The following is a 55138-nucleotide window of genomic DNA, read 5'->3' on the forward strand; positions in this document are numbered from 1 at the left end:
ACCCTCTAGCCAACCCTCTCGCCGACTCCCTCGGCGTCCCTCTCCCCGACCCACTCGGCGTCCCTCTAGCCAACCCTCTCGCCGACTCCCTCGGCGTCCCTCTCCCCGACCCACTCGGCGTCCCTCTAGCCAACCCTCTCGCCGACTCCCTCGGCGCTCCTCTCCCCGACCCACTCGGCGTCCCGCTCGCCGACCCCTTCGTCCGCCCCCGCGCCGACCCCGCCCGGCCCCTCCGTGGGCCGGGCGTCCCCCAGTGCCCGGTCCAGGTCGGCCCACAGGTCGTTCACGTCCTCCAGGCCCACCGACAGCCGTAGCAGCCGGTCGCCGATCCCGGCGTCGCGGCGGTCGTCCGGGGCGACGACGCGGTGGCTGATGGACGCGGGGTGCTGGATGAGGGTGTCGACGCTGCCGAGGCTGACGGCGGGGGTGATCAGCCGGACGGCGGCGATCACGTCGTGCGGGTCGCCGTACGGCTCGAAGGCGATCATCGCGCCGCCGATCCGGGGGTAGCGCACCCGGGCGACGCGCGGGTCGGCGGCCAGGACCCGGGCGAGTTCGGCGGCGGTCGCGGAGGCGGCCCGGACCCGTACCGGCAGGGTCGACAGACCGCGCAGCAGCAGATAGCCGGCCAGCGGATGCAGCACCCCGCCGGTGGCGAACCGGATCCGGCGCAGCGCCCCGGCGAGTTCCTCGTCGCAGGCGACGACCCCGCCCAGTACGTCGCCGTGGCCGCCGAGGTACTTGGTGGCGGAGTGCAGCACGAGCCGGGCGCCCTGCTCCGCCGGGCGCTGGAGGACGGGCGTGGCGAAGGTGTTGTCGGCGAGCAGCGGCACCGATCCGCAGGCATGGGCGACGGCCCGCAGATCGATCTCGGCGAGGGTCGGATTGGCCGGGGTCTCGACCATGACCAGCCCGGTGTCCGGGCGCAGCGCGTCGGCGATCCCGGCCGGGTCGGTCCAGGTCACCTCGGTGCCGAGCAGCCCGGCGGTCAGCAGCTGGTCGCTGCACCCGTACAGCGGCCGGACGGCCACCACATGGCGCAGCCCGAGCGCGGCACGGGCGAGGAGGACGGCGGTCAGGGCGGCCATACCGCTGGCGAACGCGACGGCCGCCCCGGTGCCCTCCAGCCGGGCGAGGGCGGTCTCGAAGCGGGCGACGGTGGGATTGCCGAGGCGGCCGTAGACGGGCGGCCCGTCGGGGTCGGCGCCGGTGGCGGCGAACGCGTCGACACGATCGGCCTCGCCACGGCTGTCGTACGAGGGGTAGGTGGTGGACAGATCGATCGGCGGGGCGTGCAGTCCCTGCCGGGCGAGATCGTCTCGGCCGGCGTGTACGGCCTCGGTGGCCAGGGCTCTCGGTGGGGTGGGCATGTCCATGTGGGCAGCGTTGAGCACCGGCCAGTCCACGTGTTCGAAAGCCCGTGCTACGTTCGGCCGATGGCCCAGTCTGTCGTACTGGATCCGGTGGATCTCCGGTTGCTGCGGCTGCTCCAGAACGATGCCCGGACGACGTACCGCGATCTCGCCGCGCGCATCGGGGTGGCGCCGTCGACCTGTCTGGACCGGGTGGCCCGGCTGCGGCGGGCCGGGGTGATCCTCGGGCATCGGCTGCAACTGGATCCGGCCAAACTCGGGCGCGGTCTCCAGGCACTGCTGTCCGTGCAGGTCAGACCGCACCGGCGGGAGCTGGTGCGGGCGTTCGTGGATCAGGTGCGGGCGCTGCCGGAAGCGCTGACGGTGTTCCATCTGGCCGGTCCCGACGACTATCTGGTGCATGTCGCGGTCGTGGACATGGCAGATCTGCAACGGCTGGTGATGGACGAGTTCACCGCCCGGCGCGAGGTGGCCCGGGTCGAGACTCGGCTGATCTTCCAGCAGTGGGACTGCGGGCCGATTCTGCCCCCGGCGCAATCGGGGTGACGTCCGGCGGGCGGCCGTATGAGGATGGGCCGCATGTCACAGACGACCAAGAGCCCGCAGTTGCCCCGCGAGGTCGCCGACGCCTATGTCGACGCTCTCATCGCCCTCGACCCGGTCACCGGCACCTATCTCGGCGTCGCGGAGAGCTCACGCAGAATGCCCGACCTCTCCCCCGCCGGGCAGGAGGCGGTCGCGGCGCTGTCGCGGTCCACGCTGGCACTGCTGGACGAGGCCGAGCGGCAGCCCGGCGCGGACAGTGACATCGAGCGGCGCTGCGCCCGGCTGCTGCGTGAGCGGCTGACCGCCGAACTCGCCGTGCACGAGGCGGACGAGGGGCTGCGCCAGGCCGGCAATCTGGGCACGCCCCTGCACTCGGTGCGGGAGGTGTTCACCGTGACCCCGGCCGACACGGACGAGGACTGGGCGGCCATCGCCGAGCGGCTGCGCGCGGTGCCGGACGCCCTGGCCGGCTACCGCTCCGCCCTCCAGCTGGGCCTGGACCGCAAGCTGTACGCGGCCCCCCGGCCGACGGCCACCCTGATCGAGCAGCTCGGCGAGTGGGCGGACACCGACGGGGGCGGGCGCGGCTGGTTCGAGGACTTCGCCGCCGCCGGACCCGACGCCCTGCGCGCCGAACTGGACGAGGCGGCCCGCGCCGCCACCGCCGGTGTGGTCGCGCTGCGGGACTGGCTGCGCGAGGTGTACGCCCCGGCGATCGAGGGCGCCCCCAACACCGTCGGCCGGGAGCGCTACGCCCGCTGGGCCCGCTACTTCAACGGCACCGATCTCGATCTGGACGAGGCGTACGCGTACGGCTGGGCCGAGTACCACCGGCTGCTCGCCGAGATGAAGCGCGAGGCCGAGAAGATCCTGCCCGGCGCCGGGACGCCCTGGGTGGCGCTGGCCCATCTGGACGAGCACGGGCGGCACATCGAGGGTGTGGACGAGGTCCGCGACTGGCTCCAGGGGCTCATGGACCAGGCGATCGAGGCGCTCGACGGCACCCATTTCGAACTCGCCGAGCGGGTCCGCAAGGTCGAGTCGCGGATCGCCCCGCCCGGCAGCGCCGCCGCGCCCTACTACACCGCCCCCTCCGAGGACTTCTCCCGGCCCGGCCGCACCTGGCTGCCGACCATGGGGCAGACCCGGTTCCCGGTCTACGACCTGGTGTCGACCTGGTACCACGAGGGCGTGCCCGGCCATCACCTCCAGCTCGCCCAGTGGGCGCATGTCGCCGAGAACCTGTCCCGCTACCAGGCCACCCTGGGCGGGGTCAGCGCCAACGCCGAGGGCTGGGCCCTGTACGCGGAGCGGCTGATGGACGAGCTGGGCTTCCTCACGGACGCCGAGGAGCGGCTCGGCTATCTGGACGCCCAGATGATGCGGGCGACCCGGGTGATCGTGGACATCGGGATGCATCTGGAGCTGGAGATCCCGGCCGACTCGCCGTTCCACCCCGGTGAGCGGTGGACGCCCGAGCTGGCGCAGGAGTTCTTCGGCGCGCACAGCAGCCGTCCGGCGGACTTCGTGGAGAGCGAGCTGACCCGCTATCTGACGATCCCGGGCCAGGCCATCGGCTACAAGCTGGGCGAGCGCGCCTGGCTGCTGGGCCGCGAGAAGGCCCGCGAGCGGCACGGCGACGCGTTCGACCTGAAGGCGTGGCACATGGCGGCGCTGTCACAGGGGTCGCTGGGGCTGGACGACCTGGTGGACGAGCTGGCGCGGCTGTAGCGGGGCCGTAGCCCACGGGGGTCCCGGAGAGCGGCGGGCGCTTCAGTGCCCGCCGCTCTCCTTATTCCGGTTCACCGCCGGAACCCGCCCTCCGAGTCGATCACCTGCCCCGTGATCCAGCCCGCCTCGTCCGTGGCCAGCCAGGCGATGAGGCGGGCCGGGTCGTCCGGCATGCCCCAGCGCCCACCCGGGAAGCGGGCGGCGACGGCCTCGTAGTCCGCGCCGGTCAGATAGTCGGTGTCGACGGGGCCCGGATTGACCGTGTTCACGGTGATCCCCCGCTCGGCCAGCGTCGTGGACAGGGACCGGGTGACCGAGGCGAGGGCGCCCTTCTGGAGGCCGTAGGCGAGTTCGCCGGGCATTCCGCCCGCGATGTCCTGACCGGACGTCATCATCATGACCCGGCCGCCGTGGGGCCGCTCCGGCTGCCGGGCGAACGCCTGCACCAGCAGCAGGACCGAGCGGGTGTTCACGGCCCAGTGGTCGTCCAGGATCGTCGCGTCGATCTCGTCGAGGGTGCCGTCCCGGCCGCTGCGGGCGTGGTTGGCGACCAGGATGTCCAGCCGTCCGCCGAGCGCCCCGGCGGCGGTGGCGATCAGTTCGGCGGGCGCCTCGGGGTCGGCCAGGTCGCCGGGGCCGTGGGCGACGGTCGCGGCGGGGTCGCCGAGCGCCTCGCGCACGGACGCGGCCACATCCTCGGGCCGGTCGGCGCCCCAGGGGAGTTCGGCGTCGTGCGGCACATGGTGGTGCAGATAGACACTCGCGCCGTACGCCGCCAGCCGCCGGGCCACCGCGTGCCCGATCCCGCCGCGCCGGCTGGCGCCGGTGACGAGGGCGGTACGGCCGCGCAGCGGAAGCGGGTCGCGGCGGAGGGCTTCGGGGGTGGGGTGGGGAAGGAGGGGCATGACCGACCATCATGCGTACCTCCCGGAACCCCCGCATCCCCTTTTTCACCCCTCCGCCCCTCCTCCCCTCCCCGCCCCGCCCCTCAGCAGCCGCACGCCCCGTCCACCGGTGCCGTCAGCGGGTCCGCCGCCCGGCTCTCGCCGCCGTCCGCCGTCTCGTAGGCGAGGCCCTCCCGTACCCAGTACTCGAAGCCGCCGAGCATCTCCCGGACCCGGTAGCCGCGTTCGGCGAGGGCGAGGGCCGCGCGGATGGCGCCGTTGCAGCCGGGGCCCCAGCAGTAGGTCACCACCGGTACGGCCGGGTCCAGCAGCCGGGCGGCGAGGGCGGGGATCTGCGCGGTGGGCAGATGCAGGGCGCCGGGGACATGGCCCTGGTCCCAGGACGCCGTGGAGCGGGAGTCGAGGAGGACGAAGCCGGGTCCGCCGTCGGCGGCCAGCGCGGCGGCGACATCGGAGACATCGGTGTGGAAGGCGAGGCCGGCCCGGAAGTACGCGGCGGCCTCGGCGGGCGTGGCACCGGGGAGCTGGGTGATCGTCGTCATGCCGGAAAATCTACGGCGGCCGGACCGCCGGAAGAAGTAGAGATCCCCGGCGCTCTCCTTGTCCGGCCGTGGATTCCCCGGCATGCTCTCCCCATGACCACGGATTCCCCTTTCACCCCCGATGCGACCGACTGGCGCATCCTCGATGTCCTCCAGCGCGACGGACGGGCCAGCTTCGCCGAGCTGGCGCGGGCCGTGGCGATGTCGCCGAGCGCGGTCACCGAACGGGTGCGGCGGCTGGAGGAGACGGGCGTGATCCAGGGGTACGCGGCGGTCGTGGACCCGGACCGGCTGGGGCTGTCCCTGCTGGCGTTCGTCCGGCTGCGCTATCCGCACGGCAACTACAAGCCGTTCCACGATCTGGTGGCCGCCACCCCGGAGATCCTGGAGGCGCACCACGTCACCGGCGACGACTGCTTCATCATCAAGGTCGCCGCCCGTTCGATGCGGCATCTGGAGGAGGTGACGGGGCGGATCGCCGGGCTCGGGTCGGTGACCACGAGTGTCGTGTACTCCTCACCGCTGCCGCACCGCCCGATCAGCCACTGAGGGACCTGGCCCGCCGTCAGGTCCGCTGCCGCAGCACCGACCCCGACCGCCCCTTCACCACCTCCAGCTGGGCGTGCACCCGGCGCCGCAGATCGGCGACATGGCTGACGATCCCCACGCTGCGGTCCCGCTCGCGCAGCGAGTCCAGGACGTCGAGGACCTCGTCCAGGGTCTGATCGTCGAGGCTGCCGAAGCCCTCGTCGATGAAGAGGGTGTCGAGCCGGACCCCGCCCGCCTCGTCGGTGACGACATCCGCGAGGCCGAGGGCGAGCGCGAGGGAGGCGAAGAAGGTCTCGCCGCCGGACAGGGTGGCGGTGTCGCGCTCCCGTCCGGTCCAGGCGTCCACCACATGCAGCCCGAGCCCGCTGCGCCCGCGTCCGCTGCGGTCGTCGGAGTGGACCAGGGTGTAGCGGCCGGACGACATCCGGCGCAGCCGTACGGTCGCGGCGGCGGCGACCTGCTCCAGCCGGGCGGCGAGGACGTACGACTCCAGCCGCATCCGGCGTTCGTTGTCGGCGGCGGTGCCCGCGGTGAGGGCGGCCATCCGGGCGACCCGGTCGTACTCGGCGCGCAGCGGGCCCAGTCGGCGGACGGCGTCGGCGGCCCGCGCGGAGAGGGTGTCCAGCTCGGTGCGGCGCCGGGCGGCGGCGTCGCGGGCGGAGGCCGCGGCGCGGACCCGGCGGCCGGCGTCGGCGGCGGCCCGCTCGGCGCCGGCGAGGTCGGCGGGCGGCTGCTGGGCGGCGGTCGCGGTGGCGGTCTCGGCGAGCACCGCGCGGACGGCCGCCTCCTCGGCCCCCCAGGCGTCCAGCCGGTGCTGGAGGTCGCGGTGGGCGGCGGCGTCGAGCAGCGCGGCGGCGGCCTCGGCCGGGGTGTCGAAACCGGCGCGGAAGGCGGCGTCGGACAGCCGGGCGTCGGCGTCCTTGAGGCGCCGGGCGGTGTCCTCGGCGCCCCGGGCGGTGTCGGCGGCCTCGGTGAGCAGGGCGACCTGCCGCTCCAGCTGCGCGGCCCGCGCGGCGACGCTCGCGAAGGCACCGCGGGCCTGCGCCAACGTGTCCTCCAGCGCCCGGCGTTCGCGTTCGAGTCCGTCGCGGCGGGCGGTGCGGGAGGCGGCCCGCAGTTCGGCCTGCTGCCGGTCGGCGGTGCGGCGCCGGTGCTCCTGCTCGGCGTGGCGCAGCGTCTCGTGCGCGGTGTGCAGCCCGGACGCCTCCTCACGGGCCCGCGCGAAGTGCCGCTCCAGTTCCTCGGCCTCGGCGCCGAGCACCTCCACCGTGGTGTCCCCGGCCTCCGCGGAGGCCGCGGCGAGCGCCTCCCGTACGACGCCCAGGCGGCGTTCGTCGTCGGCGCGCTGCTCGTCGGCGCGCTGGTGGGTGTCCTGAGCGGTTTCCTCGGCCGCGCGGTCGACATGCCCGGCGACCTTGCGGGCGGGCGCGGGGTGTTCGGTGGCGCCGCAGACCGCGCAGGGAGCGCCGTCGGTGAGGTGCGCGGCGAGTTCGGCGGCGATGCCGGTCAGGCGCTGTTCCTTGAGGTCGAGCCAGTGGGCGCGGGCGTCGACGGCCCGCCGGGCGGAGTCGAGGGCCCGGCGCTGGGCGGACTCGGTGTCCCGGGCGAGCCGGTCGCGCTGTCTGGCCGCGGCCAGCCGCCGCCGGGCGGGTTCGCGCCGCTCGCCGAGTTGTTCGGCGCGGGTGGCGGCCTCCTGCGCGGTGTCGACGGCGGTCTGGAGGGTGGCGCGGTGGGTGTCCCAGCCGGTGAGCCAGGCGCCGGTCTCGGCGAGGACGTCGTCGTCGGCGCGTTCCTGGCGGTCCAGTCCGGCGCGTTCCCCGGTCAGTTCGGCGAGGCGGTCCTCTGCGTGGCGGGCGGCCTCCAGACCGCCGAGTTCCTCGGCGGCGCGGCGGGCGGCGGTGGCGAGGCCGGTGGGTCCGGCCCCGGCGAGGGCGGTGGGCAGCGGGTCCCGCGCGCGGGCCTCGGCGGCGCTCGACCGGCGGTGCTCGGCCTCGGCGGCGGCCCGCAGCTCCAGGGCGGGCGCGACGGCCTCCGCCTTGCGGGCGCGCTCCATCCGGGTGCGCGCCTCGCGGTGCGCCCCGGCCCGCTCTTCGAGCCGCCCGGCCCGCTCCCGCGCCTCCCCGAACCGCCGCTGCAACCGCGCCACTTCCCGTACGTCGTCCAGGGCGCGGTCGGCGGCGGCCTGGGCGGACTCGGCGGCGAGCAGGCCCGCGCGGGCGATGTCGAGCTGCTCCCGGGCGGTGGAGCGGGCGACGGCGGCGGCCCCGAGCACGGCCTCGGCGAGTCCGGGCTCACCGGGAGCGAGGGCGGGCAGCTCCATGGCGTCACCGGCGGCCTGCTGCATCCGGTGGGCGTCGGCGAGGAGTTCGGCGTCCCCGTCGCGGACGGCGGACTCGGTGGAGCGGCGGCGTTCGGCGAGCCGTTTCTCGACCTCGCCGAAGCGGTGGGTGTCGAAGAGGCGCCCCAGGAGCCTGCCCCGGGCCTCGGCGTCCGCGCGCAGGAACCGCGCGAAGTCGCCTTGCGGCAACAGCACGACCTGGCAGAACTGCTCCCGGCTCATCCCGAGGAGCTGGGTGATCTCCTCGCCGATCTCCTGGTGGGAGCGGCTGAGGTCGGTCCAGGCGCCCGCCTTGTGCTCGCGCAGCCAGGTCTGCGCCTTGTCGGTGGTGGTGCCCGCGCCGCCGCGCTTCTTGGGGCGGGCCCAGGGGGGCTGGCGGGTGATCTCCAGCCGCCGTCCGGCGACGGTCAGTTCGAGGGTGACGGAGGTGCGGGTGCCGGGTGCGGCGTGGTCGCTGCGCAGGGTGAGGCCCTGGCCGCTCTGCCGGGCGCCGGGGACGGTGCCGTACAGGGCGTAGCAGACGGCGTCCAGGACGGAGGTCTTCCCGGCGCCGGTCGGGCCGTGCAGCAGGAACAGCCCGGCGGCGGCGAGCGGGTCGAAGGCGACGCTCTGGGTGGCACCGAAGGGCCCGAAGGCGGTGAGATCGAGCCGGTGGAGCCTCATCGGGCGGTCTCCCGGAGGGTGTGGGCGGCACGGTCGGCTTTGAACCGGTGGAGGTGGAACCTCATCGGGCGGCCTCCCGGAGGGACTGGGCGGCTGAGACGGCCTCGAACCAACGGACGTGCAGCCTCATCGCACGGCCTCCCGCAGGGACCGGGCGGCACCGGCGGCCTCGAACCAACGGACGTGCAGCCTCATCGCGCCGTCTCCCGGAGGGTCTGGTCCGTGCGGACCGCGTCGAACGCGTCGCGCAGCACGGCGCGTTCGCGGTCGTCGGGTCCGGCGCCGCGCACATGGGCGACGAAGTCCTCGGCGATCTCCTGGTCGGTGCGGCCCGCGAGCCGCCGTGCGTAGGACACCTCGGGGTCCTCGGGCGGGCGGTCGGGGTCGAAGACCAGGGCGAGGGCGTGCGGGAAGCGTTCGATGAGGCGGGCCATGGGGTCGGCGGGGCGGACCGGGTCGGTGAGGGTGGCCTCGGTCCAGGACTCCTCGTGCGGGGTGAGCGCCGGGTCGGCGAGGAGGTCCTCCAGGGTGCCGCGCAGCCGGGCGAGGGGGCGGGGCACCGGGCAGTCGAGGCGCTCGGCGCCGATCGTGCCGTCGGCGGCGAGGTCGATCAGCCACATGCTCTTGCGGTGCTCCGCCTCGGAGAAGGAGTAGGCGAGCGGGGAGCCGGAGTAGCGCACGCGCGGGGTGAGGGTCTGGCAGCCGTGCAGATGGCCGAGGGCCACGTAGTCGACGCCGTCGAAGACCCCGGCGGGGACGGCGGCGACCCCGCCGACCGTGATGTCCCGTTCGCTGTCGCTGGCCCGGCCGCCGGTGACGAAGGCATGGGCGAGGACGACCGAGCGGGTGGAGTCGGGGCGGGTGGCGAGATCGGCGCGGACCCGGTCCATGGCGGCGGCGAGCACGGCCTCGTGGCCCGCCCTCTCCAGCGCGAACTCGTCCTTGACCAGGGCGGGTTCGAGATAGGGCAGCCCGTAGAAGGCGACCTCGCCGAACGCGTCGCCCAGGACGACGGGGGTGCCGCAGCCGGCCGGGTCGGTGCGCAGATGGATCCCGGCCCGGCCGATCAGGCGGGCGCCGACGCCGAGGCGCCGCGCGGAGTCGTGGTTCCCGGAGATCATCACCGTCGGCACGCCGAGTCCGGCCAGCCGGTGCAGGGCCTCGTCGAACAGTTCGACCGCGGCGAGCGGCGGCACCGCCCTGTCGTACACATCGCCCGCCACGACCACCGCGTCCACCGCCCGCTCCCGCGCGGTCGTCACGAGATGGTCGATGAAGGCGGCCTGGGCGTCGAGCATGTTCACCCGGTGGAAGGCCCGGCCCAGATGCCAGTCGGATGTGTGCAGAATTCTCAAGACACCGCTCCGGCCCGCACGTCTCCCCCAACCACAGTGCCGGCCCGGTGCCGGCGTTCTCGGCACCGACCACGCTAGCCCCTGCCGGTGCCCGGTCCCTCACGGACCTCACAGTCTGCCACCGGGCGCGGCGGCGCCGGCCCTCAGGTCCGGCAGGGCGGGGCGTAGTCGAGGCGGGGGAAGTGGCGGTCCCACTGGGCGCGGCCGATGGGGTCGGGGAAGCGGTCGCAGGCGTCGGCGAGGACCCGGTCGAGGTCGGTGTACCAGACCTGGACGCTGCGGTGGCTGGTCACGGTGAGGATGGTGCCGTCCGCCGTGAGATAGCGCACCTCCTTGACCGTTCCGCCGGGGTTGGTGAGATGGGCCACGGGGGCGGGGCGGGCGGGGTCGGTCAGGTCCCGGACGTTCACGACGCCGTCCACGCCGACGGTCACCGCCGAGCGGCCGTCGGAGGCGAAGGCGACCCCGGCGACGACATCGGCGTGCCGGGCCAGTTCGACCGGCTCGCGGTGGCCGGGGAGGGCGCCGAGGTCCCAGAGCAGTGCCGTGCGGTCGTCGCTGCCGCTGAGCAGGGTGCGGCCGTCGGGGGCGTAGGCGAGGGCGTCGACGAAGTGCTGGTGGCCCTTCAGGACGGCGACCGTGGTGGTGCGGTGGGGGTCGGTCACGTCCCAGACGCGGATGGTGCGGTCGTCGGAGCCGGAGGCGAGGGTGGTGCCGTCGGGGCTGAAGGCGACGGGTTTGACGTTGTCGGTGTGGCCGGTGAGGCGGGCGAGGGGGCGGGGGTGTGCCGGGTCGGTGGTGTCCCAGAGGCGGAGGGTGTGGTCGTAGCTGCTGGTGGCGGCGATCCGGCCGTCGGGGCGGACGGCGACGGCGTAGATGGCGTCGGTGTGCCCGGTGGGGCGGCTGGACAGCAGGGTGGGGCGGGTGGGGTCGGTGGTGTCCCAGAGCCAGAGGGTGTGGTCGGCGCGCGCGCCGATGAGGGTGTCGCCGTCGGGGGTGAACTCGATGAAGTTCCAGGTGGCTCCGGAGCCGTCGACGCTGCTGAGCCGGCGGGGGCGCCGGGGGTCCGCGAGGTCCCACAGATCGAGCCGGGCGCCGTCGGCCATGGCCAGGGTGCGGCCGTCGGGGGTGAGGGCGGGGGTCTGCCCGGTCGGCCGGGGCCCGCCCCCCGCGCGCGGGCCCGCGGTCGCGACGGACAGGGTGCTGAGCAGGGCGTTGCGCGTCCGCTCCTGCGGGGACAGCCGGTAGGCGGCCAGCGCGATCTGCGCGGCCAGCGCCGGATCGTGCGGGCTGAGCCGTACGGATGCCTCGGCGGCCCGCAGGACGACGGCCTCGTTGCGCTGGCGGGTGACGGTGCTCTCGGCGCGGACGGCGGCCCCGGCGGCGGTCACCGCGCAGACGAGGAGGACACCGAGGGCGCCGACCAGCCGGCGCAGTCTGCGCAGCCGGCGGCGGTCGCGGCGCAGGCTCTGCCGGGCCTCCGCCTCGCAGGCGTCGAGGAAGGCGCGCTCGCGGGCGGTGAGCGACGGCCGGGGCAGCTCGCGGACGGCGGCGAGGCGCACCCCGCGGTAGAGGCTGTCGGGGTCGTGGTCCAGGGACTCCCACAGGGTGGTGGCCTCGGTGAGGGCGCGGTGCAGGCGCTCCTGGTCGCGGTCCTCGTCCAGCCAGTCGCCGAGCCGGGTCCAGCAGCGGATGAGGGCCTCGTGGGCGATCTCGGCGTGGCCGCCGTCGACGGTCAGCAGCCGGGCGCGGGTGGCCTGTTCGAGGACGAGCGCGGTGTCGGGTCCGTCGTCCAGTTCCCGGCGCGGTACGGGGCGCTTGGTGTCCTCGGTGCCCTCGCCGAGGGCGATCAGCCGCAGGAACAGGCGCCGGGCGGCTGCCCGCTGGGGGTCGCTCAGGGCGGTGTGGAACGCCTCCGCGGTCTGGCTGAGGGCGCCCTCGACGCCACCGGCCGCGCGGTATCCGGCGAGGGTGAGGGCGTTGCCGCGACGGCGCCGCCAGGTCTCCAGCAGGGCGTGCGACAGCAGGGGCAGCGCGCCCGGCCGGCCGTGGGCGTCGGCCATGAGGGTCGTCAGCAGGGCGCTCTCCACGGTGAGGCGGGCGCGGGCGGCGGGCCCGACGATCGCCGCCCGCAGTTCCTCGGCGGTCATCGGCCCGACGGGGTGGTGGGCCCGGGGCAGCACCTCGACGAGGCCGGGCAGCCGGGTGCAGTGGGTGTAGAAGTCGGACCGTACGGCGAGGACGACCCGGGTGCGGCTGTCGGGGACCTGCGCCGCGTGGACGAGGGCGGCGACGAACCGCTCCCGTTCCCCGGCGTCCCGGCAGAGGGTGAACACCTCCTCGAACTGGTCCACCACGACGATCAGCTCCTCCGGCCCGCCGCCGCTCTCCGGCCGGGCGGCGAGGATCTGCCGCACCGCGCGGTGCAGGGTGCCCGGTTCGTCGGTGAGGCGGGCGCGCGGGGAATCGGGGGCGGCGCCGGTCCGGGCCGCGAGCCGGAGAGCGCATTCCTCCAGCGGATGCGGGCCGGGTGTGAACACCGGCGAGGAAACACCGGGAAAGGCGGGAAGAACTCCCGCCCGGAGAACGGAGGATTTCCCGGATCCGGACGCCCCGAACAGAACGAGCAGTCTTTTCTCCGCCAGATGTTCGACCAGCGCGGCGGTGAGTTTCTCCCGGCCGAAGAAATCAGCGGCGTCGGATTCCCCGAATGCGGCGAGACCGGCGTAGGGGGGCCGGGCGGCGCCCTCGGCGGCCTGCGCCGCGTCGACCGTCGCGGGGGTGGCCGGGGCGGCGCGGGCGTCGGCCGTCCGGCGCCACAGCTCCCGCCATTCCCGCTCGTCACCGCCGCAGGCCCGGACATAGGCGAGGGTGACGGCCAGGCTGGGCAACTGGCGGCCCGCGGCGGCCGAGGACAGGGTCGCGATCGAGTAGTGGGCGTCCCGCGCGAGGTCCCGGTAAGTGGGACGGCCGGCCTGCTCCCGCAGTGCCCGTAAGCGCGCGGCGAACGCGGACAGCGGACCGCCGGCCGGGTCCAGTGGGCGTTCTCCCCGTGGCACGCGCACCTGCTTTCTGCCACCTGCTTTCCGCCGGCCGCCCGGATTGTTCGGCATTTGTTTGTTCGGCGTCGAAGGGCCGGTGGTGAACAACAGATTAGCGGCTAGAAACGGTGCGTCGGGTCCCGCACCGAGGACCCGGAACGTCGCCTTTGACGCGACGAGAGAAAGCGAACGGAAAAGGAATCCTCATGAAGAAGCGCATGCTGACCGCGGCCCTCCTCGTCGGCGGGCTCACCCTGGCCGCCGGCCCCCTCGCCCATGCCACGCCGGAGGCCGCTCCCGCGCGGGCGGCGGACCAGCAGGGCATGATCTGCACGGTCACCGAGAACGGCGTCAACTTCCGGGGCGGTCCCGGCACGCAGTACCCGGTCCTGGGCCAGGTCAACGCGGGGCGGCAGCTCATCGAGCGCTCCCAGGACGGGAACTGGATCATGGGCGACGTGGTGAACGGCCGCAGCGGCGTCTGGATCCACTCCGCGTACCTCGACTGCCGTTAGCGGTGACGGCCCGTCAGTCCCGCGGGGTGCGGCCACCCGGTGCGCACCCCGCGTCAGACGTCCCCGTAGGTCTCCCCGCCCAGTTCGAGGGCGGCGGACCCGGCGGTGGTGTCGGCCAGCCAGGCGCGGAAGGCGGGGACATCGGCGTCCGGGAGGCCGACCTCGATGGTGACCTGCTCGCCGTAGCGCACCTCCCGTACGGTGCGGCCGGTGGCGAGCAGGTCGTTGTGCAGGCGTCCCGCGCGCTGGTGGCCGACGGTGACCGTGGCCAGCCGGAAGCGGCGCCGGGTGCGGGTGCCGAGGGCGTCGAGCGCCTCGCCGACCGCACCGCCGTAGGCGCGGATCAGACCGCCCGCGCCGAGTTTGACCCCGCCGTAGTAGCGGGTCACCACGGCGACGGCGTAGCGCATGTCGCGCCGCAGCAGCATCTGGAGCATGGGGACCCCGGCGGTGCCGCCGGGCTCGCCGTCGTCGCTGGCCTTCTGGACGGCGGCGTCCGCGCCGATGACATAGGCCCAGCAGTTGTGGGTGGCGTCCGCGTGCTCCTTGCGCACCCGCGCGATGACGGCCTGGGCCTCCTGCTCGGTGGCCGCGGGGGCGAGCGCGCACAGAAAGCGGGAGCGGTTGACCTCGGTCTCGTGCACACCCGCGCGGGCCACTGTGCGGTACTCGTCCGGCATCCGCCCAGCCTATGCGCGCCCTGGGGGGCGGTTCCCGGTGGCCCTCCTAGGTAGGCGTACTCATGTGCGAGCGGGGTTGGGGCGGGAGGCTGGTCGCGTCAGGTGCGGCGGTCGGGGCGGTCGGGGCAGGCGCGGCGGTCGCGGAAGGCGCGGCGGTCAGGGCGGTCGGGGGATGGAGGGGCCATGGCGAGTGCGGGGCGGGCTGAGGGAGCCGTGACGGCTGAGGGAGCCGTGACGGCTGAGGGGGCCGTGACGGCTTCGGGGCGGCGGCGCGGGCCGTCCGGTGGGGCGCAGGCGGCGGCCTGTGCGGCGCTGCTGCCGCTCGATGCGCTGCTCATCGCCTGGCTGTGGCTGCGCTGGGGCATCACCGGCTGGGGCGACGCCTACGACCCGGACAACCCGGCAGAGGCGCCCCGGCTGGCCCGGCAGGCGATGTGGATCCTGCTCGGCGGCGCGGGCCTCACCGGCGGCGGCCTGCTCGCCCTGCGGTGGCGGGCCCCCGGGGTGCTGCAACTGATCGTGCTAGGCGGGGCGGGGGCGTTGGCGGCGGGGTTCGCCGGGACGGGTTAGCGCGCCGTACTCTCCTCGGCGCTGATGCTCTGTCTCGCCGCCGATGCCCTGCCTCGGGGCCGATGCCCTGTCTCGGCGCCGGTGCCCTGCCGCGGCGCCGATGCCCTGCCTCGCCACTCACGCCCTGCCCCGCCGCGGCCCGCCAGGGCGTGACCGCCCACACCCTTACGCGGCCTTCTTCTTCCGCCCCCGTGGCACCAGGACCGCCGTCAGCAGCGCGGCGCCTGGGCCGAGGGCCTCCCAGGTGGGCCCGTACCAGGTCAGGACGGCTATCGCGGACGTGGGGAACTTCTCCCGGACCTGGTCCAGGGTGCCGTCCAGGCCGTCCCCGGCGAGGTGCAGCACCAGGTCCTCCAGACCGGGGTTGTGCCCGACCAGGAGCAGGGTCTCCACCCGGGGCCGGGTCTCGCGCACGACGGCCAGCAGCTCGGGTATCTCCGCCCCGTAGACGCGCGCGTCATGGTGGACCGGCGGCGGGGTGCCCCACTGCGCGGACGCCAGCTCCCAGGTCTGGCGGGCGCGGACGGCGGTGGAGCACAGGGCGAGGTCGGGCAGCAGATCGGCCTCGGCGAGGGCGTGCCCGGCGGCGGGCGCGTCCCGGCGGCCCCGGGGTGCCAGGGGCCGGTCGTGGTCGGGGACGCCGTCCGGCCAGGCCGACTTGGCGTGCCGCAGCACCACCAGCCGCCGCAGCGGGCCCGCACCCGCCCGGCGGGTCACGCCTGCGCCCCCACATCGCGGGTGAGTTCCACGCCGAGCAGCCGGTCGGCGTAGGCGAAGGTCTCGAAGCGGGCCCCGTCGGGGACACCGGGGTCGTCCGCGACCCCGCGCAGGACGTCCAGGACACCGGGCACGTCCAGATCGTCCTCCCAGGCCGCGCGGAGCCGGTTGCGTACGTCGGCGGGGATCGGCCGGGACGGGGTGCGGGCCCAGTCGGCGACCGCGCGGCGCCAGCCGGAGAGGGTGCCCCGGGCGGTGTCCAGCGCGGCGGGGTCCACGCGCGCGGGACGGTCGTGCCGGACGGAGACCAGGGCGAGCCGCAGGGCGGCGGGGTCGGTGCCGGGCGGGGGCCCCGTCACCGGGTCCACCGGCGCCACGCCGACGAGCGCGCCCTCGGCGGTGCCGCCCGCCGGTCCCTCCCCCGCCGCGACGTGTATCACCTGGGCCGCGCCGAGGGCCTGCCCCACGTCCCGGCTCTCCTCGAACGGCCGGACGCCGAGCGCGGCGGCGTCCGCGCGCAGTTCCGTCTGGTCGGCCGCGCCGCCCAGCTGCGCCCACACCGGCGTACCGCCCAGCTCCAGGGCACGGACGAGGACGTCGGCGACCAGCAGCACCCGCAGGGCGGTGGTGTCGTGTCCGTCGGCATGGACCTCGACGCGGGTCAGTCCCCGGCGGACCGGGGCGGCGTCGGCGGGATGGCCCGTACGGGCGTCGATGATGCGCAGCACGGCCCGAGCGTAGGCCCCAAAGCCGCGATAGGCAGGCATGTCATGAGGCATCCGGACACCTTGGCGCGGAAAAGCGGTCCGGGACGGCTGATGCGCGACGGTGGGAATCTCCACGGAGTGCCGCACGTTCACTCCACAGACGCGCGATCACAGGCGCGGGGCAAGAGCTGTGTGGGCGACGGGATGTCTGGGAGGCCGGCGGTGTACGGCGACGATGCGACCATCCGCAAGATCCTGACCGAGTCGGGCGACACCTGGGCGGTGGTGGGCCTGTCCTCGAACCCGTCCCGGGCGGCGTACGGGGTCGCCCAGGTGCTCCAGCGGTTCGGCAAGCGGGTCGTCCCGGTCCATCCCAAGGCGGAGACGGTCCATGGTGAGCGGGGCTACGCCTCGCTGGCCGACATCCCCTTCGCGGTGGACGTGGTCGATGTCTTCGTCAACAGCGACCTGGCGGGCGCGGTGGCCGACGAGGCCGTGGCGAAGGGCGCCAAGGCGGTCTGGTTCCAGCTCGGGGTGATCGACGAGGCGGCGTACGAGCGGACGCGCGCGGCGGGCGTCGACATGGTGATGGACCACTGCCCCGCGATCGAGATACCCCGCCTGGGCTGACCCGGCACGGGCTGCCCTCGGGCGGACGCCACCGGCCCCGAGCGAGGCCATCGCCCTCAAGCGGCTCCGGTCACGACAGGGCGCCACCCCGGCCGACCCCGACGACGCCTCAAGCGACCCCCAACCCCTCCAGCACCACCGCGCCCGGCAGCTCGGCGAACGCCTTGCCCGGCACCAGCAGCTTCCCGCGCCGCCGCCCGCTGCCGACGAGGACGTACGGCAGGTCCACCACCGCGGAGTCGACCAGCACCGGCCAGTCGGCGGGCAGACCGATCGGGGTGATGCCGCCGTACTCCATGCCGCTCTCCCCGGTCGCGGTGTCCATCGCGGCGAAGGACGCCTTGCGGGCGCCGAGCTGCCTGCGGACGGCGCCATTGACGTCGACGCGGGTGGTGGAGAGGACGACACAGGCCGCGAGGGTGGTCTCGCCGCCGCGCTTCCCGGCCACGACGACACAGTTCGCGGACTGTTCGAGGAGTTCCTGCCCGTAGTGCTGGACGAAGACGGCGGTGTCGGCCCACTGCGGGTCGGTCTCGACATAGACGAGCTGCTCGGCCGGGACGCTGCCGGTCCAGTCGCGGACGGCGGCGGCGACCGGGGCGATCAGGTCGGCGAGGGCGTCGGGGGCGGGGGTGGCCTGGTCGAAGTGTCCGATGGGTGCGCGCATCCGGGCACGCTAACAGGCGCTCCGACGGCCCCGGGCAGGCGTCCCGGCCCACGGACGGTGGCTAGCCCCAAGGCCGTCGACTCACCCCACAGGCGGCACGGACACCGCCATCACCATGCGCATCGGGACATCCCCCGTGTTGCCGTAGACATGGGCCGCGTTGGCCTCGAACGCGGCGCTGGCGCCTGCCGGGACGCGGTGGTCGGTGCCGTCGACGGTGAGGGTCAGCGCGCCCTCGATGACATGGACCAGCTCGACCGTGCCGGTGGGGTGCGGGTCGGAGGGGCTGGACTCGCCCGGCATCAGCCGCCACTCCCACAGTTCCAGCGGCCCGGGGGCCTCCGTCCCGGCGAGCAGCAGGTTGTAGCTGCCGGCGTCGGTGTGCCAGAGCCGTACGGCCTGGTCGGCGGGGACGATCCGGACCTTGGGGCCCTGCTCGTAGTCGAGGAGGGTGGTGATGCTGATGCCGAGCGCGTCGCCGATCTTGACGACGGTGCCGAGGCTGGGGTTGGTGCGGGCCTGCTCGATCTGGATCAGCATGCCCCGGCTGACGCCCGAGCGGGCGGCGAGCACATCGAGGGTGAAGCCGCGCACCGCGCGCCAGTGCTTCACGGTGCGCGCCAGCGACTGGGTCAGCAGTTCGAGGTCCGACACATTCCACCCAACATCGACATCCAGACCGGCGGCGTCCACCGGCGGCGGCACACCCACCGCACTACGGTGCGCTGCACCCGATTGTTCACCGCACTGTACTGCGCGGCACGACCCGGGTTCGGTCGGCGTCGGTCCTGGCGAGGCGCTCGCCGTCGGCTCGGTCGGCGTCGGACCTGGCCTTCAGTCGGCGTCGAGCCGGGCGAGGCCCTCGTCGTCCAGGTCCGCGAGCCGCGCCGCCGCCGCGTCGTCCAGCCCGGACACCGCGAGCAGTTGCTCGGAGGTCACCCCGTCCGGGATCGGCACCGGGGCCGGGGTCCGCAGCGGCGGCTGCCAGCCCTCGGCGGGGGTCCAGCGCCGTACGACCCGGGCGGGGGCGCCCGCGGCGACCGCGTGGTCGGGGACCGTGCCGCGCACCACCGCGCCGGCCGCGACGACCACGTTCCGCCCGATCCGGGCGCCCGGCAGGATCACCGCGCCGGTGCCGATCCAGCAGCCGGGGCCGATCTCGACCGGCTCCATGCGCGGCCACTGCTTGCCGATGGGCTGGTGCGGATCGTCGTAGGAGTGGTTGGTGGAGGTGACATAGACATACGGGCCGAAGTAGCAGTCGCTGCCGATGGTGACCGTGGTGTCGGCGATGACATGGCTGCCGCGGCCGAGGACGACGCCGTCGCCGATGCGCAGGATCGGGTCGGGGCCGAGATCGAGGTCGGGCATCAGCCCGGCGGTCAGGGTGACCTGTTCGCCGACGATGCAGTGGGCGCCGAGCCGGATCCAGGGCTCGCCGAAGACCGTGCCGAGCGGGAAGGCCAGTCTGGTACCGGTTCCTATCGCGCCGAAGCGGAAGCGGCCCGGCTGCTCGGCCGTCACGGAGCCGGTGCGCTGCACCCAGGCCCAGCCCGAGTGCACGGCGCGCTGCGCCATCCGGCGCCGCCAGGACGAGAACGTGTTCTTGCGTTTCGCCACGGGCTCACGTTACTCAGCGGGAGGGCCGGTCCGTGGGCGGGTGGCCTGTGATCTTCGCCCTACCGGGTGACGTACGGTGCTGAGCGGAACCCACCGGCACGGGCAGTACTTCCCAGGGAGACGGTATGACGCAGCAGGCGCTGATCACCGGTATCGGCGGCAGGGAGCCGCGGATCGATCCGACGGCGTTCGTGGCACCCACGGCCGCGATCATCGGGGACGTGACGCTCCACGCGGGGGCGAGTGTCTGGTACGGGGCGGTGCTGCGCGGCGATGTGGAGCGGATCTCCGTGGGCGCCGGCAGCAATGTCCAGGACAACTGCACCCTGCACGCCGACCCCGGCTTCCCGGTGACGGTCGGCGAGCGGGTGTCCATCGGCCACAACGCGGTGGTGCACGGCGCGACCGTGGAGGACGACTGTCTGATCGGCATGGGCGCCACTGTCCTCAACGGCGCCGTCATCGGCAAGGGTTCCCTGGTCGCCGCCCAGGCCCTGGTCCCGCAGGGGCTGCGCGTCCCGCCGGGGTCCCTGGTGGCGGGCGTACCGGCGAAGATCCGCCGCGAGCTGACGGACGAGGAACGCGAGGGCCTGACCCTGAACAGCACGCTCTACACGGAACTGGGCAAGGCGCACGGCGAACTGCACTAGGGCATATCCGACATGTCACGCCCGCCCCGCGTCGGCACTCGACGCGGAGCGAACTGCACTAACCCCCCTCGTCGGCACTCGGCACGGAGCGAACTGCACCAGCCCCCCCCTCGCCGGTACTCGGCGCGGAGCGCACTGCACCAGCCCCCCTCGTCCGTGCTCGGCGCGGAGCGATCTCCACCTCCGCCCGCAGCGCCAACTCCCCCGAGGACGCCCCGACCCACACCGTCCGCCGCCCGGTCCCCAGCACCCAGCCGTGCCGCTCCGGGTCCCAGGACGACAGCGTGCGTCCGGCGATCCGGACGGTCACCTCGCGCCGCTCGCCCGGCCCGAGGCTCAGCCGCCGGTACCCCGCCAGCACCCGCACCGGCTGCTCCAGGCGCAGCTCCGGCGAGGGCCCCAGATACACCTGCGGCACGGCGATCCCGCTCCGGCCCCCCGTGTTGCGCACGGCGAAGCGGACCTCGGCCCCCTCCGGTGCAGGGCGGGCCCGGAGCCCCTCGTAGGCGAAGGAGGTGTACGACCTGCCGTGCCCGAAGGGGAACAGCGGGCGCACACCCCGCGCGTCGTACCAGCGGTGGCCGAGGTGGACGCCCTCGGAGTACTCCAGGACGCCGTTCTCACCGGGGTAGCGGCGGGCGTCGGCGGCGACGGGGTGGTGGTCGTCGTCGGCCGGGAAGGTCTGGGTGAGCCGGCCTCCGGGGTCGCAGTCGCCGTAGAGCACGGCGGTGGTCGCGGCGGCGCCCTCCTGGCCCGGGTAGTACATCTGGAGCACCGCGCCGGTCCGGGCCAGCCAGGGCATCGCGGTCGCGGAGGAGGTGTTGAGGACGACGGTGGTGTGCGGGTTGGCGGCGGTCACCGCCTCGATCAGCCGGTCCTGGCCACCGGGCAGGGAGAGGCTCGTACGGTCCTGGCCCTCGGTGGCGTCCTCGTGGGCGAACAGCACCACCCGGTCGGCCTCGCGGGCGATCCGTACGGCGTCGGCCACGTCCTCACGGCGGGTCGTGCCGCTGATCCGGCGCAGCCGGAAGGCGAGCCCGGCGGTGCCGCCCTCGGCGGTGATGCCCAGCCGGTGGGTGCCCGGGGTGAGGGCGCGGGTGGCGCGGCGGACACCGAGCCCGTCGGGGGCGGCGGTGGTCAGACCGCCCATGAAGTACTCGCCGTGGTCGGGGAGCTGGGGGAAGAGTTCCGTGCCGTCGAGGCGGACGGAGGGGCGGCGGGCGGGGTCGCCGGAGAAGTGCAGGACGAAGGTCCACTCGTCGGGCGCGTCCAGGGTGAACGTGCCGTCGTAGGTCCAGGTCCGTCCGGCGGCCACCGTGCGGTGCTCGGCGGCGAGGGCGGGGGTGAGCAGGACGGTGGGCAGCGGCTTGCCGAAGAGGTCCTCGCCGATGGCGTGGGTGACCGAGGCGGCCCGCGCCTTCAGGGCGTCCAGCGGGCTGACGGCCCGGTCGGGCACGACATGGGCGCTGCCGCCGCCGCTGATGAAGGGGTGGGACGCGGAGGCGCCGATCACCGCGAGCCGGGCGCTCCCGTCGAGCGGGAGCGTGCCACGGGCGTTGTGCAGCAGGGTGGCACCGGCCTTGGCGATCTCCAGGGCGACGGCCGCGCCCGCCGCCGGATCGCGCTCGGGCCGGGGCGGGGCGCTCCCGTCGAGCAGCCCGAACCGTTCCATCACCCCGAGCAGCCGCCCGACCGAGGCATCGACCAGCGTCTCGGGCACCCGTCCGTCGCGGACCGCCGTCGCGAGGGCCGCCCCGAAGTAGCGGCCGTCGGGCATCTCCATGTCGAGCCCGGCGGCGATCGACGCGACGGTGCTCCGCGCGGCCGACCAGTCGGTCATCACCCACCCCTCGAACCCCCACCGCTCGCGCAGGATCCCGGTGAGCAGAACCGGGTTCTCGCAGGCGAAGACCCCGTTCACCTTGTTGTACGCGCCCATCACCGCGCCGGTACCGGCCTTGACGGCGGCCTCGAAGGCCCGTAGCTCGACCTCGTGCAGGGTCCGCTCGTCCACCCGGACATCGACCGTCATACGGTCCTTCTCCTGGTTGTTCAGGGCGAAGTGCTTGACGGTCGCGATCAGTCCGGCGTCCTGGACGCCCTGGATCTCGGCGGCGACGAGATCGGCGGCGAGCAGCGGATCCTCCCCGAACGTCTCGAAGTTGCGGCCCGCGTAGGGGGTGCGGATCAGGTTCACCATCGGGGACAGCAGCACATCCTGGCCGAGGGCACGGCCCTCCCGCCCGATGACCTCGCCGTAGCGCCGGGCGAGCGCCGGATCGAAGGCCGCCGCCAGCAGCACGGGGGCGGGCAGCGCGGTGGCGTGCCGGGCGACCCGGACCCCGGCGGGTCCGTCGGCCAGCCGCAGGGGCGGGATGCCGAGCCGTTTCACCCCGGGGACGTAGCCCGCCTGGCCGAGCGGGGCGGGGTCGGTGGCGCCGTGCAGCAGGGAGATCTTCTCGTCGAGGGTGAGCAGGTCGAGCAGTTCCCCGGCCCGGCGCCCGGCTCCGGCCGCACCGGACCGGGCCGCCGTCGCCGAGTGCGCGCCGGGGCTCCGTGCGCCCGCCGCCCGTACGGTGGAGGCGTGCGCGCCGGTGGCCGCCGCGACGACGGCGAGGGCACCGCCCAGCAGCCGCAGGGCGAAACGTCGGGGAACGGTGTCGGTCATGAGCACACTGTGCGACAGCGCGGGGTGACGGACCGTCAGGCGGGGGCGTGCGGCGCGGCGGGTGCCGGCCGCCTCCGTTCCCGACTTCGGGTCGTCGTCCCGGTCATGCGCCCGTCCCGGCGCGGCCGGCCCCCTCCGTTCCCGACTTCGTACTAGCGGCCCGGCCGCAGCGTCCACACCACCGTCATCTCCGTGGTGACCGCCCCGTCCTCGCGCCGGATCTCCACGGCGACCGGGAACTCGGGGCGCTCCCCGGCGTCCAGTTCGGCGACGATCTCGGCGATCGGGCGGCCGAGGGTGGCCGTGGCGGTCACCGGGCCCAGCGCGATCTTGCGGAAGTCGATCTCCGCGTGCACGGGCAGCGGCACGGCCCGCGACAACTGGTCACCGAAGGCGGCCAGTACGACGGCCCCGCTGGCGGACTCGCCGAGGGTGAACATCGCGCCCGCGTGGGGCCCGCCGACATGGTTGCGATACTCCTCCTGATCCGGCAGGACCAGCACCGCCTTCTCCGGAGTGGTCTCCAGGTAGGCGAGATTCAGGGTCCGCACCATCGGCACCGTGGCGGCGAGCAACTCGCCGATCGTCATCTGGTCAGCGCTCATGAGGGTCATGTTACCCATGGGTAGTGGAAAGGTCGTCGGAGCGGCATAGGGGGGAGGCTCAGGAAGCGCCCGCGATGCCGCTTCGGTACGGCACTGACGATGGGCGGTGACCCCATCGTGTCCGGTCCGCACTAGGGTTACCGCACATGTGGCCAGGACAGCAGCCGCCAGGGGGCGAGCAGAACCCGCAGCAGGGGCACCCGGAACAGGGACACCCGCAGCAGAATCAGCCGCAGGACACTCCCCCGCCGGGCGCTCCGCAACAGAACCCGTACCAGCAACCGGGCGCTCCGCAGCCCGACCCGCACCCGCAACCCGGCGCTCCCCAGCCCGGCACCCCCCAGCCCAACCCGTACCAGCAGCCCGGCTACCAGCAGCCGAACCCGTACCAGCAACCGGGCTACCAGCAGACCCCGCAGACCCCGTACCCGCAGCAACCGCACCAGTCACACCAACCGCAGCAGCCCGCCCAGCCCGCGCAGCAGCAACCGCACTGGACCGTGCCCACCCCGGTCGGTACCCCGCAGCCGCCGTCCGGCGGGGGCGGGAACCGGACCAAGCTGGTCGCCATCGTCGCCGCCACGGCCGTGGTGATCGCGGCCGGTGTCACCGGCTTCCTGGTCCTGGGCAGCGACCAGGACGCCAGCAAGGACCCGGCCGACGCGGGCGGACCCGAGGCGAGCCGGTCCGCGACCCAGGAACCGGCCGAGTCGCCGAGCGCCCAGGAGAACCCGCGCGGCACGGAGAGCGAGGAGCCGACCGTGCCCGGCTGGAAGGTCGTGGTGAACCCCAAGTGGGGCATCGCCTTCGACGTACCGGCCGACTGGGAGGTGCAGTCGCCGACCCTGAGCATCGGGTTCGAGGAGTCGGACTCGGACGACTTCAAGCCGCTCATCACCATGGCCGGCACGGCGCTGTACCAGTCCAAGTGGTGCACCAGCGACGACAACAAGGACGGCACCACCGAGGACACCTCGCTCGGCGCGGTCGGCACCAAGGGCGCGGACGGCGCGAAGAACACCGACGAGGTCGCCATCAACAATGTGTCCTGGTGGGTGTTCGGCGGCTACACCCAGCCCGACCGCAAGAGCGTGCAGAGCCCCGACAAGGCCGAGCCGTTCACCACCGACTCGGGCATCCAGGGCTCCATCGCCTGGGCGCGGTCCACCGACACCCCGCAGAAGGGCAAGTGCGCCAGCGACGGCAAGGCCCTCACCTTCGGCTTCAAGAACTCCAGCAATGACTTCGTGTCCTGGAACTTCTACGGCGCCAAGGGGGTTCAGGACGAGATCCCGGACGACGATGTCCTGAAGATCCTCAAGACGGTACGGCTGCACGGAGAGCCGACGGGCGGCTGACCCGGACCACTCCGGGAAGTGCCGGAAGGTTCCGGAAAGTGCCGGGAGGTTACGGAAAGTCCGGCAAGGGGTTTGGCAAGGGGGACCCGGGCCGGAGATAGTCGGGCCGTGCAGACCCCCGCCACACCCCCCACCCCCACCGGCCGGCCGTCGTCCTCCCGCCGTCCCGCCTGGGCCGGCCGCAACTACACGCTGCTGACCGGCGCGGCCTTCATCACCAACCTCGGCAGTAACGGGGCGCTGATCGCCGCCGCGTTCGCCGTGCTGGAGGCGGGCGGCGACGGTGGGGACGTCGGGCTGGTGGCCGCCGCGCGCACCCTGCCGCTGGTGCTGTTCCTGCTGGTCGGCGGCGCGCTCGCGGACCGGGTGCCGCGCCACCGGGTGATGGTCGCGGCGAACGCCCTGAACTGTGTCTCGCAGGGCCTGTTCGCGCTGGTCGTGCTCACCGGACAGGCCCAGCTGTGGCACATGATGCTGCTGTCCGCGCTCGGCGGCACCGGCCAGGCGTTCTTCAGCCCGGCGGCCGAGGGCATGCTGCTGTCCAGCGTGGACGCCGAGCACGCCAGCCGGGCGTTCGCGATGTTCCGGATGGCGATGCACGGGGCGGCGCTCGGCGGGGCCGCGCTGGGCGGGGCGATGGTCGCCGCGCTGGGTCCCGGCTGGGTGCTGGCGGCGGACGCGGTGGCCTTCGCGCTGGCCGGGGCGCTGCGCTGGTTCCTGGACGTCAGTCATATCCCGGCACGGGAGCCGGGCGGCGGGCTGCTGTCCGATCTGCGGGAGGGCTGGGACGAGTTCATCGGACGGCCCTGGCTGTGGAGCGTCGTCGTCCAGTTCTCGATCGCGAACGCGGTGGTGGCCGCCGCCGACGGGGTCTACGGGCCGCTGGTCGCCCGCGATCATCTGGGCGGGGCCGGTCCCTGGGGTCTGGCGCTGGGCTTCTTCGGCGCGGGCACGGTCGCCGGGGCGCTGCTGATGATCCGCTGGAAACCCCGTCGGCTGCTGCTGGCCGGCACCCTCGGGGTCTTCCCGCTGGCGCTGCCCGCGGCGGCCCTCGCGGTACCGGCGTCGATCGGGGTGCTGTGCGCGGTGATGTTCCTGACCGGCGTCACCCTGGAGATCTTCGGGGTCTCCTGGATGACCGCGCTCCACCAGGAGATCCCGGAGCACAAGCTCTCCCGGGTCGCCGCCTACGACTGGTTCGGCTCGGTGTCCCTGGTGCCGCTGGCGACGGCGCTGGCTGGCCCGGCGGAGTCGGCCTTCGGCAGAACGGGCGCCCTGTGGGGCTGCGCGGCCCTGGTGATCGTGGTGACGGCCCTGGTCCTGTGCGTCCCGGAGGTACGGAGCCTGAAGCGGCGCACCACGCCGGTGACGACGTCGAAGCCCCCGGATCCCCACCAGCACTCGGAACCCCCCACGACCGGCCCAGCCCCACTCCCCTCACCTGACCCCGAATCACCCGACCCCGAACGCCCCCTCCGGCGGAACCGGTGAGGCGACCGCCTCCGCGTCCCCGACCGGTCGCGCCCCGCCGATGAAGTCCCGCAGCGCGGCCCCGTGTTCCACCCGCGCCGGAAAGGCGTCCGCGGCGGTGCGCCGGGCCAGCGCCGCCACATCGACGGGGTGACGCGACGCCACGACCACGGCGTTGCCGAACCGCCGCCCGCGCAGCACCCCCGGTTCGGCGATCATCACCAGCTCCCCGAACACCGTCGCGAGGTTGGCGAGTTGGGCGCGCAGAAACCCGAAGGGCGCCCCGTCCGCGAGGTTGGCGAGATACACGCCGCGCTCCCGGAGCACCCGGGCGACCGTCCGCGCGTACTCGACGGAGGTCAGCGACGCGGGCACCCGCGCTCCGCCGAAGACATCGCCGACGACCACGTCCGCACAGCCGTCGGGGGCGGATTCCAGCCACTCCCGGGCGTCCGCCGCGTATAGCTCGGCCCGGACCTCCGGGGGCAGCGGCAGTTGCTCGGTGACGAGGTCCAGCAGCCCGCCGTCCGCCTCGACCACGCGCTGCCGGGACCCTGGCCGGGTGACCGCCACATACCGGGGCAGCGTCAGCCCGCCCCCGCCCAGGTGCACGACGTCCTTCGCCCGGCCCGGCGCGTCCAGCACGTCCAGGGCGTGCCCGAGCCGCCGGGTGTACTCGAACTCCAGATGGGCGGGCGCGTCGAGATCGACGTAGGACTGCGGGGCCCCGTCGACGGTGAGCAGCCAGGCGCGGGGGCGGTCGACATCGGGCAGCAGCTTCACGGTGCCGTACTCGGTGACCCGGAGCACAGGGAGGGCGTCGTTCACTCTCCCATTGTGCGGAGGCGGCGTGGGGGGATCGCGCCCGGTCCCGACCGGCCCGCGATCCCCCCACGCACATCCCCCACGCACATCCCCCTCTCACCTCCCTCGGGAGGTCACCTCGGTCACAGCAGGGACGTCACCGTCCCCGCCCCCACCGTCCGGCCGCCCTCCCGGATGGCGAACCCGAGTCCGGCCTCCAGCGGTACGTCCCGGCCCAGCTCCACGGTCATGGTGACCGTGTCCCCGGGGCGGGCGACCCCGGCCTCGCCGAGGTCCACGTTCCCGACGACATCCGCGGTGCGGATGTAGAACTGCGGCCGGTACCCGGTGACCAGCGGTGTCGTCCGCCCGCCCTCGCGGGCCGACAGCACATACACCTGGGCGGTGAACCGCCGACTGGGCGCCACGCTGCCCGGCGCGGCGACGACATGCCCGCGTCGCACCGCGTCCCGGGGCACCCCGCGCAGCAGCAGCGCCACATTGTCCCCGGCCTGCGCCTCCGTCATGGGCTTGCCGAAGGTCTCCAGCCCGGTGACGACGGACTCCAGCTCCGCGCCGAGCACTTCCACCCGGTCGCCCATCCGGATCGTGCCGCGCTCGACGGCGCCGGTGACGACCGTGCCGCGCCCGGTGATGGTGAGCACGTTCTCCACCGGTAGCAGGAACGGGGCGTCGAGATACCGCTCGGGCAGCGGCACATAGGTGTCCACCGCGTCGAGCAGCGCCTCGACGGACGCGGTCCAGCGCGGGTCGCCCTCCAGCGCGCCGAGCCCGGAGACCCGTACGACCGGTACCGCGTCGCCCGGGTAGCCGTTGCGGGTGAGCAGGTCGCGGACCTCCAGCTCGACCAGGTCGGTCAGCTCCTCGTCGCCCGCGTCGGCCTTGTTGAGGGCGACGACGATGTGGTCGACGCCCACCTGCCGGGCGAGCAGGACGTGCTCGGCGGTCTGCGGCATGATCCCGTCCAGCGCGGACACCACCAGGATCGCCCCGTCGAGCTGGGCGGCGCCGGTGACCATGTTCTTGATGTAGTCGGCGTGGCCGGGCATGTCGACATGCGCGTAGTGCCGGGTGTCGGTCTCGTACTCGACGTGCGCGATGTTGATGGTGATGCCGCGGGCCGCCTCCTCCGGGGCGCGGTCGATCCGGTCGAAGGGCACGAAGGTGCCGGAGCCGTGCTCGGCGAGGACCTTGGTGATGGCGGCGGTGAGCGTGGTCTTGCCGTGGTCGACATGGCCCATGGTGCCGATGTTGAGATGCGGTTTGGTGCGGATGTACGCCGTCTTGGACATGGCGGTTCCTCGAAGCCTGATGAGACCCGGCAGGGCCTCAGGGAGGTGGAAGACGGGACCCCGGACTCCGGCCGACCCTCCCCCTGCGGGGTCCGCCGGTCGTTCCGGGGAGGGTCAGCTTCGGGCGCCGTCGACAGCGGCCAGAAGAACCTGGACGGCAGCCTTCGGAACATCCGCGGCGGCGGATGCGGCGAGAAGGAAGGCGTACCGGAACATAGGAGAGAGCATCGCCGACGGAGCCCCCGCGGTCGAACGATTTTCCCGGCCGGGCCGCCGGGAGGAACCGCCTCCCCCACCTACTCCCCGATGTTCTTGAGGGCCTCCCGGACCGAGAGCGGCGCGAACCGGTCCCGTTCCCGCGCCAGGAAGTCCCGTACGGCGTCCGGGTCGGTCTTGGCGTACTCGCGCAGCGCCCAGCCGATGGCCTTGCGGACGAAGAAGTCGGGGTGGCCGGAGCGGCGCAGGCAGTAGCCGAAGAGCCGCTCGGTGTCGGTCCGTTCCCGGTAGCGGAGCTGGTGGAGCAGGGCGGTGCGGGCGACCCAGAGGTCGTCGTCGGCGATCCAGCGGTCCATCTCGGCGCTGAGCCGGGGATCGGCGGCCACCAGGGCGCCCACGACATGGACGGCGAGCAGATCGACGGTGTCCCACCAGGAGCCGGTGGTGATCAGCCGCCGGGCCACCGGGAGGAAGGCGGAGGAGCAGCGCGCGGTGTGGCGGCGGAGGTAGTCGACGGCGAAGTACTGGTACTCGCGCTCGGGCAGCGCCCAGCACCGCAGGGCGACGGCGGTGCAGTCGGCCTCGCCGGGGCGGGGCGTCCCGGCCAGCACCGTGCGGGACAGCGCCCGCCGGACCGGTGTGGTGAGGCCGAGGAAGGGGGCGATGTCCTTCATGTACGCCCGCATGGCCACGGCCCGCCCCGGGTCGGCGGCGGCCGGGTAGACGGCGGTGAGCCGCTCCAGCAGGGTGTCCGCGAGCGCACTGCGCGGCACCGCGCCCGCGTCCGCGCGTCCGTCCTTCGCTCCGCCGCCCATGGACGAACGATACGGCGACAACGGTGCCCCCGCCCGGCCCCGATCCCGGTGCGGGACGCCGCTCCGCCGGACCGGTGCGTGAGCGACTGTGCCGCTTCTCACAAGTGGGCGAAGCGAACCAGCCATAGGACAATCGCGTATACAGACGTGACCCCTGTGGGATCGTGGACAAGGGCCTGCTTCCCCGGCACGCGTCCGCGACGCCCCCGCGCCATCGGGATCCCCGCCGTCGGGATCCCCGCTTTTCAGGATCCCCGTCCTCGGGGAACTCCGTCCTCGGGAAACTCCGGGAGTTCACTTGTTCGATGCCACCACCCGTTCTGGGGGCACCGGCACGGCCGCACCCCCGGCCGCGCCCACCGGACTCGCGCACACCACCGCCCTCCCCGCCGGTGCCGTGCCCCTGCGCCCCACCCTCGCCGTCCGCTGCGCCAGAGCGCTGCTCTCGCCCTGGGCCCGGTTCGCCCTGCTGGTCGCGCTGCTGGTGGGGGCGGGGGCGACCGTCCTGCTCTTCGAGCCGCAGCGGTTGCTGCGGGAGGGCTGGCCGCCCCAGCTCGGCGGGCTCCTCGCCGCGCTGGTCTTCGCCGCGGCGTACGGCCTGGTCACGGTGGCGTTCGTACCGCGCCCGCTGCTGAATCTGGCCGCGGGCGCGTTGTTCGGGTCGCAGGTGGGCATCGCCACGGCCGTGGCGGGTTCGGTGATCGGCGCCGCCCTCGCCTTCGGGCTGGGCCGGACGCTGGGCCAGGACGCGCTGCGCCCGCTGCTGCGGGGGCGGCTGCTGACCGCGGTCGACGGCCAGTTCAGCCGCCATGGCTTCCGCTCGATGCTGGCGGTACGGCTGTTCCCGGGTGTGCCGTTCTGGGCGGCGAACTACTGCGCCGCGGTGTCCCGGATGGGCTGGTTCCCGTTCCTGCTGGCGACGGCGCTGGGGTCGATCCCGAACACCGCCGCGTATGTCGTCGCCGGGGCGCGTGCCTCGGCACCCACCTCGCCCGCCTTTCTGATCGCCCTGGCCTGTATCGCCGTACCGGGCCTGGCGGGCGCGGTGATGGCCTGGCGCAAGCGCCACCATGTGCGGGGCCGCCCGGCGGCGAAGGACGGGACGGGGACGGGCGTGGCCCCGGTGTGCGCGAGGGCGGACGACCGGCAGGGGGGCTGAGCGGCAGCGCACAGCCGGACGGCTGGGGGGCTCAGAGGGCTTCCAGGATCATCGCGTTGGCGAGGCCGCCCGCCTCGCACATGGTCTGGAGGCCGTAGCGCGCCCCGCGCTCGCGCAGGGCGTGGACCAGCGTGGTGGTCAGCCGGGTCCCGCTGGCGCCCAGCGGATGCCCCAGGGCAATGGCACCCCCGTTGACATTGACCCTCCCCAGATCGGCGCCGGTCTCCTGCTGCCAGGTCAGGACGACACTGGCGAACGCCTCGTTGACCTCGAAGAGGTCGATGTCACCGAGGGTGAGCCCGGCCCGGCGCAGCACCTTCTCGGTGGCGGGGACGACCCCGGTGAGCATCAGGAGGGGGTCGGAGCCGGTGACGGCGAAGCTGTGCAGCCGGGCGAGCGGGCGCAGACCGAGCCGGGCGGCGGTGTCGCCGGACATGATCAGCACGGCGGAGGCGCCGTCGTTGATGGGGCTGGCGTTGCCTGCGGTGACGTTCCACTCGATCTGCGGGAAGCGCTCGGCGAAGCCGGGGTCGAGGTAGGCGGGGCGGAGCCCGGCGAGGATCTCGGGGGTGGTGCCGGGCCGTACGGACTCGTCCCGGGTGACGCCGTCCAGCGGAGCGACCTCCGCGTCGAACCGTCCGGCGGCCCACGCGTCGGCCGCCCGGCGGTGGGACTCGGCGGCGAAGGCGTCCATCCGTTCCCGGGTGAGGGACCACTTGGCGGCGATCAGCTCGGCGCTGATGCCCTGCGGTACGAGTCCCTCCGGGTAGCGGGCGGCGACACCGGGCCCGAAGGGATCGGCGCCGGGCGGCACGTTCGACCACATCGGCACGCGGCTCATGGACTCCACCCCGCAGGCGACGACGGCGTCGTACGCGCCCGACAGCACGCCCTGGGCGGCGAAGTGCACGGCCTGCTGGGAGGAGCCGCACTGCCGGTCGACGGTGGTGGCGGGGACGGTCTCCGGGAACCCGGCGGAGAGGACCGCGTACCGGGTGGTGTTCATGGCCTGCTCGCCGACCTGGTCGACGGTGCCGCCGATGACGTCGTCGATGAGCGCGGGGTCGATGCCGGAGCGCTGGACGAGGGTGCGCAGGGTGTGGGCGAGGAGTTCGACGGGGTGGAGGTGCGCGAGGGCACCGCCGGGGCGGCCCTTGCCGATGGGGGTGCGTACGGCTTCGACGACGACTGCGTCACGCATGGGCGGGCCTCCAGGGCCGGGCGGCGGCGACGCCTGCACCGCCCCCAGTGAGTAGGATTTCCCAACCCACCCTAGCCCTGCTGGTTGGAAAATCAAACCCTCACTACACTGACCCCATGGCCGCCCGAAAAGACGCCCGCCCCTGCTCCATCGCCGACGCGCTCGCGCTGGTCGGCGAGAAGTACTCGCTGCTCGTGCTGCGCGAGGTCTGCCTCGGCAACGGCCGGTTCGACCAGCTGGTACGGAACATCGGCGCCCCCCGCGACATCCTCGCCACCCGGCTGCGCCGCCTGGTGGACGCCGGGATCCTCACCAAGTGGGCGTACAGCGAGCGTCCGCAGCGGTTCGAGTACCGGCCGACGCAGGCGGGTCTGGAGCTGGAGCCGGTGCTGATGACCCTGATGGCGTGGGGCGACCGCCATCTGCGCCCCGACGGCGACCGGCCGATGATCATCGAGCACAGCTGCGGCCGGGAGCTGGTGCCGGAGGTGGTCTGCCGGGGGTGCGGCGAGCAGGTCCACCACGAGGATCTGAAGGCCCGGCCGCAGGTGGCGGGGTGGGGGGTGACGGGTCCGACGGCGGCGGCGTGAGGAGGGGGTGCGGGGCGGGGGCGTGAGGCAGGGGCGAGGGCGGCGGGGCGAGGGGCGAGGGCGCGGGGCCGTTGCGAACCGGGGGTGGAGTGGCAAGCGGGGTCCGGACGGACAACGGCCGTAAGGGCGAAGGGCGTACGAAGGCCCTGTGTGGGGCGTGTGCCGGGCGGGACGCTACGCTGCCTCCACCACACCTGATCACCCGCATGGGCGTGTGTCGGTGTGTCCGTCGCCCGTTGCACGATCGGCACTTGGACTCCCTACTTTCATGTCTTGGTTCGAATCACTCATCCTCGGACTCGTCCAGGGGCTGACCGAATTCCTTCCCGTGTCCTCCAGCGCGCATCTGCGGCTGACGGCGGCGTTCTCCGGCTGGGAGGACCCCGGGGCGGCCTTCACGGCGATCACGCAGATCGGCACGGAAGTCGCGGTGCTGATCTACTTCCGCAAGGACATCGGGCGGATCGTGCTCGCCTGGTGCCGCTCGCTCTACAGCAAGGAGTGGCGGCGGGACCATGACGCCCAGATGGGCTGGCTGGTGATCATCGGCTCGATCCCGATCGGTGTGCTCGGGGTGACGCTCAAGGACCAGATCGAGGGGCCGTTCCGGGATCTGCGGATCACGGCGACGATGCTGATCGTCGTCGGCATCATCATCGGCATCGCGGACCGGATGGCGGCGCGCGACGAGACGGGCGGGCGGCATCGCGCGCCCAAGCAGCGCAAGGGCCTCCAGGATCTCAACGCCAAGGACGGCCTTATCTTCGGCCTCTGCCAGGCGTGCGCCCTGATCCCCGGTGTCTCCCGCTCCGGCGCGACGATCACGGGTGGCCTCTTCATGGGCTACAACCGCGAGGCCGCCGCCCGCTACTCGTTCCTCCTCGCGATCCCGGCGGTGCTGGCGTCGGGCCTGTTCGAACTGAGCGACGCGATGGAGGGCGGGCATGTGACCTGGGGCCCGACCATCTTCGCGACGATTGTCGCGTTTGTAACGGGATATGCGGTTATCGCGTGGTTCATGAAGTACATCAGCACGAAGTCGTTCATGCCGTTCGTCTGGTACCGGATCGCGCTGGGGATCATCATCATTCTGCTGGTGATGACGGGTGTGCTGAGCCCGCATGCGGCGGAATCGGCGGGGTGAGAGGGCGCTGGGACCGTCCAGGACGGCACCGGCCTCTCCCAGCTCCAACTCGGCGAACGCATCGGCCGCGACAACAAGCCCATCTCCCGATGGGAGAACGCGGTCACCGAACCCGGCGTCACCGAACTGCCGCTGATCGCCGACGCGCTCGGCGTCCCTCTCGCTGATCTCGTGCGCTGAACGGTCGGCCTGCACCGTCCCGGTGTCCTGCCATGAGCGTGGACACCGGGACGGCACCAGCAGCCCTCCCGCCCCGAGTGCGACCCCGACGGTCGGGCGTCGGGCACCTCCCGCCCCCGCCGACCAGGGGGCGGGAGGTGGTCACGGTGCCGCCGCGTACTTCGCGGTGAGGTACGCGCCCCACAGTTCGGCGGCCGTCGGGCAGTCCGTGGAGCAGGTGCCGCAGTCCCGGCGGTGGGTCTCGTACGCGAGGTAGGCCCGCTGGGCGGGCGTGTGCTGGATGTCGGTCACGGCGCGCTGCTGGTGGCCGTCGCCGTACAGCTCCCAGCCGGTGCCGGTCACCGCGTGGTCCGGGAGCCGGCGGCGAGCGGGTGGTGCCGGTCGATGAGCACCGTCAGATCCGTGGCCCGGGATCCGTCGTGCTCGGCGATCGCCTGCGCGCGTTCGTGCATCAGACCGGCGCAGTGCCGGCAGTCGGGGGGTGGCAGGGGCAGCCCGAGGACGACCGGGGGTTCTTGGTGGCGGCGGCTCATACGGTCCTCCTCGCGGCTCGCATGAGGCGGCGGAGGGCGATGCCGGTGGGGCAGGCGATCGCGTCCTGGATACAGGGCCTGCACTGGGGGGCGTGGTCCATCAGGGCGCGGTAGGCGTGGGCTCCGGTGTGGGGGCGGCAGGCGCGGGGGAACCAGTGGCGCCCGTCGGTCTGCTGTTCGCCGAGGTTGATGGCCGTCATTGTGGTGAGGGGGGCCTCGCTCCGACCCCAGACGCAGACGGCGCCGCGCTCCTGGTCGGGCGTGAGCGCGGCCAGTGCGGGGAGGGCGAGCAGCGTCAGTACGTCGGCCGGGATGTCATGGGTGGTGCTCGTCACGGGGTCGCTCCCTCGGTCGGCCGGGCGGTACCGTGCGCCATGTCGACTCCTTCGTGGTCGGCCATGCCCCGGGACCGTGGCGGCGGTCGCCGGGGCCTCTTCCAGCCTGGGGGTCGATATCACGGCACCCGCATGTGACGACCGGCCACACCCGAGTCGTGCCGCGTATCACGGCCCTCCCTGACTCGCGCAAAGGACCGGAGACAGCCCCGCAGTGGAAGCAGGCCGGCCCGTGAAGGCGAGCGATGCTCACGCTGCGGCCGACAACCGTCGGAGGGAGCAGGGGCACCTCAGGCATCCCGGGTCCCGTCCCCATCTGCTCGGTCTTGCGCGTGAGACAGATGGTGGACCGTCCGGAAGGGCACAAGTACCCCGGTGCGGGGTACCCCGGTATCAGGTAGCGGCGCACCATTGCGCGAAGGCCGTCAGGTCATCCGCGCCCGCCCGCTTCAGCCGTCGCAGCGTCGCAGCGTCCTGCCGCACCCAAGGGTGCTCGCGGGTGTGCTGCGGCGCGATCTCCCTCGCAACCTTCAGCGCCTCGAACGCCGCGTCAGCACGGCCCGCCCAGAGCTGTGCGCGGGCCATCTCGATGGAGAACCCCGACCGACGCTCGGCAGGCAGCGACGTAGGCGGCCCCCACTCCCGGGCCACGTCCAGAGCCCGCCCTACGTGGTCGTTGCCGAGACTGACTGCGACCGAGACCTCGTGGATGCGGACGGAGTCCGGGCCGAACGCGGTGCCGAGGTAGATGTCCTCCTTCACTCCCCTGGCCAGCTTCCGCGCCTCGGACAGGTGGAGCGTGGCGGACTCTGCGTTCGCGGCGCGCCCTGCGATGACCGCCGCCCGCATATGCAGGGCTCCGCGTGATGCGGCTGACGGCACGTCGTCCGGGGCCGGTGACGAATCGATAGCCGCCTCCAGCGCGCGCAGGCCGACGGCATGGGCGCGAGCCGCGAAGAAGGTTTCCGTGCGCACGTAGGCGACGGACGACGCGAGCAGCGGGTCCCCGGCCTCCGGCACGGCCCACCGCATCAGCTCGATCATCCGTGCAGACAGGTCGCGGGCCCCGAACTTGTACGCGACCGCATCAGCGGAGCGGGCGGCACGGACGACCAGGGCAGACCAGTCGCTCCGCCCGGATGACTCGGAGTTGTGGCCACGCAGCAGCTCAGCGAGCAGAGCAGGAAGCCTCTGGGCGATCGGCGTGTAGCGCGCGGCCAGCCGCCAACCCTCAGCCTCCTCGACTGCCCTGTGCAGTGCGGAGAGTGGCCGTACCGGCCCGTCGTCGGGCCGGTCGTACGCGGCGATGGAGTCCGACAGGAACGGCAGCGCGTCATGCACCCGAGTCCGTGCGGCGTCCCGATCCGACAGCAGCTCGCTCGGGTCGACTCCGAGGGCGTCGGCGATCGCGTCCAGCACAGCGGCGCCTGCTCCGCGTTCCCCTCGCTCGATCTTGCGGATCGTGCCCAGCGCGACCCCGGCCGTGTCGGCCAGCTGACGCTGCGTCATCGGCGGGCGGCTGACGCTTCGGTAGTACGCGATCCGCTTGCCGACCTCACGCGAAGACATGCCGACCCCTTTGTCCGTTAAGGGCCACCGTATCGGTGTGTGGGGGTACGTCGGGGAGGGTCAGCGGGAGACGATGCTCGCCAGTTCGCCGAGGCTGCCGATGTGGTAGTCGGCTTGGGCAGCCTCCGGGGCGTCGGCCCACAGGTTCCCCCAGGGACCGCGGCGCAGGTGCGCGGTGAGCAGTCCGGCAGCCCGCGCCGGGCCGATGTCATTGGCCGGGTGGTCGCCTACGTAGAGAGACGACGACGCGTCCAGGTCGGCGGCGGCCAGCACGCGGGCGAAGAACTCCGCGTCCGGTTTGGCCACTCCGAGGTCGCCGGAAGTGATGATGAGGTCAGAGGGCAGATCGAGACCGCGGAGGAGCTCACCCGCGAGGGTGGTCTGGTTGCCCGCGATGACGACGCGCACACCGACACTGCGCAGGGCTGCGAGCGCCGGGCGGACATCGTCATACAGGTCGCTCTCATCGAGGCGCTCGCCCCGTCCAGCGGCCTCGCGGGCGGCGTACTCGGCCGCGATGTCGATACCGGGCCGGAGCAGGCGCAGCGCCTCGGCGTTGTCGTGGCCCTGGGCGACGACGGCACCGACGAGGGCGGAGAGCGTGTGGCGCGGGATGTCGAGCCAGTCGGCCCAGGACGCCCAGTAGCGATCGTCCCGCGTGACCGTTTCGCCCACGTCAAAGATCACCGCACGAATCATGCGGCGAGCGTACCCGGACCCCACGAGGGCGGCTCTTCCCCGAGGCGGCGGGAGCGGCCCTCCTCCGAGGCGAAGGGAGCGGCCCTCCCCCGAGGCGAAGGAAGTGGCCCTCCCCCGAGGCGGCTGGAGCGAGACGACCGGCAGCCGCGAGGCCGTCGCCGTATCCGGGTACGGCGACCGTGCGTCACATCTTGATCACAAGCACACACATCCCTCACAACTCCCCTACGGTGAAACGACATTCACCCAGGGGAGACCATGCGCATCCGCACCACCATCGCCACCACAGCCCTCCTCCTCGCGGCCCTCACCGCCTGCGGGGGCAGCGACAACGGCGACTCCATCGCGGCAGACCCACAGCCCGCCGACGCGCCCACCGCCGCCGACACCCAAGCCGACGCCCAAGCCGAGGCACCGAAGAGCCTGGGGCTCGGTGACCCGGCCGAGACGATCGGCGACGGCGGCACCGGTGTCCTCCGGATCACCCCGGACAGCGTCGTGTTCGCCGAGGAGGCGCACGGGGAACCCGCCGCGAACGGGGTGTTCGTGGTCATCGCATGGAAGGCCGAGGCGACGACCGGCGCCGCCGCCGACTCCCTCGCCCCCATCACCGGCGGCGGCTGGTCCTGGATCGCCCCCGACGGCGAGATGATCGGCTGGGACAGCGGCAACTCCACCACGGTCACCCTCGACAGATTCCAGAACTCCGACCCCGTCCAGCCCGGCACCTACCAGTGGCGCAACGAGGTCTTCGACCTCACACCCGAACAGGCCGAGGGCGGCACCCTCCTGTACGTCGACGGCAACGAGGCAGCGTTCCGCTGGGACATGCCGACCACCGACACCGGCCCCAACATCACCGACCTGAGGAGTGAAGTGGAGGACTGAGAGGAGGAATCGGCCCGCTCCCGCATCGCCGCGGCACGACCGCGCGGGTGATCCGCGATCAGAACCCGCCGGTCCACGGTGACCTGCTCCCGGCGGAGCCTCCCGCCCGACGGGAGCGAGGCCGATTCGAACAGCTGATCCCGGCCAAACCCCATCCGGCCCCGTAGCCGGGCGGTAGCGCTGTGTCAGTGCTTGCCCCTAGGCTTGCCGTATGTCCCCAGATTCCGAGCGCCTTGGTTTCGTACGTTCCGCCGCCGAGGTGAACCAACAGATCCGGGCCCTTTGGCTGCGCGCGGGCGGCTCGCTGTCCGTCCAGGAGCGCGCGGAGTACGAGTTGCTGGTGGTGGAGTGGGCCGCGGCGGTCCGCGGGGAGATCGTCGAGGCGGCGTGAGACCGGGGCGCGACGCCGGAGGCGGGAGCCGACGCCACACGGGGATGCAGCACCGCCGGACCTGAGCGCGGACGCCGGTCCAGACGCCCCCATCAGCCACAATCCAGACGCCCCACCCTCCCTGACACCCCTGACACCCCTGCCCCCCTCACACCTCCATGACACCCTCCTCCCATGGAGCACCTCACCACCGCCCCACCCCGCCAGGGGCTGATCATCTTCCTCAACGGAGCGACGAGTTCCGGTAAATCGGCCGTCGCCGCCGAGCTGCTGCCGATCCTGGACGAGCCGTACTTCCATCTCCCCGTGGACGCCTTCCACGCGCTCCGCTCCCCCGTCCCCGTCCCGCCCGAGTCCCTGGACGTTCTGCTGCACCGCACCTGGCGCGGCTACCACCGGGCGGTCGCGGGCGTGGCCGCCGCCGGTAACCACGTCGTCATGGACCATGTACTGAGCGCCGACTGGCGTCTTGAGGACTGCCTCGCCCTCTTCTCCCCGCGCGATGTCGTCCTCGTCGGCGTGCACTGCCCCCTGCCGGAGCTGGAACGCCGGGAGCGGCTCCGCGGCGACCGGCCCCCCGGGCTCGCCGCCCGCCAGTTCGCACAGGTGCACTCCCACGGCGTCTACGACATCGAGTGCGACACCGGTACGACCGACCCCGCGTCCTGCGCCCGGCTCATCAGGGACTTCCTGGGCGACCGGCCCACCCCCACCGCCTTCGAACGCCTCCGCGCGGCAGCCGACGCACGCTGATCGCGCGCCTCAGCGTCCCCCCGACACCCGCAGCACCGCGCCCGTGGTGAAGGAGGCGTCCGGCGAGAGCAGCCAGGCGATGGCGGCGGCGATCTCCATGGGGTCGCCGGGGCGGCGCAGCGGCGTCGTGGCCGCCATCCGGGCCGCGCGCCCGGGGTCCCCCATCGCGGCATGCATCCCGGTGTCGATGACGCCGGGCGCCACCGCGTTGACGCGCACCCCGTCGGGGCCGAGTTCCTTGGCCAGGCCCAGGGTGAGGGCGTCGATCGCGGCCTTGGTCGCCGCGTAGTGGACGTACTCGCCGGGGCTGCCGATCGAGGCGGCGGCGGACGAGACGTTCACGATCGCCCCGCCGCCACGCCCGTGCCCGGTCATCAGCTGGGCCGCGCGGCGGGAACAGAGCAGCGTGCCGAGGAGATTGACGTCGACGACCCGGCGCAGATCGTCGGTGGAGGTGTCCGCGAGGCGGCCCAGCGGGCCGGTCACCGCCGCGTTGTTCACCAGGCCCGTGACCGGGCCCAGCTCCCGCTCCGCCCGCTCGAAGAGCCGGTCGACCTCGCTCTCCACGCTGGTGTCGACCCGGACGACCGCACAGCGCCGCCCGGCCGCCCGCACCCCGTCGGCGACCCCTTCCGCCGCCCGCTCGTCGCGCACGTACCCGACGACCACGTCATGCCCGTCCGCGGCCAGCCGCAGACAGGTCGCGGCCCCGATCCCCCGGCCGCCACCGGTGACAACGGTGACGAGGGCGGCGGGCGGCTGTGCCATACGAACTCCCCCATATCGACTTCGACCATATCGACTTCGACCACATCGACTTCGACCGACGAACTCGATCAAGGGTAAGGGGGCCGCACTCCCGCGGCCTTCCGCGCGATGGATGATGTGCGCATGATCGAGCACCCCCCGGCGGAACTTCCGACGCGCTCCTCGGCGCAGGCCCCGCAGCCCCTCACCCTCCTCACCGAGGCGGACGCGTACGCGCTCGCCGGTGGCCCGGCGGCGGCACGGGACGACCATCACGTCGGCGGAGCCACCGTCGTCATCGGCGACGCCGGCACCGTCGTCGTGGTGGCGGCGGGTGACCGCCCCGGCGGCAGCGGCGTCTGGAACGCCGAGGAGGTCCGGATCGTCGGCCCCGCCCCGGCCCCGGTGCGCCAGCGCCTGCTCGACCCGCTCGCGGAGCGCGGCGCGACCGGGACCGAGTCGCCCGTCCACCTCCTGGCCCGGGTGCCGGAGGGCAGCGTTCTCTACCTCGGCACCGGCAGGGTGACCCAGGCGGGCACCACCCTGCCCCCGGGGAGCCCCGAGGCCGTTCTCACCGACTGCGCGTTCCGGCTGGAGACCCCGCTGTCCGCGTCCGCCCTGGCCCGCGTCCGGCCTCCGCTGCCCGCGCCGGAGCTGCCCGGGGTGGAGTGGCTGGGCGAGGTGAACGGCGATCGCGCGTCGGCGCTGGCCCGCTTCCTCACCACCTGGTACCCGCCGACCCCGCCCGGCGGCACCACACCCCCGTCACCGCCCGGACTCCCCCGCCCCCTCCGCCACTTCCACGAGCTGGCCCACGACCGCCCGCTCGCCCTCGGCACCCAGAACGCCCTGTTCCCACCCGTCCGCCTCCGCACCGACCCGGACGGCACCCTCGACATCGGCACCGAGAACCAGGGCATCTTCACCTGGTCGCTCCGCCGTCCCCACGACAGCCCCGACCCCACCGTCTGGTTCGAGACCGACGACGGCACCCTCGTCCCCGAGGCGGAACCGCTCAGCGGCTTCCTCCTCCAGTTCGCCCTCTACGAGGCCGCGACGAGCGCCGACTACCTCGCGCTCCCGCACGAGCCGACCCCCGAACAGATCGAGCGCCTCACCAGGGACCTCCACCCGGTACCGCTGGCCCCCTTCCTCCCCTCCTACCCCACGCGCTTCTACGTCGCCCCGGGCCTGGTCCTGCACCTCGCGGACGCGGGCGACGGCTACATCAGCGCCTGGGCCGGTGCCACCCACCGCGCCGCCCTGGCTCCGCTCACCGGCACGGACACCGACTGGCACCGCTTCGACGGCTGAGTGCCGCACCCTCGACCGGCGACCAGAACCGCCCCCTCCCCGAATGTCCTGCACACCCCTTGGCTCCCCACCCCCCATGTCCAACACTCATCAGGTGACGCAGCGTGTGGAGCTGGCGACCGTGATGGACCGGATGGCCGTGGACGGACTGATCACCGACTACGCCGTGGCCGTCGACGACGGCGACTGGGAGGCGTACCGGGAGCTGTTCACCGCCGATGGCCGGGCGGACTACCGTTCGGCGGGCGGGATCGAGGGCGGGGCGCGGGACGTGTCGGAGTGGCTCGCGGAGAGTCTGCTGGTGTTTCCGGTGCGGCAGCATCTGATCGTCAACCGGAGGGTGCGCTTCGAGATCCTGGAGCGGGACACCGGGGACACCGCGCGAGTGCAGGCCGACTACGTCAATCCAATGGGTGCCTCGGCGGTGCCCGATTTCGTCTGCGGCGGGCGCTACGGCTTCGGGGCGGTGCGCACCGGTGACGGCTGGCGGCTGAGCGAGGTCGTCGTCCGGGAGAAGTGGCGGCGGCTGCCCTGAGCCGGCGGGCACGGAGGGAGCCCGGCAGGGGAGCTGACGTGGCTTGATGTGGGCGGGGGCGATCAAGGTCCCCTGTACCTCGATCGGTGACGGGGCCACACTCGTCGTATGACCTCATCGCAGCGTCCGCTCCGCTCCGGCCTGCGGCGTTCGGTCGTCGCGGCCGGGGCGGGGGCGCTGCCGCTGCTGGCGTTTCCGGCTCCGGCGCTGTGGTGGTGGGCGCCGGTGGCGCTGGTGCCGTGGCTGCTGCTGGCGCGCGGGGCGCCGACCGGGCGGCGGGCGCTGTACGACGGCTGGTGGGGCGGCTTCGGCTTCATGCTGGGCGTCCATCACTGGCTGCTGCCGAATCTGCATGTCTTTACCTTCGTCATCGCCGCGCTGCTGGGCGCGCTCTGGGCGCCCTGGGGCTGGCTGGTGCGCCGGTTCCTGGGCGGGACGCCCTCCCCGGGGCGGGTCGGCGCGGCGCTGCTGGTGCTGCCGTCGGGCTGGCTGATGGTGGAACTGGTGCGGTCCTGGCAGGGGCTCGGCGGGCCCTGGGGGATGCTCGGGGCGAGCCAGTGGCAGACGGCCCCGGCGCTGCGGCTGGCCTCGGTGGGCGGAGTGTGGCTGCTGAGCTTTCTGCTGGTGGCGGTGAATGTCGCGGTCACGGTGCTGATCGCGGTGCGGGCCGGCCGGGTGCCCGCCCTCGCCGGGCTGCTCGCCACCGCCGCCGCGACCTCCGCCGCCTGGGCGTGGGCGCCGCGCCCCGAGGTGACGGAGCGGGTCGCCGTGGCCGTCGTCCAGCCCGGGGTCGTGGGCGGGGCCGACAGCGGGGACCGGCGGTTCGACCGGGAGGAGGCGCTGACGCGGGAGCTGGCCGGGCGGGGCGCGGATCTGATCGTGTGGGGGGAGTCGAGTGTCGGGTTCGATCTCGGGGAGCGGCCCGATCTGGCCGGGCGGCTGGCGGCGCTGTCGCGGGCGACCGGCGCGGAGATCCTCGTCAATGTGGACGCGCGGCGGCAGGAGCTGCCGGGGATCTACAAGAGTTCCGTACTGGTCGGGCCGGACGGGCTGACCGGGGACCGGTACGACAAGATGCGGCTGGTGCCGTTCGGGGAGTACATCCCGGCGCGGTCGCTGCTGGGCTGGGCGACCTCGGTGGGCGAGGCGGCGGGCGAGGACCGGATGCGGGGCACCCGGCAGGTGGTGATGGCGGCCGGCGGCGGGCTGCGGATCGGGCCGATGGTGTGCTTCGAGTCGGCGTTCCCGGACATGAGCCGGGCGCTGGCCGGGGACGGGGCGCAGGTGCTGGTGGCCCAGTCGGCGACCTCCACCTTCCAGCGGAGCTGGGCGCCCGAGCAGCATGCCTCGCTGGCCGCGCTGCGGGCCGCCGAGACCGGCCGCCCGATGGTGCACGCCACCCTGACCGGCGTCTCCGCCGTCCACGGCCCGGACGGCACCCGGATCGGCGGCCCCCTGGGCACGGACGCGAGCGCGGCCCGGGTGTACGAGGTGCCGCTCGCCGACGGTGTCACCCCGTACGTCCGCTACGGCGCCTGGCCGGTGCAGGGGGCGCTGCTGGTACTGGCCGCACTGGCGGCGACGGAGGCCCTGCGGGCGATCAGGGCCCGACGGGACGGTCCCGCACCCCGCGTACCACCCGCTCACCCGGCTGATGACCGACCGGCGCGGCATGGGCGGCGCTGAGGGCCCTCACGACGCGGACGGCACGCAGGGCAGGCATGGCGCGCACGGCGTCAGGGCCGGGCGGCGTGTTCCTGCACCGCGCGCACCACCCGCTCGCACAGCTCATGCGTCGCCAGCGCATCCCGGGCGCTGAGCGTCTTCCCCGCGCGCACCGCGTCGAGGAAGCCCAGCGCCACCTGCTCGATCCCGCGCTGCCGCGCCACCGGCACCCAGTCGCCGCGCCGCCGCAGCGTGGGCTGGCCCTTGTGGTCGATGACATCGGAGATGTTGAGCACCTGCCGCTTGGTGTCCTGGCCGGAGACGTCGAGGATCTCCTCGGTGGAGCCGCTGAGGCGGTTCATCACCCCGAGCGCGGTGAAGCCGTCCCCGGCGAGCTGGAGCACCACATGGTGGAGCAGCCCGTCCACCACCCGGGCCCGCACGCCGACATCGTCGATCTCGCCGGGCACCAGGAAGCGCAGCGTGTCCACGACATGGATGAAGTCGTCCAGGATCATCGCGCGCGGCTCCTCCGGCAGCCCCACCCGGTGCTTCTGCATCACGATCAGCTCGCGCGGATGCTCGGCGCACTGCGCGTACGCGGGCGCGTGCCGCCGGTTGAAGCCGACGGCCAGGCTCACCCCGCGCTCCTCGGCGAGCGTCACCAGCCGCTCGGAGTCGGCGAGTTCATAGGCGAGCGGCTTGTCGACGTACGTCGGCACGCCCGCCGCCAGCAGCCGGGTCACGATCTCGGGGTGCACGGCGGTCGGCGCGTGCACGAAGGCCGCGTCCAGGTCCTGGGCGAGGAGGTCGTCCAGGGTGGTATGGCGCTGCGCGGCGGGCAGGCGCAGCCCGTCGGCGACCCGGTGGAGGGTGGCGGGTGTGCGGGTCTGGAGGTGCAGATCGATCCCGGGCTGAGCGCCGAGCACCGGCAGATACGCCTTCTGCGCGATGTCACCGAGTCCGATGCAGCCGACCTTCACGCCGTCTCCCCAGGGTCAGTCAGTCGTTCAGGCGTTCGCCCGCCGTCGTCTGCTCGGAGCATACGGGGTCGGCGGCGGCGGATTCCGGCCGCGTGGGCGCGTCCCGGGGCGGACGCCAGTCGGCGATGGAGTCGAACCCCTTCAGGAAGAGCGCGGGCCCGGCGGCCTTCGACAGCGCCAGCAGCGCCGCGTTCCGTACGGCGACGGCGGTGCGGCTGCCGGTGAGGTTGAGGCGGGAGACCCGTACCGCCTGGCGGGCGATGCGGGTGGTCCTCGGCAGCCGGGCGGCCGAGTAGGCGGTGAGGTCGGTGCGGTGGTGGGCGAGCACGACGGCGTCCTCGATGGCCTGGTTGCCGCCCTGGCCCAGGGTCGGCGGCATGGCGTGCGCGGCGTCGCCGAGCAGCGCGACCCGGCCGCGGTGGAGGGCGGGCAGCGGCTCGGCGAGGTGGTGGACGTCGTGGCGCAGGACGTCGTCCGGGCGGGCGGCGGCCAGAATCGCCGGGATCGGGTCGTGCCAGTCGCCGTAGCGGCGCAGCAGTTCGGCGCGTTCGTCGGCGGCGCGTTCCCCGGCGGGGGCGAGGGCGGCGGCGTAGGCGTACACCCGGTCGTCCTTGAGGGGCTGGGTGCCCCAGATCCGGCCGCGCCCCCAGGTCTCGTGCGCGGCGAAGGCGACACCGGGCAGCGGGATGACGATCCGCCAGGTGGTGAACCCGGCGTAGACGGCCCCGGGGTGGTCCGGGAAGAGCGCGCGGCGCACGGCGGACTGGATGCCGTCGGCGCCCACCACCAGGTCGGCCGCCGTCTCGTCGCCGTCGGCGGTACGGACGCGGGCCGGGCGGCCCGGGACGCCCGGGTCACCGGGGTCGACGAGGACGGCCTGCGCCGCCGTGCGGACCGTGCCCTCGGGGAGCCGGGCGGCGAGGGCGTCGATGAGGGTGGCGCGGCGCAGCAGCACGAGCGGTCCCCCGAACCGCTCGGCCACCGCGTCGGCGCTGGACCGGGAGAGCCAGCGCCCGCCCGGGGCGCGCACCCCGCCGTCGCCCTGCCAGGCGGCCAGCGCGCGGATCTCGTCGCCGAGTCCGATGGTGTCCAGGGCGCGCAGGGAGTTGGGCGCGAGGGAGATCGCGGAGCCGACGGGTTCCAGCGACGGGGCGCGCTCCAGGACCGAGACGCGCACCCCGCGCCGGTGCAGGGCGACGGCGGCGGTGAGCCCGCCGATGCCCCCGCCGACGACCAGGGCGGTACGGACGGCGCCGGGCGGGCCGGTGTCCGGCAGCTCTGATGTCCCCGGTGTCTCGCGCATGGCCCCTCCTCGGACGCCGACCTGCTCACCACATCCGCTCACTACATCCGTAGTGAACGCTGCGACGGCAACGTTACTACAGGTGTAGTGGGAGAGGTAGATTGCCTTCATGCCCGAGCGCCCCGCCACCGACACCGCCGCCCCCACCACCACCCCGACCGCCGCCCCCTCCCTGCCCGGTGCTCCCGCCCCCGGCCGGGCCGAGCTGGTCGCCGACGCCGCCATCGCGCTGCTCGCCGAGCGCGGGATGCGGGGGCTGACCCATCGCGCGGTGGACGAGGCCGCCGGTCTGCCGCAGGGCTCCACCTCCAATGTGGCCCGCACCCGCCAGGCCCTGCTGGAGCTGGCGGTGCGCCGACACGCCGAACGCGAGGCACGGGTCCTGGCGCTCGGGGAGATGCCCGATCCGCGCGGCGGCCGGGACTCCGTCGCCGACGCGCTGGCGCTGGCCGTGCACCGCACCCTCACCGACCACCGCGATCTGCTGATCTCCCGCTACGAACTCGCCCTGGAGGCCACCCGCCGCCCCGAGCTGCGCGCCTTCTACGACGCGACCGGCGCCGTCTTCCGCGACCACCTCACCGCGCTGGTCGCGGCCATGGGCTCGACCGCCCCCGCCCGCCACGCGCTGTCGCTGATCGCCTGGGCGGACGGGCTGATGTTCACCTGCGCGGCGGGCTCGTACAGCGCCCGGGTGCCGGACCTCGCGGAACTGCGGGCCGGGGTGCGGGAACTGCTCGCGGGGCTGCTGGGCGACCACGGCTGACCTGCGCGGACGCCTCCGGCACCCGGATCCGGCCCCGCCCGCGATAAGCCGTGGCCAGGGCCCGCCGCCTCGGGTGAGGATGGCCCCCATGACCATCGAACGCAATGAACCTTCGCGGGCCGCCGACGAGCGCACCATGCTGGACGGCTGGCTCGATTACCACCGCGCCACCCTCGCGGCGAAGTGCGAGGGCCTGACCGACGAACAACTGAAGACCAGGTCGGTGCCGCCGTCCGAGCTGAGCCTGCTGGGGCTGGTGCGGCACATGGCGGACGTGGAGCGCGGCTGGTACCGCAGGGTGCTGGCCGGGGAGGACGCCCCGCCGATCCACTACACCGACGACGACCTCGACGGCGACTTCCGCACCGGCCCGTCCGACACCTGGGAGCAGGCGTACGCCACCTGGCAGGAGGAGATCGCCGTCGCCCGCCGCCACGCGGCCGGGTTCGCCCTGGACGACCTGGCCAAGGGCAGGCACCGGCATCGCGGGGACGAGCCGTTCAACCTGCGCTGGATCCACACCCACATGATCGAGGAGTACGCCCGCCACAACGGCCACGCCGATCTGCTGCGCGAGGCCATCGACGGCAGCACGGGGGACTGACCGAGGGCAGCACCCGGGACCGATGGAGGCAGTCGTCGGGGCCCGCGCTCCGACGGCCCTGCGGGCACCCCCGCCGGTCGGGCCCCGGCATCACCCGTGCGGGTCATCCTGCGCCTGTCCGGTGCCGGGAACCGGGCCGGAGCCAGCAGAGTGGCCCAGGTGCATCGAACGACGACCACCGCCACGCTCCTGGTCACCGTGGCCGTCGCGGCCCTCACCGGCTGTACGACGGTCCACCGCCCGTCCGCGCCCGCCCCGGCGGCGACGCCGGTACGGCCGCCGGTACCGGAACCCGACGGCAGTGCCGGGCCGCAGATCGTGCAGGCACCGGCCCGTGAGGCGCTGGAGATGATCGGCCCGGCCCGTCCGTCCGCCGACCGGCGCCGGGCTCCCGCCGGACGCCCCGCCGCCCCGCCCCCGTCCACCTCGGCTCCGGTACCCCGGCCGAAGACCCCGCGCGCCACCCCCCGCCCGCGCACCCCCGCCCCCGCGCCCCGGCCGACCCGGGGACCGACCGCCCTGCCCGGCCTCGCCGACTCGATCGGCAGGGACGTCCGCCGACGGACCGATGTCTGCGCGCTGGGGCGGCAGTACGGCGGCTGGGGCCCGAACAGCCCCGAGTCACGGATCTGCGAGCGGACGTACGGGCGGTGAGGTCCACCGCCGTCGCCCTGGACGGTCAGGGCCGCCGATACGGGCGGTCGTCCCCACCCGGATCCCCATCCGGGTGCTCACCCGGATCCCCACCCTGATTCCCATCCGCGTGCCCACCCGGATGCCCATCCCGACCCCCGTCCGGATCCCCGTCCGGATCCTCACACCGCCCTCGGCCCGATTCCCCGCCCGATTCCCCACCCCCATCCCCGTAGAGGTCGGCGAGCCGGGCCTCCAGGCGGCCGAGGGTGGTGCGGAGCCCGAGGCCGTAGCCGTCGTCGGGCAGCCGGGAGCAGGCGCGGCGGGCGCGGGCCGCATGAATGCGGGCGGCGTCGGCGCGGTCCAGCTTCAGATAGTCGGCGGCCAGGTTGAGATGCAGGGTGGGGTAGAGCGCCCGGACCGCGACCGCGCGCTCATGGTCGGCGGGGTGCAGTCCGGTCAGTTCCTCGGCCGCCGCCAGCGCCCTGAGGTCCCAGGCGAGTTCATCGGCCGGGTCGTCCTGGGTGTCGGCCAGATAGTGGGCCAGGGTGCAGCGGTGCAGCGGGTCGCCGTGCTCACCGGTCTCCGTCCACAGCCGCAGCAGCCGGTCCCGGGCCTCCTCGCGGTCGCCCGCGTGATGCAGCATGACGCCCTGCCCGATCCGGGTCAGCACGGCATCCGGCACCGGCTGCTCCTGTCGCTCCGTCATCACGGCCTCCGCGCCACTCGCCGACTGTCCGGCACCGACGCTAGCCGCCCCCGATGGCGATCACGCTGAGGCGGGACCGGGCCGGGCCGCACGGGACCGGCCCGGCTCAGGACTCAGAGCTGAGGATTGCCCAGGACTCAGGCGAGGTCGGGGATCGTCCAGTCGATCGCGGTGTGACCCTGGCGGGCCACCGCCTCGTCGATCTGGGTGAAGGGGCGGGAGCCGAAGAACTTCTTCGCGGAGAGCGGGGAGGGATGGGCGCCCTTGACGACGACATGCCGGTCCTCGTCGATCAGCGGCAGCTTCTTCTGCGCGTAGTTGCCCCACAGCACGAAGACGGCCGGGTCGGGCCGGTCGGCGACCGCGCGGATCACCGCGTCGGTGAACCTCTCCCAGCCCTTGCCCTTGTGGGAGTTGGCCTCGCCGGAGCGGACCGTGAGCACCGCGTTGAGCAGCAGCACACCCTGGCTCGCCCAGGGCATCAGATAGCCGTTGTCCGGGATGGGGGTGCCCAGCTCCGCGTGCATCTCCTTGTAGATGTTGCGCAGCGACGGCGGGATCCGCACCCCCGGGCGCACCGAGAAGCACAGGCCGTGGCCCTGGCCCTCGCCGTGGTAGGGGTCCTGGCCGAGGATCAGGACCTTGACCTGGTCGTACGGCGTGGCGTCGAGGGCGGCGAAGACCTCCTCGCGGGGCGGGTAGACGGGGCCGTTCGCCCGCTCCTCCTCCACGAAGTCCGTCAGCTCCTTGAAGTAGGGCTGCTGGAGCTCGTCGCCCAGGACTCCGCGCCAGGACTCGGGCAGCATGGCGATGTCGGTCACGTCAACTTCCTTACGCTGTATGTCACTTCGAGGCCCCGGCCCACCGCTCGGGTGGTCCGGTGGTGGTCCTCGGATCCTGGTTCCAGAACCTACAGGCGGCCACTGACAATCGGCCCCCCGGGCGAGGATCGGCCGGGACTACCAGCTGGTCTTGCGTGACAGCGTCCACATCATCATGATCGTCGACGGGTCGAGGGCCTGTTCCCCGCCGGAGATCTCCTCGCTGGCGGCGATGTACTGCTTGCCCTGCCACAGCGGCAGCAGCCGGGCGTCGTCCACCAGGATCTGCTGGGCCTCCTCGAAGTCCTTCACCACCTGGGCGCGGTCGCTCTCGCGGCGCGAGCGGGGCAGCAGGACGGTGGTGATCTCCTCGGCCGGGTAGGGCGTGCCCAGGGCGTTCTGGTCGCCGACGAAGGGGGCGATGAAGTTCTCGGCGTCGGGGAAGTCCGGGAACCAGCCACGGCCGAAGACCGGGTACTCGCCCTTCTGGTAGCCCTCGACATAGGTCTTCCAGGGGCGGCTCTTCAGGGTGATCTCGAACAGGCCGGACTCCTCCAGCTGCCGCTTCAGCTCCTTGAAGAGGATCGCGGTCTCGGAGCCGTAGCGGTCCGTGGTGTACCAGAAGGTCAGCTTGACCGGGGTGGTGATACCGGCCTCGGTGAGCAGTTCGCGGGCCTTGTCGGCGTCGGGGTCGCCGTAGTCGTCGAAGAAGCCGGTGGTGTGTCCGGTGAGGCCCTTGGGGACCATGGAGTACAGCGGCTCGACGGTGTCCTTGTAGATGTTGTGCGCGATGGAGGCGCGGTCGACGACCTGGGCGACGGCCTTGCGGACGGCGGGCTCGGCGGCCGTCGGGTCCTTGGGGTTGAACACCAGATAGGAGATGTCCGTCCCGGCGCCCTCCACGAGCTGGAGCCCGGAGTCGGGGTCGGTGCTCTGGAGATCGACGATGTCGGGGGCGGCGAGACCCCGGTAGGTGAGGTCGATCCGCTTGGCCTTGAGGGCCTTGACCATCTCGCCGGAGTCCTGGAAGTAGCGGATGGTCACCGCGCTGTTGCGGCGGTCGGCGAAGCCCTTGTAGCTCTCGTTGCGGACCAGTTCGGCCTCGCTGTTCTCGGTGTACGAGGCGAGGCTGTAGGGGCCGGAGCCGGTGACGGAGGTGCCCTCGCGCAGGGCGTCCGCCGGGTAGTGCTCGGGGTCCACGATCGACATCGCCGGGGTGGCCAGGACGAACGGGAAGGTCGCGTCGGAGGTCTTCAGACGGAACAGGACCTGGTCGTCGCCCTCGGTGTCGACCTGTTCGAGACTGCCGAGGAGCCCGGCGGGACCGCCGGCGACATCGATCTTGAGGATCCGGTCGAACGAGTGCTTGACCGCCTGCGCGTCGAGCTTGTGCCCGTCGGAGAAGGTGAGGCCGTCGCGGAGCGTGCAGCGGTAGGCCGTGTTGGAGGAGTCGGTGAACTCGCAGTTCTCGGCGGCGTCGGGCTGCGGGGTGGTCGCTCCGTTCGGGTAGCTCAGCAGGGTCTGGTAGATGTTCCGGTACAGCTCCCAGGAGCCGTCCCAGGAGGCGGCCGGATCGAGCGAGCTGGGCGCGCTCGTCGTCCCTACCACGATCGGCCGGCCGTCGTCGGACCCGTTGTCGGACAACACTCCGCATCCGGCCGCCAGGGATATGGACGCGATGGCGGCGATTGGCCGCAGGCATCGGTTCCGGTTGAACACGCGCTCGCTCCTCGATCTGCCATGCCAAGGGTTGGCAGACCCTACCGCAGCCCAAAGCTTCGCGATGCGTGGTTGAACGAGCCGATGGATCAACTCATCAATGACTACGTTGTCATGGCCGAAAGTAGGCCCTCGTCGCCCGGTTGGACATCACGGGTCGCCCTATCGGACACCGGGGGGACGCCGGTGCGACGCCGGTGGGCCGCCGGGTGGACACCTGCCGGACAGCCGCACCGGGTTGCCGCCCCGAACGGCCGTGCGAACACCCTCCGTTACGGGGAGGGCAGCCCACCCGGCGTCGGGGTCAGCCCACCCCGGCGGCGTTGAGGTCAGCAGCCCACCCCGGCGTCGAGGTCAGCCGCCACCCCGGCGTTGAGGTCAGCCCACCCCGGCGTTGAGGAAGAGCCCCCCGTCCACCGCCAGGGTCTGGCCGGTCACCCAGTCCGACTGGTCGGAGGTGAGGAACGCGGCGGCGGCGCCGATGTCCGAGGGGACGCCGAGCCGGCCCAGCGGGTACGCCGCGGCGGCCTCCTCCTCGCGCCCCTCGTACAGCGCCTGGGCGAACCTGGTCTTCACCACCGCCGGGGCGATGGCGTTGACCCGTACCTTCGGGGCGAACTCGTGCGCCAGCTGCACGGTCAGGTTGATCATCGCGGCCTTGCTGACGCCGTACGCGCCGATGAACGGGGAGGGGGCGAGGCCGGCGATGGAGGCGATGTTGACGATGGCGCCGCCGTTCTCCCGCTGCCAGGCGTGCCAGGTCTTCTGGGCGAAGCCGAGGGCGGAGACGACATTGGTCTCGAACACCTTGCGGGCCACGCCCAGATCGAGATCGGCGAGCGGGCCGAAGACCGGGTTGGTACCGGCGTTGTTGACCAGGAAGTCGACCCGCCCGAACGCCTCCATCACCCGCTCCACGGCGACGGTCTGGTGGGCCTCGTCATGGGCCTTGCCCGGGACGCCGATCGCCCGGTCCGCGCCGAGCCGTTCGACGGCCTCTCGCAGGGCGTCCTCGTTGCGGCCGGTGATGCAGACCCGGTCGCCGCGCGCGACCAGCGCCTCGGCGACACCGTGGCCGATCCCCCGGCTGGCGCCGGTGACCAGCGCGACCTTGCCGGAGAGCGGCGGGAGTTCCGTCATGTCCATGTCCGTCCTTCCAGAGTCCGGGGGTTGCCGCTGGGGTCTCAGTCGAGGGGCCCGCCGGCCACGTACAGGACCTGGCCGGAGACGAAACCGGCGGCGTCGCCGGTGAAGAAGGCGATGGCGTTGGCGATGTCGTCGGGCTCGCCCACGCGCTGGACCGGGATCATGGTGGCGGCGGCGGCCTTGAAGTCCTCGAAGCCCATACCGACGCGTTCGGCGGTGGCGGCGGTCATATCGGTGGCGATGAAGCCGGGGGCGACCGCGTTGGCGGTGATGCCGAACTTGCCCAGTTCCTTGGCGAGGGTCTTGGTGAAGCCCTGGAGACCGGCCTTGGCGGCGGAGTAGTTGACCTGGCCGCGGTTGCCGAGCGCGGAGGACGAGGAGAGGTTGACGATCCGGCCGAAGCCCGCGTCGACCATGTGCTTCTGACAGGCGCGGGACATCAGGAAGGCGCCGCGCAGATGGACGTTCATGACGGTGTCCCAGTCGGAGACGCTCATCTTGAACAGCAGGTTGTCGCGGAGCACGCCCGCGTTGTTCACCAGGATCGCGGGCGCGCCCAGCTCCGCGGCGATCCGCGCGACCGCGGCCTCGACCTGGGCCTCGTCGGCGACATCGCAGCCGACCGCGAGCGCGGTGCCACCGGCCGCGGTGATCTTCTCCACGGTGTCCGCGCAGGCGGCCTCGTCGAGATCGAGCACGGCGACGGCCCGCCCCTCGGCGGCCAGCCGTACGGCGGTGGCGGCACCGATCCCTCGGGCACCTCCGGTGACGATCGCTACGCGCTGCTCGGTGATGGACATGGCGGCTGCTCCTCGCCCTCGGGGACACGGCTCCCACGGCCGCCCCGACCCTGGAGGTGAGCGACCGCTTAGTACCTTCGGCAGAACGTGACGCTAGAAGCCCCGGCACCCGGTGTCAACGGGGCGCGGGGTGGATGTGATCCATTACCGGCACGGGTGCGCTCCGGGCGGGGCCGGGCGGACGCGTGCGCAGGCCCGCGCACGCCCGCCCGCCCGCCCGGCCACCCGGCCACCCGGCCACCCGGCCACCCGGCCACCCGGCCACCCGCCTATCGAGCCACCCGGCCATCGAGCCACCCGGCCGCCGGTCACCACCGGAAGCCGCTCCCCCGCCACCCCCGTCACCACAGCCACCACCACCGCTCCCGTACCAACGCATGGGGCTGTCCCCTCACCACACCAGCAGATCCACCAGCCGCCGCAGCTCGCCCTCCGGCTCCAGGGTCAACCCCGTATGCACCGGCCCCGGCTGCACCACCGTCGAACGGGGGGCCACCAGCCAGCGGAAGCGGCGGCCGGGGTCGTCGTGGGCCGCCGGGCCCGCGGCCTCGCCACCCGCGCACACCCGCTCCACCGCGCGGAGCGCGGCCCGGACGCCGGGTACGTCGACCGCCGGGTCGAGGGCGAGGAGGCGGGCCTCGTCGAGGTGAGTGAGCGCACCCACGTACCCCCGCGCCCGGCAGTAGAGCAGGACGCCCGCGTTGACGCACTCGCCGCGCTCCAGGCGCGGTACCACCCGCAGCAGGGCGTACTCGTAGACGTCCCGGTCGCCGCCCTGGCCCGCGCGGGTGATGTGACGCTCGGTCATGGCCCCGGCGACATTGATCCGCTGGTCGGTCATCCCGTCTCCTCCAGTCCGGCGATGCGCTCATGGACCGTCGCGGCGCGGGCCAGCAGGGGCCGGACGTAGGCGCGGCGCAGGTCGTCCGGGGTGTCGAAGCCGGGTTCGCCGGTCAGCCAGGCGTCCGGGACGGCGGCGGTGACCTCGGTGAGCAGTTCCTCGGTGACCAGCGGAGCGAGCCGCGCCGCGGCGGCCCGGACATCGGGGGCGAAGGACCGCAGGGCGTGGTCGGCGGCATCGTAGGGGCGGGCGGCGGAGGCGTCCGCGCCGGGCCAGTTGTGGTGCCAGATCATCGTGGCGCCATGGTCGATGAGCCATAGCTCGCCGCGCCACATCAGGAGGTTGGGGTTGCGCCAGGAGCGGTCGACGTTGCCCACGAGCGCGTCGAACCAGACCACCCGGCCCGCCTCCGCGGCGCTCACCTCGAAGGTCAGCGGATCGAAACCGACGGCGCCGGAGAGGAAGTCCATGCCGAGGTTGGTGCCAGCACTGCCCTTGAGCAGTTCCTGCACCTCGGGGTCGGGCTCGCCGAGCCCGAGCACGGCGTCCAGCGCCACGGTCACCAGCCGGGGCACCCTGAGCCCGAGCCTGCGGGCCAGTTCACCGCAGACCACCTCGGCGACCAGCGTCTTGCGACCCTGCCCGGCGCCGCGGAACTTCAGGACGTACGTCCCGAGGTCATCGGCCTCGACCAGACCGGGCAGGGAGCCGCCCTCACGCAGGGGCGTGATGTAGCGGGTGGCGGTGACGTCCTTGAGCATCGCCCCAGGCTACTGGGGCGTTCATGGCCACCCCGGGCCGCCCTGGACCGTCCGCGTCTCGATCGGGTGAAGATCGGGGGCCCGGTGAACTCGTCCCGCGTGCCGTTCGTACTGCTGATGAGATCGCGGAAACCTTGCAGATCCGGGAAGCCCCGGACAGATCCGGAAGATCACACCACGTCCCTGGAAAGGAACGTCAGCATGGCCAGCGAATCCCTTCACCGCACCGCCCCTCCCCTCCGGCCCGCCCGCCGTACGGTCATGGCCGCGGCCGGGGCGACCGGGCTCGCCGTGGCGCTGACCGCGTGCGGTTCCGGGGACGACTCGGGGTCGTCGTCCGGCTCGGCCACCGAGGACGCGGCGTCGCCGGGCGGCAGCGCCCCGGCCGAGAGCGGCGGCGGGGGCGGCACCCCGCTCGCCCGTACGTCGGACATCCCCGAGGGCGGCGGCAAGGTCTTCGCCGACCAAGGCGTGGTGGTCACCCAGCCGGTCGCCGGGGAGTTCAAGGCGTTCTCGTCCAAGTGCACCCACCAGGGCTGCGCGGTGAAGGACGTGACGGACGGGGTGATCGTCTGCCCCTGTCATCAGAGCCATTTCTCCGCCACCGACGGCAGTGTGCAGCAGGGCCCGGCCACGCAGCCGCTGCCGGAGACGCGGATCAGTGTGGAGGGGGACGAGATCCTGCTGGCGTGACGCGCGATGGGCGGGATCGCCCGGATAGCCCAAATGACCCAAATGGTCCGGATGGTCCCGCTGAGGCCCTGAGACCCCGGGGGCCTTGAGACGCTGAGGCCCGGCGGCCCGGCGGCCCGGCGGCCCGGCGGCCCGGCGGCCCGGCGGCCAAGTGGCCAGGTCAGCGGCGGCGGCGCCCGAGCCGGCCCAGGATCTCATCGGTGGTCGTGACCCTGGCGATCAGCGCGAGGGTGTGGCGGATCATCGCGGGCACATGGTCGGCGGGCACCCCGGCGATGGCGTCCGCCGGGACGACCGCGCGACAGCCCCGGTTCATCGCGTCGAACACGGCGCCGGGGAGCGTGCACGACCTGGACGCCGGTCTCATGGGCCGCGGCGACCAGCCGGGCGATCCTGGTCCTGCGCCGCCATGGCTCCCCCTCGTGGCCGCGTGCCGAGTGGCGGGCGTTGCGCGCGACCGGAGGGCGGGTCAAGCTGTCGGCGGGCCGGGACATCTGACGTCCTGTCAGACACCTGTTCCGGAAACCGACCCGGTGGAGGCACCGCGGATGGCGCCGGAGGCGACCGGCGGGGTGACGGACGCGCCGATCTTCTCGCCCGCCGTACGC

55 protein-coding genes and 3 pseudogenes (1 of these 58 running past the window's edge) are annotated in these 55138 nt (G+C 73.6%); 23 read left to right on the forward strand and 35 right to left on the reverse strand.

Annotated features, from left to right (window positions below; translation table 11 throughout):
• Positions 1–125 precede the first annotated feature (125 nt).
• The gene (locus ABZX40_RS25945) at positions 126–1376 is read right to left on the reverse strand and encodes a PLP-dependent transferase (protein WP_355743187.1); all 1251 of its coding nucleotides are present in this window, start codon (positions 1374–1376) and stop codon (positions 126–128) included.
• 60 nt (positions 1377–1436) lie between these two features.
• Here ABZX40_RS25945 and ABZX40_RS25950 point away from each other — a divergent pair, with 60 nt between their 5' ends.
• Positions 1437–1919, forward strand: coding sequence for an Lrp/AsnC family transcriptional regulator (locus ABZX40_RS25950; protein ID WP_355743189.1), 483 nt, complete (start codon positions 1437–1439; stop codon positions 1917–1919).
• A 33-nt stretch (positions 1920–1952) separates the two neighbouring features.
• Positions 1953–3650 (forward strand): DUF885 domain-containing protein, encoded by a 1698-nt coding sequence (locus tag ABZX40_RS25955; protein WP_355743192.1) that lies wholly within the window; start codon positions 1953–1955, stop codon positions 3648–3650.
• A gap of 71 nt (positions 3651–3721) precedes the next feature.
• Here ABZX40_RS25955 and ABZX40_RS25960 read toward each other — a convergent pair whose 3' ends face one another.
• Both ABZX40_RS25960 and ABZX40_RS25965 read right to left on the reverse strand, forming a co-directional pair.
• Complete coding sequence (locus ABZX40_RS25960; protein WP_355743195.1) at positions 3722–4555, reverse strand: SDR family oxidoreductase; 834 nt, start codon at positions 4553–4555, stop codon at positions 3722–3724.
• Between the two features lie 83 nt (positions 4556–4638).
• Positions 4639–5097: a rhodanese-like domain-containing protein gene (locus ABZX40_RS25965; protein WP_355743441.1), complete on the reverse strand. Its 459-nt coding sequence runs from the start codon at positions 5095–5097 to the stop codon at positions 4639–4641.
• Positions 5098–5190: 93 nt separating this feature from the next.
• Between ABZX40_RS25965 and ABZX40_RS25970 the strand changes: the two genes are divergently transcribed.
• On the forward strand, positions 5191–5646 hold the full coding sequence (locus tag ABZX40_RS25970; RefSeq protein WP_355743198.1) for an Lrp/AsnC family transcriptional regulator: 456 nt from the start codon (positions 5191–5193) through the stop codon (positions 5644–5646).
• Positions 5647–5662: 16 nt separating this feature from the next.
• Here the strand turns inward: ABZX40_RS25970 and ABZX40_RS25975 are convergent, their stop codons facing one another.
• The 3 genes from ABZX40_RS25975 to ABZX40_RS25985 form a co-directional block, all read right to left on the reverse strand.
• On the reverse strand, positions 5663–8647 hold the full coding sequence (locus tag ABZX40_RS25975) for an SMC family ATPase (protein WP_355743201.1): 2985 nt from the start codon (positions 8645–8647) through the stop codon (positions 5663–5665).
• Positions 8648–8838: 191 nt separating this feature from the next.
• Positions 8839–10002, reverse strand: coding sequence for an exonuclease SbcCD subunit D (locus tag ABZX40_RS25980; RefSeq protein ID WP_355743204.1), 1164 nt, complete (start codon positions 10000–10002; stop codon positions 8839–8841).
• Positions 10003–10145: 143 nt separating this feature from the next.
• Positions 10146–13061, reverse strand: coding sequence for a hypothetical protein (locus tag ABZX40_RS25985; protein WP_355743207.1), 2916 nt, complete (start codon positions 13059–13061; stop codon positions 10146–10148).
• Between the two features lie 188 nt (positions 13062–13249).
• Here ABZX40_RS25985 and ABZX40_RS25990 point away from each other — a divergent pair, with 188 nt between their 5' ends.
• The gene (locus tag ABZX40_RS25990; RefSeq protein ID WP_355743210.1) at positions 13250–13558 is read left to right on the forward strand and encodes an SH3 domain-containing protein; all 309 of its coding nucleotides are present in this window, start codon (positions 13250–13252) and stop codon (positions 13556–13558) included.
• A gap of 53 nt (positions 13559–13611) precedes the next feature.
• On the opposite strand, the gene ABZX40_RS25995 is transcribed toward ABZX40_RS25990, so the two are convergent.
• Positions 13612–14238: a YigZ family protein gene (locus ABZX40_RS25995; RefSeq protein WP_355743213.1), complete on the reverse strand. Its 627-nt coding sequence runs from the start codon at positions 14236–14238 to the stop codon at positions 13612–13614.
• Between the two features lie 231 nt (positions 14239–14469).
• On the opposite strand from ABZX40_RS25995, the gene ABZX40_RS26000 reads away from it, so the two are divergent.
• Positions 14470–14808 carry a hypothetical protein gene (locus ABZX40_RS26000; protein WP_355743216.1) on the forward strand — a complete coding sequence of 113 codons (339 nt, stop codon included), beginning with the start codon at positions 14470–14472 and terminating at the stop codon, positions 14806–14808.
• 165 nt (positions 14809–14973) lie between these two features.
• Here ABZX40_RS26000 and ABZX40_RS26005 read toward each other — a convergent pair whose 3' ends face one another.
• The gene (locus ABZX40_RS26005; protein ID WP_355743219.1) at positions 14974–15525 is read right to left on the reverse strand and encodes a histidine phosphatase family protein; all 552 of its coding nucleotides are present in this window, start codon (positions 15523–15525) and stop codon (positions 14974–14976) included.
• On the reverse strand, positions 15522–16253 hold the full coding sequence (locus tag ABZX40_RS26010) for a hypothetical protein (protein WP_355743222.1): 732 nt from the start codon (positions 16251–16253) through the stop codon (positions 15522–15524). The genes ABZX40_RS26005 and ABZX40_RS26010 overlap by 4 nt, the downstream gene beginning before the upstream one ends.
• A 201-nt stretch (positions 16254–16454) precedes the next feature.
• Here ABZX40_RS26010 and ABZX40_RS26015 point away from each other — a divergent pair, with 201 nt between their 5' ends.
• A complete protein-coding gene (locus tag ABZX40_RS26015) occupies positions 16455–16862 on the forward strand; it encodes a CoA-binding protein (protein ID WP_355743225.1) in 408 nt (135 codons plus the stop codon).
• 109 nt (positions 16863–16971) lie between these two features.
• On the opposite strand, the gene ABZX40_RS26020 is transcribed toward ABZX40_RS26015, so the two are convergent.
• The 3 genes from ABZX40_RS26020 to ABZX40_RS26030 form a co-directional block, all read right to left on the reverse strand.
• Positions 16972–17529: a YbaK/EbsC family protein gene (locus ABZX40_RS26020; protein ID WP_355743227.1), complete on the reverse strand. Its 558-nt coding sequence runs from the start codon at positions 17527–17529 to the stop codon at positions 16972–16974.
• 81 nt (positions 17530–17610) lie between these two features.
• Positions 17611–18183 carry a helix-turn-helix domain-containing protein gene (locus tag ABZX40_RS26025; RefSeq protein ID WP_355743444.1) on the reverse strand — a complete coding sequence of 191 codons (573 nt, stop codon included), beginning with the start codon at positions 18181–18183 and terminating at the stop codon, positions 17611–17613.
• 180 nt (positions 18184–18363) lie between these two features.
• Complete coding sequence (locus ABZX40_RS26030; RefSeq protein ID WP_355743229.1) at positions 18364–19149, reverse strand: acyltransferase; 786 nt, start codon at positions 19147–19149, stop codon at positions 18364–18366.
• Positions 19150–19274: 125 nt separating this feature from the next.
• Between ABZX40_RS26030 and ABZX40_RS26035 the strand changes: the two genes are divergently transcribed.
• Positions 19275–19799 (forward strand): gamma carbonic anhydrase family protein, encoded by a 525-nt coding sequence (locus tag ABZX40_RS26035; RefSeq protein ID WP_355743231.1) that lies wholly within the window; start codon positions 19275–19277, stop codon positions 19797–19799.
• Positions 19800–19857: 58 nt separating this feature from the next.
• Here ABZX40_RS26035 and ABZX40_RS26040 read toward each other — a convergent pair whose 3' ends face one another.
• Both ABZX40_RS26040 and ABZX40_RS26045 read right to left on the reverse strand, forming a co-directional pair.
• The gene (locus tag ABZX40_RS26040; RefSeq protein ID WP_355743234.1) at positions 19858–22467 is read right to left on the reverse strand and encodes a beta-glucosidase; all 2610 of its coding nucleotides are present in this window, start codon (positions 22465–22467) and stop codon (positions 19858–19860) included.
• 152 nt (positions 22468–22619) lie between these two features.
• Positions 22620–23057 (reverse strand): DUF4442 domain-containing protein, encoded by a 438-nt coding sequence (locus ABZX40_RS26045; RefSeq protein ID WP_355743447.1) that lies wholly within the window; start codon positions 23055–23057, stop codon positions 22620–22622.
• A 161-nt stretch (positions 23058–23218) separates the two neighbouring features.
• On the opposite strand from ABZX40_RS26045, the gene ABZX40_RS26050 reads away from it, so the two are divergent.
• Entirely contained in the window at positions 23219–24430 is a 1212-nt protein-coding gene (locus ABZX40_RS26050) for a hypothetical protein (protein WP_355743237.1), read from the forward strand.
• Positions 24431–24538: 108 nt separating this feature from the next.
• Positions 24539–25921 (forward strand): MFS transporter, encoded by a 1383-nt coding sequence (locus ABZX40_RS26055; RefSeq protein ID WP_355743239.1) that lies wholly within the window; start codon positions 24539–24541, stop codon positions 25919–25921.
• Here the strand turns inward: ABZX40_RS26055 and ABZX40_RS26060 are convergent.
• From ABZX40_RS26060 to ABZX40_RS26070, 3 genes are all read right to left on the reverse strand, one after another.
• Positions 25883–26728 carry a fused MFS/spermidine synthase gene (locus ABZX40_RS26060; protein WP_355743242.1) on the reverse strand — a complete coding sequence of 282 codons (846 nt, stop codon included), beginning with the start codon at positions 26726–26728 and terminating at the stop codon, positions 25883–25885. The genes ABZX40_RS26055 and ABZX40_RS26060 overlap by 39 nt on opposite strands.
• Before the next feature lie 119 nt (positions 26729–26847).
• Positions 26848–28017 (reverse strand): elongation factor Tu, encoded by a 1170-nt coding sequence (gene tuf / locus ABZX40_RS26065; RefSeq protein WP_355743245.1) that lies wholly within the window; start codon positions 28015–28017, stop codon positions 26848–26850.
• A 296-nt stretch (positions 28018–28313) separates the two neighbouring features.
• On the reverse strand, positions 28314–29048 hold the full coding sequence (locus ABZX40_RS26070) for a DNA alkylation repair protein (protein WP_355743247.1): 735 nt from the start codon (positions 29046–29048) through the stop codon (positions 28314–28316).
• 298 nt (positions 29049–29346) lie between these two features.
• Here ABZX40_RS26070 and ABZX40_RS26075 point away from each other — a divergent pair, with 298 nt between their 5' ends.
• On the forward strand, positions 29347–30207 hold the full coding sequence (locus tag ABZX40_RS26075) for a TVP38/TMEM64 family protein (RefSeq protein ID WP_355743250.1): 861 nt from the start codon (positions 29347–29349) through the stop codon (positions 30205–30207).
• Between the two features lie 31 nt (positions 30208–30238).
• Here ABZX40_RS26075 and ABZX40_RS26080 read toward each other — a convergent pair whose 3' ends face one another.
• Positions 30239–31408: a thiolase family protein gene (locus ABZX40_RS26080; protein WP_355743252.1), complete on the reverse strand. Its 1170-nt coding sequence runs from the start codon at positions 31406–31408 to the stop codon at positions 30239–30241.
• Between the two features lie 116 nt (positions 31409–31524).
• On the opposite strand from ABZX40_RS26080, the gene ABZX40_RS26085 reads away from it, so the two are divergent.
• The 3 genes and pseudogenes from ABZX40_RS26085 to ABZX40_RS26095 all read left to right on the forward strand — a co-directional run.
• The gene (locus ABZX40_RS26085; RefSeq protein ID WP_355743255.1) at positions 31525–31998 is read left to right on the forward strand and encodes a helix-turn-helix domain-containing protein; all 474 of its coding nucleotides are present in this window, start codon (positions 31525–31527) and stop codon (positions 31996–31998) included.
• Between the two features lie 268 nt (positions 31999–32266).
• Positions 32267–33142 carry an undecaprenyl-diphosphate phosphatase gene (locus ABZX40_RS26090; protein WP_355743257.1) on the forward strand — a complete coding sequence of 292 codons (876 nt, stop codon included), beginning with the start codon at positions 32267–32269 and terminating at the stop codon, positions 33140–33142.
• 42 nt (positions 33143–33184) lie between these two features.
• Positions 33185–33322 (forward strand): annotated as a pseudogene (locus tag ABZX40_RS26095) (helix-turn-helix transcriptional regulator); the annotation flags it as partial.
• Between the two features lie 141 nt (positions 33323–33463).
• Here the strand turns inward: ABZX40_RS26095 and ABZX40_RS26100 are convergent.
• The 5 genes from ABZX40_RS26100 to ABZX40_RS26120 form a co-directional block, all read right to left on the reverse strand.
• A complete protein-coding gene (locus tag ABZX40_RS26100; protein WP_355743260.1) occupies positions 33464–33664 on the reverse strand; it encodes a hypothetical protein in 201 nt (66 codons plus the stop codon).
• Positions 33661–33855, reverse strand: coding sequence for a hypothetical protein (locus tag ABZX40_RS26105; RefSeq protein WP_355743263.1), 195 nt, complete (start codon positions 33853–33855; stop codon positions 33661–33663). Before ABZX40_RS26105 ends, ABZX40_RS26100 begins: the two co-directional genes overlap by 4 nt.
• Positions 33852–34190, reverse strand: coding sequence for a hypothetical protein (locus tag ABZX40_RS26110; protein ID WP_355743266.1), 339 nt, complete (start codon positions 34188–34190; stop codon positions 33852–33854). Before ABZX40_RS26110 ends, ABZX40_RS26105 begins: the two co-directional genes overlap by 4 nt.
• Positions 34191–34583: 393 nt before the next feature.
• Positions 34584–35759: a helix-turn-helix transcriptional regulator gene (locus ABZX40_RS26115; protein ID WP_355743268.1), complete on the reverse strand. Its 1176-nt coding sequence runs from the start codon at positions 35757–35759 to the stop codon at positions 34584–34586.
• A 60-nt stretch (positions 35760–35819) separates the two neighbouring features.
• The gene (locus ABZX40_RS26120) at positions 35820–36458 is read right to left on the reverse strand and encodes an HAD family hydrolase (RefSeq protein ID WP_355743271.1); all 639 of its coding nucleotides are present in this window, start codon (positions 36456–36458) and stop codon (positions 35820–35822) included.
• A gap of 258 nt (positions 36459–36716) precedes the next feature.
• Here ABZX40_RS26120 and ABZX40_RS26125 point away from each other — a divergent pair, with 258 nt between their 5' ends.
• The 3 genes from ABZX40_RS26125 to ABZX40_RS26135 all read left to right on the forward strand — a co-directional run bounded on the left by ABZX40_RS26125 (position 36717) and on the right by ABZX40_RS26135 (position 38490).
• Positions 36717–37346 (forward strand): hypothetical protein, encoded by a 630-nt coding sequence (locus tag ABZX40_RS26125; RefSeq protein ID WP_355743274.1) that lies wholly within the window; start codon positions 36717–36719, stop codon positions 37344–37346.
• A 211-nt stretch (positions 37347–37557) separates the two neighbouring features.
• The gene (locus ABZX40_RS26130; protein WP_355743277.1) at positions 37558–37737 is read left to right on the forward strand and encodes a hypothetical protein; all 180 of its coding nucleotides are present in this window, start codon (positions 37558–37560) and stop codon (positions 37735–37737) included.
• A gap of 174 nt (positions 37738–37911) precedes the next feature.
• Complete coding sequence (locus ABZX40_RS26135; RefSeq protein WP_355743280.1) at positions 37912–38490, forward strand: AAA family ATPase; 579 nt, start codon at positions 37912–37914, stop codon at positions 38488–38490.
• 9 nt (positions 38491–38499) lie between these two features.
• Here the strand turns inward: ABZX40_RS26135 and ABZX40_RS26140 are convergent, their stop codons facing one another.
• Positions 38500–39258: an SDR family oxidoreductase gene (locus ABZX40_RS26140; protein ID WP_355743282.1), complete on the reverse strand. Its 759-nt coding sequence runs from the start codon at positions 39256–39258 to the stop codon at positions 38500–38502.
• A 123-nt stretch (positions 39259–39381) separates the two neighbouring features.
• Here ABZX40_RS26140 and ABZX40_RS26145 point away from each other — a divergent pair, with 123 nt between their 5' ends.
• The 3 genes from ABZX40_RS26145 to lnt all read left to right on the forward strand — a co-directional run bounded on the left by ABZX40_RS26145 (position 39382) and on the right by lnt (position 42772).
• Positions 39382–40551, forward strand: a complete 1170-nt coding sequence (locus ABZX40_RS26145; protein ID WP_355743284.1) for a hypothetical protein — start codon at positions 39382–39384, stop codon at positions 40549–40551.
• Positions 40552–40645: 94 nt separating this feature from the next.
• Positions 40646–41086 carry a nuclear transport factor 2 family protein gene (locus ABZX40_RS26150; protein ID WP_355743286.1) on the forward strand — a complete coding sequence of 147 codons (441 nt, stop codon included), beginning with the start codon at positions 40646–40648 and terminating at the stop codon, positions 41084–41086.
• 108 nt (positions 41087–41194) lie between these two features.
• Positions 41195–42772, forward strand: coding sequence for an apolipoprotein N-acyltransferase (gene lnt, locus ABZX40_RS26155; protein ID WP_355743288.1), 1578 nt, complete (start codon positions 41195–41197; stop codon positions 42770–42772).
• 50 nt (positions 42773–42822) lie between these two features.
• Here the strand turns inward: lnt and ABZX40_RS26160 are convergent, their stop codons facing one another.
• Positions 42823–43734 carry a Gfo/Idh/MocA family oxidoreductase gene (locus tag ABZX40_RS26160; RefSeq protein WP_355743290.1) on the reverse strand — a complete coding sequence of 304 codons (912 nt, stop codon included), beginning with the start codon at positions 43732–43734 and terminating at the stop codon, positions 42823–42825.
• Positions 43735–43753: 19 nt separating this feature from the next.
• A complete protein-coding gene (locus ABZX40_RS26165; RefSeq protein ID WP_355743292.1) occupies positions 43754–45037 on the reverse strand; it encodes an FAD-dependent monooxygenase in 1284 nt (427 codons plus the stop codon).
• Positions 45038–45146: 109 nt separating this feature from the next.
• On the opposite strand from ABZX40_RS26165, the gene ABZX40_RS26170 reads away from it, so the two are divergent.
• The 3 genes from ABZX40_RS26170 to ABZX40_RS26180 all read left to right on the forward strand — a co-directional run bounded on the left by ABZX40_RS26170 (position 45147) and on the right by ABZX40_RS26180 (position 47061).
• Complete coding sequence (locus tag ABZX40_RS26170) at positions 45147–45803, forward strand: TetR/AcrR family transcriptional regulator (RefSeq protein ID WP_355743294.1); 657 nt, start codon at positions 45147–45149, stop codon at positions 45801–45803.
• Positions 45804–45891: 88 nt separating this feature from the next.
• Positions 45892–46407, forward strand: coding sequence for a DinB family protein (locus tag ABZX40_RS26175; protein ID WP_355743296.1), 516 nt, complete (start codon positions 45892–45894; stop codon positions 46405–46407).
• Between the two features lie 159 nt (positions 46408–46566).
• Entirely contained in the window at positions 46567–47061 is a 495-nt protein-coding gene (locus ABZX40_RS26180; RefSeq protein ID WP_355743297.1) for a hypothetical protein, read from the forward strand.
• A gap of 217 nt (positions 47062–47278) precedes the next feature.
• Here ABZX40_RS26180 and ABZX40_RS26185 read toward each other — a convergent pair.
• The 7 genes and pseudogenes from ABZX40_RS26185 to ABZX40_RS26215 all read right to left on the reverse strand — a co-directional run.
• Positions 47279–47749: pseudogene (locus tag ABZX40_RS26185) on the reverse strand (hypothetical protein); the annotation flags it as partial.
• A 137-nt stretch (positions 47750–47886) separates the two neighbouring features.
• Positions 47887–48570, reverse strand: a complete 684-nt coding sequence (ung, locus tag ABZX40_RS26190) for a uracil-DNA glycosylase (RefSeq protein ID WP_355743299.1) — start codon at positions 48568–48570, stop codon at positions 47887–47889.
• A 138-nt stretch (positions 48571–48708) separates the two neighbouring features.
• Positions 48709–50289 (reverse strand): ABC transporter substrate-binding protein, encoded by a 1581-nt coding sequence (locus ABZX40_RS26195; protein ID WP_355743302.1) that lies wholly within the window; start codon positions 50287–50289, stop codon positions 48709–48711.
• A gap of 378 nt (positions 50290–50667) precedes the next feature.
• Positions 50668–51429 (reverse strand): SDR family oxidoreductase, encoded by a 762-nt coding sequence (locus tag ABZX40_RS26200; protein ID WP_355743304.1) that lies wholly within the window; start codon positions 51427–51429, stop codon positions 50668–50670.
• A 44-nt stretch (positions 51430–51473) separates the two neighbouring features.
• Positions 51474–52235 (reverse strand): 3-oxoacyl-ACP reductase FabG, encoded by a 762-nt coding sequence (gene fabG, locus ABZX40_RS26205; RefSeq protein ID WP_355743306.1) that lies wholly within the window; start codon positions 52233–52235, stop codon positions 51474–51476.
• A 391-nt stretch (positions 52236–52626) separates the two neighbouring features.
• Positions 52627–53043, reverse strand: a complete 417-nt coding sequence (locus ABZX40_RS26210; protein ID WP_355743449.1) for a DUF3037 domain-containing protein — start codon at positions 53041–53043, stop codon at positions 52627–52629.
• 29 nt (positions 53044–53072) lie between these two features.
• Positions 53073–53837 (reverse strand): HipA family kinase, encoded by a 765-nt coding sequence (locus ABZX40_RS26215; RefSeq protein ID WP_355743308.1) that lies wholly within the window; start codon positions 53835–53837, stop codon positions 53073–53075.
• A 201-nt stretch (positions 53838–54038) separates the two neighbouring features.
• On the opposite strand from ABZX40_RS26215, the gene ABZX40_RS26220 reads away from it, so the two are divergent.
• Positions 54039–54530: a Rieske (2Fe-2S) protein gene (locus ABZX40_RS26220; RefSeq protein WP_355743311.1), complete on the forward strand. Its 492-nt coding sequence runs from the start codon at positions 54039–54041 to the stop codon at positions 54528–54530.
• A gap of 160 nt (positions 54531–54690) precedes the next feature.
• On the opposite strand, the pseudogene ABZX40_RS26225 reads toward ABZX40_RS26220, so the two are convergent.
• Together ABZX40_RS26225 and ABZX40_RS26230 are read right to left on the reverse strand one after the other, a co-directional pair.
• Positions 54691–54870: pseudogene (locus ABZX40_RS26225) on the reverse strand (cysteine hydrolase); the annotation flags it as partial.
• A 165-nt stretch (positions 54871–55035) separates the two neighbouring features.
• Positions 55036–55138 carry the 3' portion of a LysR family transcriptional regulator gene (locus tag ABZX40_RS26230; protein ID WP_355743314.1) on the reverse strand. It continues 875 nt past the right edge of the window, so only the last 103 of its 978 coding nucleotides appear in the window; its start codon lies beyond the right edge, outside the window; the stop codon is at positions 55036–55038.

Source organism: Streptomyces sp. NPDC004610 (genome assembly GCF_040609715.1).
Lineage (GTDB): Bacteria > Actinomycetota > Actinomycetes > Streptomycetales > Streptomycetaceae > Streptomyces.

Excerpts from the sequence above, each read along its gene's own strand:
- ABZX40_RS26135 (WP_355743280.1), top strand. The coding sequence starts at position 37,912 with ATGGAGCACCTCACCACCGCCCCACCCCGCCAGGGGCTGATCATCTTC.
- ABZX40_RS26115 (WP_355743268.1), bottom strand. The coding sequence starts at position 35,759 with ATGTCTTCGCGTGAGGTCGGCAAGCGGATCGCGTACTACCGAAGCGTC.
- ABZX40_RS25975 (WP_355743201.1), bottom strand. The coding sequence starts at position 8,647 with ATGAGGCTCCACCGGCTCGATCTCACCGCCTTCGGGCCCTTCGGTGCC.
- ABZX40_RS26175 (WP_355743296.1), top strand. The coding sequence starts at position 45,892 with ATGACCATCGAACGCAATGAACCTTCGCGGGCCGCCGACGAGCGCACC.
- ABZX40_RS25950 (WP_355743189.1), top strand. The coding sequence starts at position 1,437 with ATGGCCCAGTCTGTCGTACTGGATCCGGTGGATCTCCGGTTGCTGCGG.
- ABZX40_RS26220 (WP_355743311.1), top strand. The coding sequence starts at position 54,039 with ATGGCCAGCGAATCCCTTCACCGCACCGCCCCTCCCCTCCGGCCCGCC.
- ABZX40_RS26130 (WP_355743277.1), top strand. The coding sequence starts at position 37,558 with ATGTCCCCAGATTCCGAGCGCCTTGGTTTCGTACGTTCCGCCGCCGAG.
- ABZX40_RS26170 (WP_355743294.1), top strand. The coding sequence starts at position 45,147 with ATGCCCGAGCGCCCCGCCACCGACACCGCCGCCCCCACCACCACCCCG.
- ABZX40_RS25990 (WP_355743210.1), top strand. The coding sequence starts at position 13,250 with ATGAAGAAGCGCATGCTGACCGCGGCCCTCCTCGTCGGCGGGCTCACC.
- lnt (WP_355743288.1), top strand. The coding sequence starts at position 41,195 with ATGACCTCATCGCAGCGTCCGCTCCGCTCCGGCCTGCGGCGTTCGGTC.
- ABZX40_RS26020 (WP_355743227.1), bottom strand. The coding sequence starts at position 17,529 with ATGCGCGCACCCATCGGACACTTCGACCAGGCCACCCCCGCCCCCGAC.
- ABZX40_RS26215 (WP_355743308.1), bottom strand. The coding sequence starts at position 53,837 with ATGCTCAAGGACGTCACCGCCACCCGCTACATCACGCCCCTGCGTGAG.
- ABZX40_RS26035 (WP_355743231.1), top strand. The coding sequence starts at position 19,275 with ATGACGCAGCAGGCGCTGATCACCGGTATCGGCGGCAGGGAGCCGCGG.
- ABZX40_RS25970 (WP_355743198.1), top strand. The coding sequence starts at position 5,191 with ATGACCACGGATTCCCCTTTCACCCCCGATGCGACCGACTGGCGCATC.
- ABZX40_RS26070 (WP_355743247.1), bottom strand. The coding sequence starts at position 29,048 with ATGGGCGGCGGAGCGAAGGACGGACGCGCGGACGCGGGCGCGGTGCCG.
- ABZX40_RS26085 (WP_355743255.1), top strand. The coding sequence starts at position 31,525 with ATGGCCGCCCGAAAAGACGCCCGCCCCTGCTCCATCGCCGACGCGCTC.
- tuf (WP_355743245.1), bottom strand. The coding sequence starts at position 28,017 with ATGTCCAAGACGGCGTACATCCGCACCAAACCGCATCTCAACATCGGC.
- ABZX40_RS26080 (WP_355743252.1), bottom strand. The coding sequence starts at position 31,408 with ATGCGTGACGCAGTCGTCGTCGAAGCCGTACGCACCCCCATCGGCAAG.
- ABZX40_RS26090 (WP_355743257.1), top strand. The coding sequence starts at position 32,267 with ATGTCTTGGTTCGAATCACTCATCCTCGGACTCGTCCAGGGGCTGACC.
- ABZX40_RS25955 (WP_355743192.1), top strand. The coding sequence starts at position 1,953 with ATGTCACAGACGACCAAGAGCCCGCAGTTGCCCCGCGAGGTCGCCGAC.
- ABZX40_RS26140 (WP_355743282.1), bottom strand. The coding sequence starts at position 39,258 with ATGGCACAGCCGCCCGCCGCCCTCGTCACCGTTGTCACCGGTGGCGGC.
- ABZX40_RS26200 (WP_355743304.1), bottom strand. The coding sequence starts at position 51,429 with ATGACGGAACTCCCGCCGCTCTCCGGCAAGGTCGCGCTGGTCACCGGC.
- ABZX40_RS26045 (WP_355743447.1), bottom strand. The coding sequence starts at position 23,057 with ATGACGATCGGCGAGTTGCTCGCCGCCACGGTGCCGATGGTGCGGACC.
- ABZX40_RS25965 (WP_355743441.1), bottom strand. The coding sequence starts at position 5,097 with ATGACGACGATCACCCAGCTCCCCGGTGCCACGCCCGCCGAGGCCGCC.
- fabG (WP_355743306.1), bottom strand. The coding sequence starts at position 52,235 with ATGTCCATCACCGAGCAGCGCGTAGCGATCGTCACCGGAGGTGCCCGA.
- ABZX40_RS26105 (WP_355743263.1), bottom strand. The coding sequence starts at position 33,855 with ATGAGCCGCCGCCACCAAGAACCCCCGGTCGTCCTCGGGCTGCCCCTG.
- ABZX40_RS25945 (WP_355743187.1), bottom strand. The coding sequence starts at position 1,376 with ATGGACATGCCCACCCCACCGAGAGCCCTGGCCACCGAGGCCGTACAC.
- ABZX40_RS25960 (WP_355743195.1), bottom strand. The coding sequence starts at position 4,555 with ATGCCCCTCCTTCCCCACCCCACCCCCGAAGCCCTCCGCCGCGACCCG.
- ABZX40_RS26050 (WP_355743237.1), top strand. The coding sequence starts at position 23,219 with ATGTGGCCAGGACAGCAGCCGCCAGGGGGCGAGCAGAACCCGCAGCAG.
- ABZX40_RS26165 (WP_355743292.1), bottom strand. The coding sequence starts at position 45,037 with ATGCGCGAGACACCGGGGACATCAGAGCTGCCGGACACCGGCCCGCCC.
- ABZX40_RS26040 (WP_355743234.1), bottom strand. The coding sequence starts at position 22,467 with ATGACCGACACCGTTCCCCGACGTTTCGCCCTGCGGCTGCTGGGCGGT.
- ABZX40_RS26145 (WP_355743284.1), top strand. The coding sequence starts at position 39,382 with ATGATCGAGCACCCCCCGGCGGAACTTCCGACGCGCTCCTCGGCGCAG.
- ABZX40_RS26125 (WP_355743274.1), top strand. The coding sequence starts at position 36,717 with ATGCGCATCCGCACCACCATCGCCACCACAGCCCTCCTCCTCGCGGCC.
- ABZX40_RS26210 (WP_355743449.1), bottom strand. The coding sequence starts at position 53,043 with ATGACCGAGCGTCACATCACCCGCGCGGGCCAGGGCGGCGACCGGGAC.
- ABZX40_RS25995 (WP_355743213.1), bottom strand. The coding sequence starts at position 14,238 with ATGCCGGACGAGTACCGCACAGTGGCCCGCGCGGGTGTGCACGAGACC.
- ABZX40_RS26120 (WP_355743271.1), bottom strand. The coding sequence starts at position 36,458 with ATGATTCGTGCGGTGATCTTTGACGTGGGCGAAACGGTCACGCGGGAC.